Here is a 55,359-nt window from a genome sequence, read left to right as displayed (position 1 = left end):
CGGCAAATACTTCAACGTCGTGCCCAACGCCCACAACAGGAACAACACCAGTGGCGTATGCACCAGCAACTGTACGAACGAAAATCCGATCAAATCCCGCGCCTTCAACCCCAATACCCCCAGCAGCGGCAGCATGTAGAACGGGTTGATCAGGTTCGGCAACGCTTCAGCGGCGTTATAAATCTGCACCGCCCAGCCCAAGTGGTACTGCAGGTCATTGGCCACTTGCATCACATAGGGCGCTTCGATGATCCACTTGCCACCGCCTGACGGGATAAAGAAGCCCAGCACCGCCGAGTACACGCCCATCAGCAGCGCGTAGGTGTCATGGGAGGCGATGGAGGTGAAGAAGGTCGAGATATGGTGTGCCAGCGTCTGGCCGTCGCCGCCCTTGACCACGGTCATCAATGCCGCGATCGAGCCGTACAGCGGGAACTGGATGAGTACACCGGTGGTGGTCGGCACCGCACGGGCCACGGCATCGAGGAAGCTGCGCGGGCGCCAGTGCAACAGGGCGCCGACCATGATGAACAGGAAATTATAGGTGTTCAGCCCCGAGATGGCGCTGATCGCCGGCTTGGTCGAGAACTCATGGAACAGCCAACCGGCCGCCAGCAACGCCAGCAGGATAGTCAGCAATGGGCTGTGTTCCAGCCATTCGCCCGGTCGGGTCGGTGCTTGTAGCTTGGGCAGGTTGAACGCCGGGTCGACGCCGCAGGCCTTGGCATCGCGCGCGCTGTTCGGACCGGGCGCAGTGGCGTAGGCGATGATCAGCGACACCACGATCAGCGCCAGCAACAGCACGCCGGATTGCCACAGGAAGATGGTTTCCGTAAACGGGATCACCCCGGTAATCGACAGAATCGACGGCGGTAGGCTCGCCGGGTTGGCCTGCAACTGCGCGGCCGACGACGACAGCCCCAACGCCCACACGGCACCGAGCCCCAAGTAGGCCGCGGCACCGGCCGCGCGATAATCCATGCGCAAATCGGCACGACGCGCCAACGCCCGCACCAGCAACCCAGCAAACACCAGGGACAAGCCCCAGTTCAACAACGAGGCGACCATCGAGATCAACGCCACCCAGGCCACGGCCGAGCGACCGTTCTTGGGGATACGCGCCAGGCGGTCGATCAGCTTTACCGCAGGCGGCGAGCTGGCCACTACATAACCTCCGATCACTACAAAGGCCATCTGCATCGTAAAGGGGATGAGGCTCCAGAACCCGTCACCAAAGGCTTTGGCTGCGTCGGTCGGCGCGGCGCCCATGCCCAGGGTCGCTACGGCGACAATGATCACGGCGAGAGCGGCAAACACCCAGGAGTCTGGAAACCAGCGCTCGGCGAAGTTGGAACAGCGCAGGGCAAATCGGGCGTAGCGGCTTTCTTCGATAGCATCGGCCACGGGGCATTCCTCTTGTAGTTATTAGGTGGGAGGCAGTTTTCCGGCATGTTCCGCTACGGTCATTGATATGGGAATGCAGTTATCTTCATCGATCCATGAGGAAAACAAATATATCTGTCGTGATTGCCATCATTGGACTCAGCTCATAACCTGCACGCCATTTTGTTTGTCTGCCGAGCCTTCATATGACTGCTACCTTTTCTTCACAGGCGCAGCGTTTTTCCCGCTCCGACTACAAAACCCTGGGCCTGGCCGCCCTGGGCGGTGCCCTGGAAATCTACGACTTCATCATCTTCGTGTTTTTTGCGTTGACCTTGAGCCAACTGTTCTTCCCTCCGGAAATGCCCGAGTGGCTGCGCCTGCTGCAAAGCTTCGGCATCTTCGTCACGGGTTACCTTGCGCGACCGTTGGGCGGCATCCTGATGGCCCATTTCGCCGATCACCTGGGACGCAAGCGCGTGTTCAGCCTGAGCATCCTGATGATGGCCTTGCCTTGCCTGTTGATCGGGATCATGCCGACCTACGCGCAAATCGGCTATTTCGCACCTTTGATCCTGCTGGCGCTGCGCGTGCTGCAAGGCGCGGCGGTGGGCGGAGAAGTCCCTAGCGCCTGGACCTTCGTTGCCGAACACGCGCCGCCCCATCATCTTGGCTACGCCCTGGGTTTCCTGCAGGCCGGCCTGACCTTCGGCTACCTGCTTGGCGCACTCACTGCCACATTGCTGGCGCAAGTTTTCACCCCGGCTGAAATCCTCGATTACGCCTGGCGCTTCCCGTTCCTGCTCGGCGGGGTATTCGGTGTGATCGGCGTATGGCTGCGCCGCTGGCTCAGCGAAACCCCAGTGTTCCTCGAAATGCAGGCTCGCCGCCAGGCCGCCGCCGAGATGCCGCTGCGCACTGTATTGCGCGACCACCGCGCCGTGTTGCTGCCGGCGATGATCCTCACCTGCCTCCTGACCTCAGCCGTGGTCGTCCTCGTGGTTATCACCCCAACCATGATGCAAAAAACCTTCGGCATGAGCCCCAGCCACACCTTCGCCTTGAGTGCCTTGGGCATCGTTTTCTTGAACATCGGCTGCGTATTGGCTGGCTTGCTCGTAGACCGCATCGGCGCCTGGCGTGCTGTGCTGGTCTACAGCCTGTTGCTGCCAGTGGGGGTTGCGGTTCTGTACGCAAGCCTGATCAGCGGCGGCACCTGGCTGGGCGCGGCCTATGCCGTGGCGGGCCTGAGTTGTGGCGTGGTGGGCGCGGTGCCATCGGTGATGGTCGGGTTGTTCCCGGCGCCGGTGCGAGTGTCGGGGATTTCCTTTACCTACAACATTGCTTATGCGCTGTGGGCGAGTACCACGCCGTTATTGCTGATTGCGTTGATGCCGACCCGCCCGTGGATTTGCGTGGTTTACTGCGTGGTGATGGGCGCGGTGGGGGTGGTGAGTGTGGCGCTGTTTGGTAGGCGCCACACCTTGGCCGCCTAGATATCAGGTCAATAAGTGCCAGAACAGCAGCGTACCCGCCAGGCCGACGACAGACACAATCGCCAGCGCCACCAACGAGCTTTGCGTCGCCGCCAACCCCGCCCTTATCGGCACGCGGCATGCCAGCGGCCCTTCCCATGCAGATCACGGCGGCGATCAGCGGTTCACCGAGGCATTTCAGGGTCAGGCCGACGGTGCTTTCGGCCGGCAGGGCGACCTTGGTCAAGGTGCTGCCCAGCATCAGGATCACCGGCAATAGAATGATCAGATCGTGGAAATCCAGGATGGCGCGCAGGAAGTGGTCCGCGCAGTGGGGCAGTTCGCCAACCCACTGTCGAGTTGAGCGTAGGGCTTCAGGTATCGTAAGCGTTTTCTTGCATGAAGAGTCGACCCTCCATGAGCCCTACCCACCGTCGCCCCGTTCCGCTGTCCAAGGCCTACCGTTTGCTTAACCACGGCCCGACCGTGCTGGTGAGCGCCGCACACGACGGCCAGCGCAATATAATGGCCGCCGCTTGGGCGATGCCGCTGGATTTTGAACCGCCGAAAGTCGCCGTGGTGTTGGACAAGGCAACATGGACCCGCCAACTGCTGGAAGGCGCCGGCACCTTTGTGCTTCAGGTGCCTTGCGCGGCTCAGGCGGATCTCGTGCAGACGGTCGGCAACACCACCGGCTCCGAGACTGACAAGTTTGCAGCTTACGGTTTGCAAGCGTTCAAGGGTGAACACACCGAAGCGCCGCTGCTGGAAGGCTGCGTGGCGTGGCTGGAATGCCGCCTGCTGCCTGAGCCTCGCAACCAGCAGACTTACGATCTTTTCCTGGGTGAAGTCGTCGCGGCCTATGCTGACGACCGCGTGTTCAGCGGCGGCCGGTGGCACTTCGAAGGGCATGATGAACTGCGCACGTTGCACCATGTGGCGGGCGGGCATTTCCTCACTATCGGTCAGCCGATTGATGGGCGCCAGCTCTAAGCCTTGCCAGCGCGCGTTTGCCAGCGCTTCGGCAAACGCCATCAGCTCCCACATTGATCGCATTTCAGGTTGGGGGTTTCAGCGCCCGAGCATCTTCACCCAACGCGACGGTGGCATGCCGTAGGTGCTGCGAAATTGCCGGGTCATGTGGCTCTGGTCGGTGAACCCCGCGGTCAACGCCGCGTCCACCAGCGCCCGGCCCTGGGCCAACAGGCTGCGCACCAGGTCCAGCCGACGCATGGTCAGGTAGCGGTAGGGGCTGGTGCCGAACAGCAAGCGAAAATCCCGCGATAGCGCCCAGCGATCCCGGCCGGCGTGGTCGGCCATTTCATCCAGGGTGATGGTGCGGCCCAAAGCGCTGTGGATAAACTCCCGGGCGCGCTCGGCGGCGACGTAATCGAAGGTCTTGCGGCTGACGATACGGCCCGAGACGTTGCTCAACGCATGGGCCAAATCGAATAGGGCGTCCTGCTCCAGCAACGGGTCGAGGGGGTTGTCCAGGTTTTGCAGCAACACTTCGCTGGCGCGGAACAGCCTTGGGTCTGTGGATAAACCACTGGGGATAAACGGCAACGGCTTGCCGCCGAGGATCTGCTGGATCAGCGATGGCTCGACGTAAATCATCCGGTACTTGAAACCTTCGTCACTGCCGGCGTGACCGTCATGGGTCTCATCCGGGTGAAGCACCATGGTTGTGCCAGGCAGGCTGTGGATCATGGCACCGCGATAGTGAAAGCTTTGCACGCCAGTCAACGTGCGCCCGATCGCGTAGGTGTCGTGGCGATGCGGGTCAAAGGCAAAGCCGGCAAAGTACGCCTCGATACGGTCCAGGCCGTTGGCGTGCGGGGCGCGGTGCAGCCAATCGAGGGTGACGGAGGGTTTGCCCATGGTGAGTGGTCACAAAAAAGAGGTGGAAACACGTTAACCCAGTCTGCGGAAGGTTGTCTGCCGGGTCTTGAACGATTGTGCGAGTGTGTCGCCGTGGAAGCAGACGCCATCGGGATTACCGAACAAAACCTGTCGTTGCTTAAACAAGGCAAGGTCAAAGGCATCAGGTTGGGGACGCTGGATGCTATCTGCGCCTATCTGGATTGCCAGCCCGGTGATTTGCTTGTACATATGCCAGAGGCGGCTGCCGACCCGTAGGGTCTTATTCACACCGCGAAGAAGGATCATTCGATGCTGCTCACCCACCTGCCGTACGCTGCTCCGTTGTTGTCGCTGGCGTTGCTCTGGACTGTCGCGGTGGTGACGCCGGGGCCTAACTTTTTCAACACGGCGCAATTGGCCGCCAGTTGTTCGCGCCGCCATGGTGTGGTGGCGTCAGCCGGTGTGGCGACGGGCACCATCATGTGGGGGTTAGCGGGAGGCCTTGGCATCAAGTCGCTGTTTACCGCCGCGCCAATGCTGTACATGGCGTTCAAGATCATCGGCGGCTGCTACCTGATTTATCTTGGCTTGAAACTCTTCAAGCGCTCGGCACCGACCATGAGCCAGAACGTGCTGCCGGATGAGGCGCTTCGTTCTCTTTTCTGTGCCTGGCGCCTGGGGCTGCTGGGTAATCTGTCCAACCCGAAGGCAGCGCTGTTTGTGGCGACCATCTTCGCCTCCACCATGCCGCCTTCGCCATCACCGATGCTGTTGACACTGGCGGTGATCATCATGGCGACCTTGTCGTTCAGTTGGTATTCCTGCGTGGCCTTGGTGTTTTCCAGCGAGCGTATGGCTAACGTTTACAGCCGCTCGCGTAAGTGGCTCGACCGCTTTGCCGGGGGCTGCTACTTGTTGTTTGGCGCACATCTGGTAGCGAATCGCTGACCGCCCGTGGTAAGAAACCTTACTTTCAACAGTGAGGCAGGGTCATGAGCAAGGTGCGGGTAGGTATTATTTTTGGTGGCCGTTCGGCCGAGCACGAAGTCTCGTTGCAATCGGCGCGCAACATCGTCGATGCGCTGGATCGCTCACGTTTCGAGCCGGTGCTGATCGGCATCGACAAGGCCGGCCACTGGCACCTCAACGACACGTCGAACTTCTTGCTCAACCAGGAAGACCCGGCCCTGATCGCCCTGAACCGGTCCAACCGCGAACTGGCTGTAGTGCCCGGCAAGGCCAGCCAGCAACTGGTGGAAACCTCTGGCGCCGGCCTGCTGGAACATGTCGATGTGATCTTTCCTATCGTCCACGGCACCCTCGGCGAAGACGGTTGCCTGCAAGGCCTGCTGCGCATGGCTGACCTGCCTTTCGTCGGCTCGGACGTACTGGGTTCGGCGGTGTGCATGGACAAGGATATCAGCAAGCGTCTGCTGCGCGATGCCGGCATTGCCGTCACCCCGTTCATCACTCTCACACGGAGCAATGCGGCGCGTACGTCCTTTGAGGCGGCGGTGAGCAAGCTCGGCTTGCCGATGTTCGTCAAACCCGCCAATCAAGGCTCCTCGGTAGGCGTGAGCAAGGTCGGCGACCAGGCCGAATACCAGGCTGCCATCGAATTGGCCCTGGGCTTCGATGAAAAAGTGCTGGTTGAATCCGCCGTCCAAGGCCGTGAAATCGAATGCGCCGTGCTGGGCAACGAACACCCCATCGCCAGTGGTTGTGGCGAAATCGTGGTGAGCAACGGTTTCTATTCCTACGACAGCAAATACATCGACGACCAGGCTGCCCAAGTGGTGGTGCCGGCCGATATCAGCCACGAAGCCAGCGAGCGCATTCGCGGGCTGGCCATTGAGGCGTTTGAAGTGCTGGGCTGTTCCGGCCTGGCGCGGGTCGACGTGTTCCTCACCGATGCCGGCGAAGTGTTGATCAACGAAATCAACTCACTGCCCGGCTTCACCCGTATCAGCATGTACCCCAAGCTGTGGCAGGCGGCGGGGATGACCTACAACGAGCTGGTGAGCCGGTTGATTGAACTGGCGCTGGAGCGGCATGCGGGGCGTAAGGGGCTGAAGGTCAGTCGGTGAGGCTAGCGGCGTGTGGCGAGGGAGCAATCCACGAATAGATCAATGTCTTCGCTTCCTCCGGGTGATGCGTCCTGCGGCGATAGTTAGCAAACGTGGGTGAGGTGCAGTAAGTACATACCTTACTCACCTCGATCTGCTCTCGTCGAACGCCTGCTGCATGCAGATGAACACCTCTGCCTGCTGCACGGGCGCTTTCTCCGTTGATTGAAGTGTTCAGTCGCCGACCGCCTGGCCTTCACGCCGTGGGTCGGCGCCGCCGCTCAGTGACACCTTCCCCTGGGCATCCCGCGTGCGAACGATGGCCTGGATGCCGCTGGTCATATCTATCTCGCTCACTGCATGGCCCTTGTCCTTGAGCGCCTGCTTCAATGCGGGACTGAACATACCAGCTTCCAGCTCGGTCGCACCGTTGCGGCTGCCAAAGTTGGGCAGGCTGATGGCGGCTTGCGGGTCGAGTTTCCAGTCGAGCATCGCCACCAGGGACTTGCTCACGTATTCGATGATCTGCGATCCGCCGGGCGAGCCGACCGCGGCCAGTAACTCGCCGCTTTTGCGGTCGAACACCAGCGTCGGCGCCATGGTCGAGCGCGGGCGTTTGCCGGGCTCGACACGGTTCGCAACAGGCTGGCCATTCTCTTCGGGAATAAACGAAAAGTCGGTCATCTGGTTGTTAAGCAAGAAGCCCTGGACCATGACATGCGAGCCAAACGCCGCTTCCACCGTGGTGGTCATCGACACGGCGCCACCCTGGTCATCCACTGCCACCACTTGCGAGGTAGAGATGCGCAGCGGCGAGCGATCGGGTGCGTAAGCCACCTGGATACCTGCTGGCAAGCCTGGCTTGGCGATGCCCATGCTGCGCTCGCCGATCAAGGTGGCGCGCTTGGCCAGGTAGTCCGGTGCAACAAGGCCCGCCACTGGCACAGTGACGAAATCGGTGTCGGCGACATAGAGCGCGCGATCAGCAAAGGCCAGGCGACCGGCTTCGGCCAGCAGGTGCACCGCTTCGGGTGTCGGCTCAAAGCCTGGGTGCAATGGGCTTTTCACCGGTTGCATCGCTGCGATGGCCAGCCCAGGATCGCGGCCTTCCAGCGCCTGCAAGGTGCCGAGGATTTGCGCGATAGCGATCCCACCCGATGACGGCGGCGGCATGCCACACACCTTCCATTGTCTGTAGTCAGTACACAGTGGCGTGCGTTCCTTGGCGGCGTAGCCCTTCAGATCTGCCAGCGACAGGCTGCCCGCATTACGATTGCCCTGCACTTTGCGGGCGATCTCATCGGCAATCGGCCCGTGGTACAGCGCATCCGGCCCTTCCTTGGCGATGCGCTTGAACACGTCTGCCAGTGCCGGGTTTTTCAACACGCTGCCGATGGCTTTCGGTGTGCCATCGGCGTTCAGGAAGTACGCCGCCATGTCTGGCGATTGCGCGATGTAGCGATCGGCCGCGATCAAACTGTGCAGGCGCGGAGAAATCGCGAAGCCTTGTTCCGACAGCCGGATCGCCGGTTCGAACAGCTTTGCCCACGGCAGGTGGCCGGTCTTTTCGTGTGCCATTTCGAGCGCACGCAAGACACCTGGCGTACCGACCGAGCGCCCACCGATCTGCGCCTCGGGAAACGCCATTGGTTTGCCGTCGGCCTTCAGGAACAAGCGCTCGGTTGCCCCGGCTGGTGCGGTTTCACGGCCGTCATACGCCTGCACATTTTTGCCGTCCCACAGCATGATGAATGCACCCCCGCCGATGCCCGATGATTGCGGCTCCACCAGGGTCAATACCGCTTGCATCGCAATCGCCGCATCAATCGCCGAACCGCCCATGCGCAGCATTTCGCGTCCGGCCTCGGCCGCCAGAGGGTTGGCGGCGGCGGCCATATGACGCTCGGCGTGTTGGGTCGTGAGGTCGGTGCGATAGCCTGAGCCCAGCTCCGGTGCCGGTGGCTGTTCGTTGACAGGCGTATGGCAGGCAGCCAGGGCGAGGGCTGCGGCAACCACTGACAGTTGACGGCGGCAAATCGAAAACACGCGCTGAACTCCGTTCATTTTGAGAATGATCTGTTGTCCTTGGTTACTGCGTTTTTACAGATAAATCGTGCCTTGCAGGTAGAGCACCGCACGACCGGAAATGATCACGCGGTCACCCTTGAGTTCACAGCGCAATTGGCCACGGCGCTTGCCGCCTTGTTCTGCGGTCAGTTGCGACTTGCCCAAGCGTTCGGCCCAGAAAGGCGCCAATGAGGTGTGGGCCGATCCAGTAACCGGGTCTTCATTCACGCCCACATTCGGGCCGAACCAACGGGAGATAAAATCAAACGGCGTACTTTTGGCCGTTACCGCAACCCCTCGCTTGGGCAGGCCCTTGAGGCGTGCGAAATCCGGCATCAATGCGGCGATCTGGGCTTCGTCTTCCAGCAACACGATGTAGTCATCGGTGCAGAACACTTCGGCCTGTTCAATTCCCAGCGCGCTCAACATGCCCGCGGGCGGTTCGCAGCGCTGAGGTTGCTTGGCGGGGAAGTCCATCGCCAGTTCATCGCCCTGACGCGTGACCCGTAGCTCGCCGCTACGGGTAGCAAAGCGCAACACGTCTGGCGCATCCGCCATCTGGTGGGTCAGTACCCACGCCGCCGCGAGCGTGGCATGGCCACACAGGTCTACTTCGACTTGCGGGGTAAACCAACGCAACTCATAGAACCCCTCACGAGGGACGAAGTAGGCGGTTTCGGAGAGATTGTTTTGCGCTGCAATGTTCTGCAGTTGCTCATCGCTCAGCCACTCGGTCAGCGGGCAGACCGCCGCCGGGTTGCCGCCGAAGACGGTTTGGCTGAAAGCGTCGACTTGAAAGATATCCAGTTTCATCGAGAGCACTCCGTTGAGGGGGGAGCCGGACACTAACAGTGGGTCAAGCGAGCGTCAAAATACAGAGGGAAGGTTTTTTCGAGCGCATGGAGGTGCCGTGGTGATAAGGCATAGGTGGAACCAAAAATAGCGAGTGCCCACTAGACAGCTGTGACTCATTTTGTTTGGGAACATTACCATGCGCACAGGATTAGATCCGCTTCTCAAATTACAGCACGCCCTTGCCAGTTGCTCGACGAAATGGCATCAGGAAGTACCTCCGCGTAAAAGCCCGCCGCCAGTGTCGTTGCTCCACTATCAAACACTGCAACCCACCTCAATGCAATTCGATGCCCGACTCATCAACGGGAAGGTGCAGGCTGATACGACGCTTGCGGGGCGTGATATCGCCCAGCACCTCAACCAGCCGAATAAACACTATGTGGCCGATGGTTCTTCTGCAGCGGGTACCTATACGTTGCGGATGAAGGATGAACGCCAGTACCTGTTTCATATTCAGTCCACACCCGCTGTCGCAGCGGTGTTCAAAAGCAGCCTTCCCGATGCGGCCGACGGCGCCGGTAACGGCCCGGGTCGCGCGCATTTGGGGCGCGTCAGCGCCATTCAAACAACTGCGCAGAGCCAGCAGTTTCGCCTGGATGGCGCACGGCTGTTTCGATTCGAGCCGCTCACGCTTTCCTGGAAACCAGACGCAGATACCCGTGCATTCTCCCGTATTGGCCTGAGCAAAGAAGGACAGCTGCTGAAGACGCCCGAAGGGTTTGCAGACAGCAGCGCCCAAGGGGGCACCACGGTGCTGCTGAGTCAGGACCGGGATATTTCTGTTGTGCATCTTCAAGGGGCTGGCGCCCACACTGTGTGTCCGGTCGATGAGGTAGGTTTGCCGGTGCAGCTCATGCGTATCGGGGTGTCGGGAAACACCTTGTTTGGGGCGACCACGGACGGTGAGTTGGTCCGTGCCGACCTGCGCATGACACGAGATGACAAGCTGCCCATGGTCAGGCAAACGGTCGACGCGCTGGAGCGGGCGCTGAAGGGCGCCGTCAATGTGGAAGGCTTCTTTCATGATGACGCAGGGCAACTCAATGCTCAGGTGCGCGACGCACGCCTTCAAGTGCACAGCGTGCCCTTGAGTGACGCACACGCACTCCGCCCGCAATGGAACCTCAGCGATGTGCTGGTCAAACACATCGAGAAAGGTTTGCCCCTGCCCAGCCTGCAAGCGCTGTCGACGGCAGTGGACCTCGGGCAACGAGGCAAGATTGCACTCGATGCAAGCCACCTGTTGACCTGGGATGCGACGGCCCAACGTTGGGAGAACGCTGGGCAGCCTGGTATCGAACATCTGGCGTGTGGGTTGGATGGTCGCGCGTATGTGCTGCAAGAGGGACAATTGAAGGCGGTTGCCATCAGTAAAGTGTGCGACCCGTTGATTGAGGGCGCCAGTCACGACTTGGCCGCACTTCCCGCGCCGCGCCCACACGTATCCCTTGGCGAGGTGCTCGCCGGGGATAGTCAAAAGCCCGTGACCGGATTCGCTGTAGCGGACGGCCGAAATTTTGTGACGGTCAATCGGGAAAACCAGCTGCAGGTCCATCAGGACGGCGTCGCCAGGGCGTTGGAATTGACCCCCTTGATTGACATAAAGACACTCGCCCTGGATCACGCGGGAAATCTGTATGCACACAGCCAAGAAGGCGACTTGTTCAGGTTGGATCGCCAGGCCTGGCAGGGCAAAACCGAGCATGCGCAACGCTGGAGCAAGGTTGATCTACCGGATCGCCAGCCATTGGAGTCCTTGCGGATGGGCGCCGATAAGTACTTGGTTGGTGGGTGGGACAAGCAGTTCCACCGGCTGGAAAACGCCACCGCCAGCACGATGAAGTGGGGCCCGGTGCAATCAATGAACCAGGCACCGTCATTGGCCGATACATTCGCTGATACGTCGATGCGTGCACAGTTCAACGGGGGCGCGCTGACCGTCAGCAGCAATGTGATGGGGCAATTCCGTGAGGGGTTGCCGCTCAAGCGCAATTTTATCCAAGGGATCAAAGCGCACTTCCACCCACTGGAAGGCCTTAGCCAGGTGGGTAAGGATATTCAGCACCATTTCAAAGGCCGCAAGGGGCTGGAAGGGATCTACGCTGACGATAAACGCCTGCATGAACAGCTCAAGGTGCTGGCGCAGAGTAAGCCAGTTCCTGCTGACCTGGGTGTGCGGCTCGCAGCCCTGAGCAAGCCGGGGCCGCGTCAGGCGTTGGCCGAGCAGATCAGCCAAGCGCTGACCGACGTAGAACACAGTAGCCATTCAAGCGCACATCGCCTGGCAGACGTGCATGGCGTGGCGTTTGACGCTCGGCCCACGTTGAACCGGGCGGCGATTGATCCCCGTTCGACGCTGCATCAACTGTATGAAGTGTTTAAAAGAGTCTCCCCCTCGACGCAAAAATCGACCGCTGCGCTATTGGCCAACCTTGAGGGCCAAGGCTTGGCGCTTCCCGCCTGGACGCCCGAGCGCAAGCGCAACCTTGACCACCCCTCGGCACTCATCGAGGGCGACCTGATTCATCATGCAAGCGCGCTCAAGCAACTGGCGGATCTGGCACGGGCGCTCGACGATATGTCAGGCGTTAGCCCAAGCGGCCTGGAGCGCCTGGAAACCTCCCTGCGCGAGACGATGCAGGCGTTTAAAGACAGCCCTGTCCACACACTGGCCAGCCAAGGTATTGCCAGTTACGAGCAGGCTGAATCGTTGTATGGCAACTTCAAACTGTTGGCCAAGGACCTTGGAACACCTGGCTCTGCGCTTCATTGGCATCTTTCGGGCCTGCTGGGGTTGCCCACCGATGCTTCCATCAAGGCGGCAATGACGCAGCAGGTACAGCAACTGGGCAGTGGCCAGACCCTCGCGCCGAGCCGGGCCCAAGGTCAAAGCGTGGGGTTGATGGTGACGGGGGTAAAACCCATAGCCCCCGTGGAGTTTTTCTTGGGAGCCTCCAAGTCGCATACCCACGGTGTGAGTATCAGCCGTACCGATAAAGGCGCGCGGGTTGAGATCAGTACGGACGACATGCGGCGGCTGGCCGGTTCGGTGGCCTCGGGCCTGACGCTGGGGCGAGGCCCGGAGGCCGTGGGGCCGGCCTTGAGGGTGGCTGCGGAACTGACTGCAGCGGTGGCGAAAAACACCGGATCGAGCATCGCCTTTGATGTGAAAGAGGCAGACTTTGGCACGATGATGGCGATCCTTACCGGCGAGAACGGTACCGTCTACGACTTGCTCGCGTTGGGTGAGGAGCACGCGACAGGCAAGAGTTCCAAGGTCAGTGGTGACGTCAACCTGGACGTACTCGCCCAATTGCGCTTGATGTACACCCCGCAAGAAAACATCGCCGAGTTGGACTCAGTGATTCGCGCTGGCGTCGGCGTGGTGGGCAACCTCAATCTCGCGCATGCGGACAAGGGCCAGTCGACCACGCACACCGCAACAGGTACCCGCCAAGGTACGACAACCAGCGCTCAATTATTCAGGCAGGCTGGCGTGGGCGCCAACACCGCGCCGATCAATGCGTTGGGGTTAGGCCGGGCCGACAGTGACTGGCCCAGCGCGGCGGCGGCTTCGTTGCCGGAACTGTCGGTCATGGTGAAGTTTGATCGTGGGGAGTCGCAGGCTTTCAGTTTTTCATTCAAGCATCCGCAACCGGTTACTCAGCCGCAGATTGATCACCTCACACGCAATGTGTCGCTTTACTCGCCGAGTTTCAGGCGGGAGTTGGCTGCGATTGACCTGTCGGGGAACACCGTCGATCAACAGTTGGTCACTTTGCAGCGGTTTCTCACGACTCATCCGCCCATGGCAACGAAGCCGGACGCTTATCACGCCATCACCCAGTCACTGGATAAGTTGATCACCCAGCAGGACCTGGTGAAGAACGGGCTGCGCCAACTGAAGTCGGTCGAGTCTTCCGTCACGCGTGTGGGGTTACGGGACGACGGGCGCCATGCGTGGCTGGATGATGTGGCGCCGGCCAACAAGGCGGCCATTGAACAGTGGTTGAAGGATGACCCCCAGTTTGCCCAGGTGCTTGATCAGTGGCGCCAGGGTGAGGGCACTTCAGTGAAGCTCGGCATGGAGCTCAAGCCGCAGATAGTGCGCGCAATAGAGCGTAGCCATCTTGCCGGTGAAAGTACCGAGCCGCTGATCCGGCGTGCCCTGAGTGATCGCACCAACCTGCGTGTCAAAAACATGAGCTTGAGCTACACCACCACGCAATCCCACGGCATGTCGATACCCACTATGAATCTCGGCTTTTCCAGCAGCGCTGGGCTGAGTCTCACGCAGAAGCGCGTCAATGCTGACCTTGAATACGGAATGGACCCCGATAAACCTTTGCGCATGAACTTGAACGATACGCTGGGCAGTCTGCCCCGGCATGATCTGACTATTGACCTGGCAGATCAGCGGGTGAGGACGCAAACCCAGCCGATCATCTGAATCACTTCGGCGAGTGCGCTGGGCGTCGAGGTGCTGCGTCAGGCGGTCCCAGCACTTTCCGCGAGGCATAAAAAAACGGCCTACCTTTCGGTAAGCCGTTTTTAGTACTTGGTGGCTACACAGGGACTTGAACCCCGGACCCCAGCATTATGAATGCTATGCTCTAACCAACTGAGCTATGTAGCCAAGTGGCGCGCATTATTCGCGTAGAACGGAAATGCGTCAAGCATTTATTTTGAATTTTTATCTACGCTTTCAACTGTTTAAGCGAAATCACCGGATCTGGCGACGAGTGGTTCGTGATTCACCCTGTCGAGTACCAAAAAAGCCTGATCGCGTTGGACAGATATCCCTGCCGCCCAACGCGTGGTCTGGCTTTAGGGAAACTGCGAGTTGTGAGTGGCGCGTTTAAGCTGTTCGCGCGCCCTTGAAAGGCGCGAGCGAACAGTGCCGATAGGAATGTCCAGTGCGTCGGCTGTGTCCTGGTAGCTGCCGTCGGTTTCCAGTGAGGCGTATAGCGTCTTGCGCATTTCCAGCGGCAGGTGGTCGATGGCGCTCAGGGTTTTTTCCAGGCGACGGTTCACCTCAAACTCCCAATCCAGGTTGTGGTTGTCTTCCTGGCCATGCCACAGCGACTCATCAAATTCGCAATGCACAGGCTTGGCGTACAGGCGCCTGAAGTGATTGCGGATAAGGTTTTGCGCGATACCACACATCCAGGTGCTGAGTGTGGCATTGCCGCTGAAACGCTCTCGGTTGCGCCAGGCTTCCAGGTACGTCAATTGCAGAAGGTCGTCTGCATCTTCCGGGTTGAGGACGCGCTTGTGAATGAAGCGCCGGAGTTTTTTTTGTTGATCGTCTGTCAGGTGAAGCATGAATTGAGGCGAGCTGCCAACGAGGTGCGCTAAAGCTTCAATAGGGATATTCATGATTGTTTCCTTGGGGTAGACGCCGTCGAAAGTGTGTCGACGGGAACCCCTTTTGCACTGGCTGTGCCAAGAAAAAATCTTTTCTAACTCATTGATTAATATAGATAAATTTTTTGAAATGACGCGTTTTTGTGCAGCGCCTTGCGCAGAGCTCTGAAGATCTGTGCAAGTCTTTTCAAATGTGTCGCGGGATGCGGCTGGATGGAACCGTTTGAGCAGGCCTTGCCACACAGGGAAACACTCTTCCTGTTCAGGTCTGTCCATGAAAGTCGAATCCTCCCCCGATGTGCAAACGGTCCGTCCTCTGGATCAACCTGCTGTCATCCAGACCTCTACGCCTGCGCCCGTCAATGGCGTGGATGAGCTCGCCTACCTGTTCAACCTGGAAGTGGAAAACAATAGCCAGCCCTTGAGTCAGCGGAAGATGAGCGTGCGCGTGCCTCCGATCGAGCACATGGCGGAGCTTTATCGTCAGCTAGGTCATCCGGCCAAGAAGACCCTGGCAATGATTGCTTTGCTGGTCAGGGACGCGTTACGGCAGCGGGCTGATGTTGGAGAATTGCTGAGGCTTTCCGAGGGAGACCCCGCGCGCGCGTTTGTCGTGCTCAAATATGTGTCGGCCCAGGCAGACACTGAAGTGCGCCCGTCCGAGGCGGCATTGGCGCGTGATGCCATGGCCAAGCTGCAGGCCCGCTTCAAAGGGGAGATTCAGGCCGGCCTGAACATCGCCGTGGCACTGCAGGCGGCCAGTGTCGATCCGCAGGAGCGCCAGGCGCTGCGTACGCTCTACTACGCCAGTGTGGTCACGCGCCAATCGTTGTCGACGATGATGCAGGCGTTGCTCGGCGTGTACGGCGGCGAACGGTTTGCCGACGGGCTCATCGTGATGCGCAAAGCGCTGGCGGACGATATAGCGGCCAAGGTGTCGTCAATGCCGACACCGCTGTTGCGCACTTTGTTACTGGGCCTGCAGAGCTGTGGGCAATTGAGCGGGGTGCTGGCGGGTTGTCATGCGCTGCTCCAGCGCCTGGGCATCAATCACGACGCAGTGAGCTTGCTGCAGCGCATGCTGAGTTTCGCCGGTACTGGTATCACCTCTGCTGAGATTCTACGGATCGGCGATGAACTGGCGGGTGGTCCGAATGCCCAGCAATTGGTGGCGCTCAATGCTCTTTACCCCTTGGTCCAGCAATTGCCATTAGCGTTATGGCTCGACAGTCGAGTGCGTGAAGAAACCCTTCGTGGCTTCCTGGCGGTGATGGGGGAACTGGATCGGCTCGCGCGTGGCCCTGCACGTTTTCCAAGTGAACTGGGGGCCATGGCGTGACGGCACTTTCGGCCATCAACCGCTTTTTGCTCAAGGTTGCGCAGCGCGCCGAAGTGCTGGGCGCTGTGGTGGTGCTGGCCATCGTCTTCATTTTTATCGTGCCGTTGCCCACCTGGTTGGTGGACATTCTGATCGCGCTCAACATCTGCATCTCGTGCCTGCTGATCGTGTTGGCACTGTACCTGCCGGGTCCCCTGGCGTTCTCTTCGTTCCCCTCGATCCTGCTGTTGACCACCATGTTTCGCCTGGCGCTATCGATCGCGACCACGCGCCTGATCCTGCTGGAGCAAGACGCCGGTGACATCGTCGAAGCCTTCGGCAATTTTGTGGTCGGCGGCAACCTGGCCGTGGGGATGGTGATCTTCCTGATCCTGACACTGGTCAACTTCCTGGTGATCACCAAGGGCTCGGAGCGGGTGGCCGAAGTCGCGGCGCGGTTCAGCCTGGATGCGATGCCCGGCAAGCAGATGTCGATCGACAGCGACCTGCGTGCCGGCCTGATTGACGGCATGCAGGCTCGGGACAAACGCGAGCAGTTGTCGCGCGAGAGTCAATTGTTCGGGGCTATGGACGGGGCCATGAAGTTCGTCAAGGGTGATGCCATCGCGGGCTTGATTATCGTTGTGGTCAATCTGTTGGGTGGCTTCTCCACGGGCATGTTCCAACATGGTTTGAGTGCTGCGGATTCAATGGCACTGTATTCGGTGCTGACCATCGGCGACGGCCTGATTGCGCAGATTCCGGCGCTTCTGATTTCTCTCACCGCCGGCATGATCATTACCCGTGTGGCACCGGACGGACGCAAGGGTGCCAGCAACATGGGCGCCGAAATTGCCCGGCAAATGACCAGCGAACCCAAGAGTTGGATGATCGCCTCGGTGGGGATGCTTGCATTTGCCGCAGTACCCGGCATGCCTACCGGGGTGTTTATCCTCATCGCGACGATAACCGGTAGCTTGGGGTACTACCTGATGCGCCAGCGTCAACGGCAGGAGCAACCCGAAGCTGAAGCCGCAGAAGCGGTGCGTCCCGAAGAAAACGGTCGTGAGGACTTGCGTGGGTTTGATCCGTCAAGGCCGTACCTGTTGCAGTTCTCTCCGGTGCTGCGAGGGACGCCTGAGGTGACGGATCTTGTCCACTCGATTCGCCAGGCCCGGAACGCACTGGTCGCCAATATCGGCTTGACACTGCCACCGTTCGAGGTGGAGCTCGATGATTCGCTCGCCGATGATGAAATGCGCTTTTGTGTGCATGAGGTACCGATGGTCAAGGCCTCGGTGGTCAATCATGTGGCGGTTGAGCGTAAGGCGCTGACGGTCGAGCCTGCACACGCGATACCGGGTTTGGCCGATCGCGATGAACAGCATTGGGTTTGGCTGACGCCGAATGATCCGCTGCTCGATGATCCGCAGGTGGAACGCTTCACCGCGTCGAGCCTGATCGTTGAGCGGATGAAGCAGGCAATGATGCTCAGCGGGCCTCAGTTCCTGGGGATTCAGGAGAGCAAGTCGATCCTTAGTTGGCTGGAGCACAACCAGCCGGAATTGGTTCAGGAGCTGCAGCGGATCATGCCGCTGTCGCGTTTTTCAGCGGTGTTGCAACGCTTGGCCAGCGAAGGTGTGCCGTTGCGGGCTGTACGACTGATTGTCGAGTCACTGATCGAGTACGGCCAGCATGAACGTGAGCCGGACGCGCTGGCCGACTACGCGCGCATTGCGCTCAAGGCACAGATCTACCATCAGTACAGCGAAGCCGACGGTCTGCATGCCTGGTTGCTGTCGCCGCAGACCGAAAACATCCTGCGTGAAGCGCTACGCCAGACACAGACCGGGGTGTTCTTCGCACTTGACGACGAACATAGCGCGGCGTTGGTCGGGCTGCTCAACCAAGCCTTCTCGGTGCGTCCAAAACTCAAGAGCGTGATGTTGGTGGCGCAGGATTTGCGCAGCCCGCTGCGTACCTTGTTGCTGGAAGAATTCAACCACGTGCCGGTGCTGTCCTTTGCCGAGCTGAGCAGCACGTCCAAGGTCAAAGTACTGGGGCGCTTCGACCTGGGCCAGGATGAATTAATGCGCGATGCGGTGGCATGAGGGTTGGTCTGGGTTCAGCACGGAGGGCTCGATGATGTTCGAGCTGCGAGTGCTTGATGGGCTGCATCAAGGCGCTGCGTTGCCATTGTTTGGGGAGCAGTGGAGCATCGGTGCACACGTCGATGCTGACTTGGTACTGAACGACCCGGGCATCGCCGAGCAGCATGCGCGGCTACGACTCATCGACTCGAACTGGTCGGTGCAGGCTGAAGCGGGGCTTTTGCAGGATGCCGATGGTCAGGTGTTGGCACAGATCGCACGCCTGGCGCTCAACGTCACGTTTTTGGTCGGCAGTGTGCGGCTGTGTGTGACGTTGGCCGATGAACCCTGGCCCCAGGCGCCCGCCCCCGTAGCGACAGCGTCGCCACGGGTCAATGAGCCGGCACGGGCGCTTAAGTTATCGGCCATCTCGCATTCGCAGCAGAAGCGTCTGATTACACTGGTGCTGGTGGTGACGGTCATCTTTGTTCTGGTGGGCATGGCGTCCACCGGGAAGCCCGAGGCCCTGGCTTCCTTGATGCCACCTGTGGTGCAGAAACAGGAACTGGCCTCACCGTTTGAGGTACGCCAGCAGTTGTTGAAGATGCTCCGCGAACGTGAATTGAGCCAGCGAGTCGGTTTGCAAGTGATCAATGGGCAGGTCGCGCTCAGTGGGGACGTCTCACAGGATGAAGTGGACCTGGTCGCGCGCATGCTCAGCCGCTTTGGCGAGCAGTTCGACAGCGTGGTGCCGGTGATCAGCCGTGTACGCGTACGCGATGGGACGTTGCCGTTCAAGATCGTGCAGATCGTAGGTGGGCCCAATGGTCATGTGGTCCTGGAGGAGGGCAGTCGACTTTTTGTCGGGGATGAGGTGGACGGCCTGCGCCTAGTGTTGATCGACAACAGCAAGGTGGTCTTCGATGGCGTGCAGCGTTATGAGGTGCGCTGGTGAGCGCGGAACTGCAAGCACGCCTCGACGCCTGGCAGCAGCGCCAAGCCCAGTCGTTGGCCACTTTTGCGCCTGTGACGATGCGAGGTCGCATCCAGCGAGTCAATGGCATGTTGCTGCAGTGCCGGCTGCCTCAGGCGCGTATCGGTGATTTGTGTCGGGTGGAGAAAAAACCTGGCGACTACATGTTGGCCGAGATCATTGGTTTTGATCAGCAGGATGCCGTGCTCAGTGCCTTGGGCAACCTGGAAGGGGTGCGGGTGGGCGCTGGCGTGGAGCGTCTTGGTGTAGCGCATCGGGTCCAGGTCAGCGACGCATTGTTGGGCCAGGTGCTGGATGGCTTCGGGCGGCCGATCACGGGAGAAGGCCCCAGTGCGTTTGTCGAGGCCGACTTGCCGGACACGAGTGCGGTGTTGTGTGAGGCGCCGTTGCCCACCGAGCGCCCGCGGATCAACCGCGCGCTGGCCACCGGGGTGCGCTCTATCGATGGCCTGTTGACGCTGGGCGAGGGTCAGCGCGTGGGTCTGTTCGCGGGGGCGGGCTGCGGCAAGACCACCCTGTTGGCCGAGATCGCCCGTAACGTTGAGTGCGATGTCATCGTGTTCGGCCTGATCGGCGAGCGGGGTCGGGAGCTGCGTGAGTTCCTCGATCATGAGCTTGATGAGCAACTGCGTTCCAAAGCGGTACTGGTGTGTGCCACGTCCGATCGCTCCAGCATGGAGCGCGCCCGTGCGGCCTTCACGGCGACGGCATTGGCTGAAGGGTATCGGCGCAAGGGGCTTCGCGTGTTGCTGCTGATCGACTCCCTGACCCGGTTCGCCAGGGCCCAGCGCGAAATCGGCCTGGCCGCCGGCGAACCCCTCGGTCGTGGCGGCCTGCCGCCTTCGGTGTACAGCCTGTTGCCGCGGCTGGTGGAGCGCGCCGGGTTGACGCGTGAGGGGGTGATCACGGCGATCTATACCGTGTTGATCGAGCAAGACTCCATGAACGACCCCGTGGCTGATGAGGTTCGCTCGCTGCTCGACGGTCATATCGTGCTGTCCCGCAAGTTGGCCGAGCGCGGGCACTACCCCGCAGTGGATGTGCTGGCGAGCCTGTCGCGGATCTTGAGTAACGTCGCCGAGCCTGCGGATATCCAGGCGGGTACGGCGTTGCGGCGTTTGTTGTCGGCCTATCAGCAAATCGAGCTGATGCTCAAGCTAGGTGAATACCAACCTGGCAGCGATGCCTTGACTGACCTGGCGGTGGACAGTCGCCAGGCGGTCGACAATTTCTTGCGCCAGGACTTGCGTGAGCCTGCACCGATGGTGGCGACGCTGGCGCAACTCAAGGAGCTGACCGCCTATGTCCCTTTCTGATGTGTTGCTCGGTGAAGTCGAGACGTTGCGGCGCCTGCGTCGGCACCGGGCAGACCGGGCCGAACGTGCCTTGCGTGAGGCGAAGCGAGCCCAGCAGGCACTGTTCGCGCATATCCAGCAGGCCCAGGATGCGCTTGAGCAAACCCGGCAGGAGGAGGCCCTGCAAAGTGCTCAGTTACTCAGCCAGCACCAGGGGCAGGTACTGACCCTGCAGGCCCTGAAATCCTGGGGAACCCAGGAGCGTTCCTTGTCGGCCAGCACCCGACGAGACATGGGGCAGTTGGAAGCCTTGCGGAGCCAGCGGGAAGAAAAGCAGACCCGCGTTGGCAGTGCCCAGAAACAGGTCACGGAATGCCTGCGGCAGGTGGAAAAACTTCAGGAGTTATCCCTTTTACTGGCGCAGGAGCCGATATGACCCAGGTTTCAGATAAACCCGCAGAACGCCCGCGCCTGCGCGAAACACACGAGGAGCGAGAGTCGGGAATTGCAGGCGTAGTGCCCGCGGAGTTGACGCGGTTATTCGCCCAGTTTTGGGCCGATGACGGTGACGGCTCGGGTGCGGGAACTTCTCTGTCGGGAACGAAGGGCGTGGAGGGTGCAGCCATGATCGAGGCGCTTGCCGAACAACTGGCACCTCGTCTGCAGGCCGCTTCGCAGTGGCCGCTTCAGGCAGTGTTGTACCTGCCTCGCCTGGGGCGGATCAACGCCAGTGTGCGCCGCGAGCAGGGTGCCTGGAGTATCGACCTGGAAGCGGAGGAAGAGGCTACTGCGCGCTGGCTCAGCAGCGTGCGGCAACAGGTTGAGGGCCGGTTTACGCAAACGCTGGGGCGGCCAGCCAGCGTGTTAATGGCCAATGTCGGCTTCGCATGATAGTGCCGTTGCTGACACTCCCTTTGGTCAACGGCGATACGGTTGCCGCCCGGCGTCGACTGGGACGTGGGCTGTTCCTGGCGTTTGAGGTGGCGGGGCAGGGCGGCCAGTTGCGGCTTGAGCCTGGACGTGCGCCCGCGGGTGGCGAGGCTGTGTGCTTTGAAACCGTGTGTGGTGTGCTGGCGCTCGCCGAGGCAGGACCGTTGCTTAGCCTGCTGGGTGAATGCCCGGTGACGCTGGCCCCGTCCGGTAATGATCCGGATTCGTGGTTCTGGGCGGTGTTCCAGCATCACCTGAGTCCTCAGGTGAGAGCGCTGTTCGGCTTTGTGCGATTGCTGGAGATCGATCGACCCACAGCGTTTGGCTGCCGACTCAGTGTGACCCTGGGGAAGACTCGGGTCGAGGGGTATGTGTGGCTGAGCGCCTTGAGCTTCCTGGCGTTGTGCGATGCCGGGCCATGGCGTGCTACGGCGGTGCCGATGCCCGCCTCGTTTCGATTGGCCATTGCGGTGACCGTTGGACGTCTGCAGTTACCGATCGCGCAGGCACGCAGCCTGAGGCCCGGTGATGTGCTGGTGCTTGAACAGATCTTTTTTCTAGCCCAGGGCAGTGGCTATTTACAGGTTGGTACCCAGCGACTGCGCGGTTGTATCGACGATGACAGTGGACCGTTGCGCTTGACCCTAACTTCAATTGAGGACACGTCTGTGGACGAGGATTTCATAGCCCCCCACTACTCAGGGGAAGAGGAGGATGCACCCGTGATGGATGTATTCGGCCATGAACCGTTCGATGAGCTGAGCATGGCGCTGAACGTACGCTGCGGCACGCTGAACCTTACCCTGGGTGAGTTACGCAACCTCTCGCCCGGCGCGGTTTTGGGTATTGCCGGTTACGCGCCGGGCATGGCTGGCCTCTATTACGGGGACCGGCCTATAGGTCAGGGGCAGTTGGTGGAAATTGACGGCCGCCTGGGCTTGCAGTTGTCCCGCGTGATGTTCGGTCGATGACATTTCAGGGGGTAGACCCCCTCATCCTGGCGATATTCGTTGCTGCGTTGTCGTTGATGCCGATGCTGTTGATCATCTGCACATCGTTCTTGAAGATTGTCATTGTGTTGATGATCACCCGCAATGCCATCGGTGTGCAGCAAGTGCCGCCGAGCATGGCCATCAATGGCATAGCGTTGGCGGCCACCCTGTTCATCATGGCGCCAGTGGGCTACGCGATCGCCGAGCGCCTCAAGGTTTCCCCCCTGGACACGTCCAACGTGCAATTGTTTCTGCAGACAGGGCGTGAGGCCATCCAACCGTTGAGTGCCTTCATGCTGCGCAACGTGGACCCGGATGTGCTGACTCATCTGCTGGAAAATACCGCACGCCTTTGGCCGGCGAAAATGGCCCAAGAGGTACAACGCGAGGACCTGATCCTGTTGATCCCGGCGTTTGTCCTGTCGCAACTGCAGGCGGGGTTCGAGATCGGTTTTTTGATCTACATCCCCTTTATCGTCATCGATCTTATTGTCTCCAACCTGCTGCTGGCGCTGGGTATGCAAATGGTTTCGCCGATGACTATTTCCCTGCCGCTCAAACTGCTGTTGTTCGTGATGGTGTCCGGTTGGTCGCGTCTGCTCGACAGTCTGTTCCTTTCCTATCTCTGAGGGGCTTATGGAACCGATTGTGTTGTTCAAGCAGGGCATGCTGCTGGTGGTAGTACTGACGGCACCGCCGTTGATTGTGGCGGTGGTGGTGGGTGTGTTGACATCGCTGGTGCAGGCCCTGATGCAGATACAGGACCAGACGCTGCCCTTCGGTATCAAATTAGTGGCGGTGGGTATCACCTTGATCATGACCGGGCGCTGGATCGGCGTGGAGTTGATCCAACTGATCAATCTGACCTTCGACATGATCGGCCGCTCGGCCCTGAACTGAGGTAGCGCCTGTGCTGCTGTACCTGGAGTATCTGCCCAGCTTGCTCATCGGCATGGCGCGTATTTATCCCTGCGCCATTCTGGTGGCAGCGTTCTGTTTTCAGCATATTCGCGGCAGGCTCCGCGGCACTATTGTAATGGTCCTGGCGCTCCTGCCTGCGCCGGGTATTCACGCGGCGCTGGAGGGGCACGACTACTCGGCGCTCATACTCGCTGGGCTGGTGCTCAAGGAGATTGCCCTGGGATTGTTGCTGGGGGTACTGCTGTCGATGCCGTTCTGGATGTTCGAGGCAGTGGGAGCGTTGCTGGATAACCAGCGCGGTGCCTTGGCCGGTGGCCAGCTCAACCCTTCGTTGGGGCCGGATGCCACCCCGATGGGGCATTTGTTCAAGCAATTGGCCATTTTTCTGCTGATGACCACCCTGGGGTTGGGCGCGTTGACCCAGGTGATCTGGGACAGCTACCTGATCTGGCCTCCCACGGTGTGGTTCCCGCTGCCGGCGGCGAATGGAATGAGCCTGTTTGTCGATCTGCTGGGCGATACCTTTACACACATGATGCTCTACGCGGCGCCTTTTATTGCGGTACTGCTGTTGCTGGAGTTTGGTATCGCGCTGCTGGGGGTCTACAGCCAACAGTTACAAGTGAGCACGCTTGCGCCACCGGTCAAATGCCTGGCGGGTATCGGTATTTTGTTGCTGTACTTTGCACTGCTGCAGGACCTGATCGTCGGGCGCATGAGCCTGCTGGGCGACTTGAAACACTCACTCGGTCTCTTGATAAAGGTCGCCACCCCATGAGTGATTCAGGCGAAAAAAAACACCCGGCCTCAGCCAAAAAGCTGCGTGACCAACGCAAGAAAGGCCAGGTCGCCCAAAGCCAGGATGTCGCAAAGTTACTGGTGCTGACCGCCATCAGCGAGATTGCGTTGTTCACCGCCGAGACCAGCCTGCAACGCTTCCAGCAATTGATGCTCTTGCCGATGTCACGCCTGACGCAGCCCTTTGCGCGAGCACTGGAAGAAGTGCTGTCCGAGGGTTTGGTGGTGTTTTTCTCATTCGCCCTGTTGATGGTCGGGGTTGCGATTGCCGCCAAGCTGATCAGCAGTTGGATGCAGTTCGGGTTGCTGTTTGCTCCGCAGACCCTGAAGCTGGATTTCAACCGCCTCAACCCGATCAGCCAAATCAAGCAAATGTTCTCTGCCCAGCAATTGATGAACCTATTGATGAGCGTTGCGAAAGCATTCCTTATCGCTTTGATTGTGTATGGGGTGATCTGGCCCTCATTGGGCACGCTGATCAACCTGGCCACCAGCGATCTGCAAAGTTACATCCTGGCGTTGATTGCGCTGTTTCGTCATCTGCTGCATGCCTGCCTCGGTATGCTGCTGGTGCTGGCGCTTATCGACCTGGTGATGGTCAAGCACTTCTTTGCCAAACGCATGCGCATGACCCAAGTGGAGGTCGTCAAAGAGTACAAGGACATGGAAGGTGACCCTCACGTAAAGGGGCAGCGACGTGCACTGGCGCATCAGATGGCCCAGGAAGAACCCAAGGTCAAGCTGCCCAAGCTGGAAGAGGCCGATATGCTGGTGGTCAACCCGACTCACTTTGCCGTGGCCCTTTACTACCGGCCCGGTAAAACGGCGCTGCCCCTGCTGGTCAGCAAGGGCACAGATGACGAAGCGCGCAAATTGATCCGGCGCGCCAAGGCGGCCGATGTGCCGGTGATCCAGTGCGTATGGCTGGCACGCACGCTTTACACGAAAAAACTGGGAGCCAGCATACCCCGCGAAACCTTGCAGGCTGTGGCGCTGATTTACCGCACCTTGCGCGAGCTCGATGATGAAGCCAAGCGCGAAACCCTGGAACTGCCGGAACTCGAGCAGCGTTAATCATCTGTCCAAGGCTTGCAGATTGGCCAGCGACAGCATCCGGCTGAGGACCCTGTCGAGGGTGCTGTTCGTTGCCGGCAATGCATGCCAGATCACCAAATGGCCTTTGGCGTCGAGGTAGATAAAACAGCCATCGAACGCCACCGCCTGTTCAAAACGTCGCTCCAACGCTCGCTGCAATTGCCCGGCCTGCAACGTTTCGCGAGCGACTTGCAGGGCCAGCCCTGGGCGATTTCCGGCGGGCAGTGCGCACACCTTGATACCGGGCGCGAGGGACAAGTGAGCAGCAGCGCCGCTCACTAGGTTGTCCAGAAATACCTGGCGTTTATCGTCGGGCATTTCCTGGGTCCTCATCGTTCCAGCGACACAGTCTGGTAATCCGCCCGCTCACCGGCGGGGCCAGGTTCGACGCGCATCTGCGGCGGCCACCAGATCACCATCTTGCCCTTGGTCGATTGCGGGCGTGAGCACGAATCACCTTTGCAGGTGGGCGTACAGCCGGTGATGAGCACCGCTGCGCCGATCAGGGTCATGCACAAAAGTCTGAGTTTCATGGCGTAGCCTTTTTATCGGAAGTGATCAAGGACGGACGGGGCACACTGATATGTTCATCCTTCAACACGGGGCGCATGGCGATAAATACCTCGGCTTCTTCACCTGGCTTGAGCCAGGCGCGTGGCCACACGGTGACCGCGAGGGTCTGCGAGTTGCTGCATTCCTTTTCATCGATACGCACATTGCGCTTGAACTGGTTGCGCAACACCACGACCGCCACGTTGTATTCCGGTCCGGCGTACCACTGGCTACGTTCGGTATTCAATGCCAACAAGTCTCGTGTGCTGCACAAGGTGTTCAGCCCCAGAGGCATCGGTGCCGGGTTGAACGCCTGGGGCACTTCCCCGCTGACGAGGCGTGCCAGGGTGCTGATGATGTCACTGCGCTTGATCACCGGCTCATGGGGGGAATAGCGCCTGGCCAGTGGTGTGAGAGCGGCTTGTAACTCGGCCTGATCGGCTTGCGGCAAGTAGCGTGACGGGTCGTCCTGGTCGCCGATGACGCGTGGTGTGAGGATAAATAAGCGCTCACGCCGATTATTCTGGCGTTCAGTCGATGAAAACAGCGCCTTGCCCAACAGTGGGATATCCCCCAGCAAGGGTATCTTTTTTTGCCTGTCAGAACTCTCAGTGACGTGGAAACCGCCGACCACCAGCGAGCGTTTTTCTTCCATCACAGCTTGTGTGCTGACCTTGCCCCGGCGCACATCCAAGTGATTGGGGTCGGGGTTGGTCTCGTCGAAATTGCCATCCTCAATATCCACTGCCAAATGGATCTGGTGAACGCCGCGGCTGGTGGTGACCCTGGGCACGACCTGAAAGCTGGTGCCCACGGTGACCGGTAAGATAGTTGCGTATTCGCTGCCGGGGGTCAGGTATTGGGTGCGGTTGAAGTCAATCACCGCGGGTTGGTTTTCCAGGGTGAGCACCGAGGGGTTTGAGACCATGGTTGCTAGCCCTTTGGCTTCCAGCGCGCGGATATCTGCGTAGAAACGATCACGGTTCTCGATCGATAACTGCGACGAGGTGCCGGGTGCCATGTTCGCGCCACCCCGGAAACGACTGTTCTGGAAACCCCAGTTCACCCCGAATTCGCGCAATTGCGTGCGCTCGATATCCAGAATGATCGCATCGATTTCGATCAGCTTGCGCGCGACGTCAAGTTGCGTGATCAACTCACGGTACATGGCCTGGCGTTCCGGCAAGTCGTAGATCAGCACCGCGTTGTTGCGCAGATCGGCTTCGACGCGTATCCGGCTGTTTGAGACCGGAGCGCGCGGGGTCAATGCGGGGGCTGCGTCGAACTGCCCGCTATTGCCATTTGCACCGAGCATTTGGCCTAGCAGTGGGTTGCCCAGCCGAGGAACGTTGGGGGTGAGCGGGGCAGGCTGGGACGTCGGGCGCTGGCTCAGTCCAGTGAGCGCAGAGGCAGAACGTGGTTCCAGCAGCCCCCGCAGAATAGTGGCGACGCCAGGTACGGTGAGCTTTTCTCCGCGATAATCCACATGACGGTCCGCCGCACTGGCAAACTTCAGCGGGTAACTCAGCACGCTCTGCTTCTCATCCGGCGAGCGGCGCTGACTGCTGAACTGCTTGATCTGATCGATATAGCGCTTGGGGCCGGAGACAAGTACCACGCCGTCTTCCGGCAACTCGCCCCACCCGAAACGGCTGTCGAGCAATCCGATATCGGTCAGCGCCTGCTTAAGGTCAGCAATCGTTTCCGAGGAGACTTCCAGGCGCGCGGACTCCTGCTGGTCCAGCGTACTGATGAAGAGGGTGTTGTTGTAGAGATACCACTGAAAACGGTGCTCGACGCCCAGCCTGTCCAGCATCGATTGCGGGGTGTTCGCGCGGATCTTGCCGTTGACGTCGCCTTCCAGCAGGCCCTCGATTTGCAGTTGCGTGCCGAAGGTCTGGGCGAAGTCTTCGAGCACTTCCCGTAAGGGTTTGTGTTCAGCTTCATAGGCGTAGGCGGTGTTTTTCCATTCGGCGGGGATGGCGGCAAGGCTGTTGTGCACCGGGGCCAGCAAGCAGGCAAATGCGACCAGGCATCGCCAGTCAGGCCGTTTGCAAGGAATTTCAGGCGGGTTGAGGCGCAAGCTGCTGCGCTTAAGGATCTTGTTATACATAAAAGCTTCCCTATCTAGTGCTGTAACGAGCGTAGCGACGTAGGTTTGAACGGATGGACCGGCTTGTTCAGGCGCGCGACAGTGGCGCGCCAGGTATCGCGTTGGTTGAGCAGGGACTCGATACAGCGCTGCAGATGCTGTGCGTCGTGTCTGTCGTGCACGCAATGAATCAGCCAGAGGTCACCACTCTCTGGAGACTGAGCGAGAGCACCCTGAAAATGTGCCAGGCTGATCGCTCCGAGTCGCATCCAGGTCATCAGCGTTGATTTATTTGGGGGGGATTGGGTCAATTGGACACTGAGCAACAGAGTGGTCGAACAGAGACGCAGGACAACTTCGTCATCATTCTCGAATAATCTGAATTCCCCAGTGCCACGACTCAAATACTCGGCAAGTAACGCTTCCAATTTACTGCGCGCTGTCCAGGCCGGATTTGAGTAGCATGAACTGCACGCGGGTCTGCTCATTCAGTACATATTCAGATTTGCGGTGTTGAGTGATGAGGTCGAAAAAAAATTCCATGTCTTCCGCAGAACCGGAGTTGTTTTCTAGTGCGTAAGTGAGGTCTCGTTTAACGTGGCGTGCATCACTTAAGAGTCTGCTTTTAAAACCGTCGAAATAATTCATGGGATTTCCTCTAGGCGTACATCCCTTTTTGGTAAATATTTCAAATTGGTTCCATGGGGCTCCGGTTTTATTTCATGAAATGTATTCATTCGCCTTATTTCAAAGGGCTGTCATCATTTTTCATGAGGGTGTTGACCATGGAGATCCAGTCAATGCGGAAGTCGCCCTCTTCGGTATTCAATAGGAGCACTTGCGGTTCGATCGAATTTTCTGCGCGCAGCGTCCAGTGATTATTACCGCCGCTGTCCAGGCATCGCCTTACAGTCTCAAGTTCATGTGGGTTGCACACCAGTGTTGCTTTGATTGCGGGAACGTGGCATGCCACCAGTTGCTTGATAAGGGCGGCAATGCGGTGTGGGGCGGGCGTTTCTTCAAGGAGCAAATAGATAGTCTGGTTGGCAATCGACGTAGCGTGTCGTTCGAGGCTGTCACATAACGCCTGACGCTCGACTTCCCAACGTTGAAGTTGGGTATTCACACGCTGCCATATTTCCAGGCCGGCTTTTTCGAGCAAGTCTTCACGTTGTTCGTGTGCCTCTCGAAGTAATTGCCTAGCCGCTGCCTTTGCCTGTTCCACCACGTCACAGGCCAGGGTGTAACGTGCGAGTGCTTCGCACGAGACCAGGCTTCCCGGGACGGGAGGTGTTGCGCCAAGCGAGTCGATTTTGCGTCGGCATAACATCATTAATCTCCCTGTTCCCATGAATCAAAAGCGCCACTGTTGCCGTTCGCGCCCATCCGCCATATCACCGCATGCCAGAGGGTATCGAGACGGCTATGAGAGCCGTTGAGCGTCAGTGTTTTTTCTTCCAGGTCAAGGACGCGTCGGCGAGGAAAGCGCAGCCTGATTCGTTGCCAGGTAGCAGGGCTGATCCAGACGCGTAGTAATTGCAACGGATCGTTATCGGGTTGCAGGATATCAACGGGCAACGCTTTGGACAGACTGTTACACCACTGGTGATGGTGCTCATCCAGTGCCGTTGCGTAGGTAGGACGGCAGATGCCGTCGATCAGGGCGAGGCCCAGGTCCAGTTGTTTCATTGAAGCAACTGCCAATTGAAGTACTGTGGGGTCAGGTACTGGCGGTAGGCAGGGGGCAACGCCGTAATGTGTACCCGTGACTACCTGCCCACTGCGATGAAGCTCCACAAGCGCGGCGTATTTTTTTACCGTTTTCCAGTCTTCATGCGCATGTAACCAGGGGGCTGCCCACCATTGGGCCCATAAAAGATTACTCATTGTTTGAATGAGCCGGCAGGTCATGGGATGGCCCATGTGTTTGAGCCGGTAATACAGAGTCGTCCAGGACTTGTTGCGTTCGCTTATGCCAGAACACGCCTGCCGATATCAAAAGCACTAAGGTAAGCAGCGTGACCGTCACTAGGGTTTGCCAAAAAAAGATGTCATCTCCAGGAACCAGAAACGGCCCAAAGTAGGCCAGCCGTTGTTGGTCCAGATAAGCTGTCGCGGGCACGAAGACGACTGTCAGTTTTTGCGGGTTGTCGACGGCTGCGGCCATCCCCGGAATGCTACTTGCAACCATCCTGCGAACACGCGCCCTGATTTTGTCCGGGTCAAGCCGCGGATCATGTTTAATGAACACGGACGCGGAGGCGGGTTGTACTGGCTCCCCCGGAGCAATGCGCTCCGGCAATACCACATGTACGCGGGCCACGACAACGCCGTCAATGTTCGATAAAGTTGTTTCCAGCTCTTGGGATAACGCGTAGATGTAGCGGGCTCTTTCTTCCAGCGGCGTTGAAATCACGCCTTCTTTACGAAAGGTGTCGCCCAGCGTAGCGCGTGCTGCTCGAGGGAGCCCGACGGCCTCCAGTGTTCGTACGGCACGCGCCATGTCGGATGCATTGACAACCACGATGACGCCATCTTTTGCGGGGACTTTCGTGGCGCGGATATGTTTGTCTGCCAGTTCTGCTACGACTTCATTGGCCTCCTGTTCAGTGAGTTGGCGATGAAGCTCGACACGTTCACTGCAGGCATTCAATAGGAACGAGAAAAACAGGATGAATGCGATAAATAGCGGGCGGTTCATTTTAACCTACTGGAGGTTGCTGATTTTATCGATGCATTGGGCCGTCTTGCCGACGCTCTTCGTCAACATGTGCGTCAGTAGCAAGGCGTCGGAAAGCTGACTTGGATATTTTCTAGCCTCGTCGAATTTGTTTGTGCCGCTGAGTGCGCGCAGACTCTTGGTCATGCGATCAGTGACATAAGTTAGCTTGCCGGCGGCGTCGGCAAACGGGGTTTGTGGATTGAAATGACTAACCGCCATGTTCGGGAATGAAGAGGGAGTCAAGGCCGAGTTGAAAAAGTTTACATCTGTACTTGAGGCGCGCACGTCGTCTGTTCTGGAGACACCAGACAGTCTGATTTCAGCAGGATTTATAACGTTTATCATCATGGAGCCCCGCCGCTGAGTGGTATGGATTTGCAGTGTTTAGTGGGAATAACAATGTTCACTTAGATGGCCTCTCCGCAGGGGATGTCGGAAAGGCCAAGACGCTGTCGTGTAATTACAAACGCAGGGCGTCAACGGCTGATTTGATACCGCTGGTATTAGCGTTTTCTGCCGCTTTGAATGCGTTTTTTACGCCATCCGCCCGTTTTTTTGCTTCTGTGGCTTCAAGGCCTGCGTCGGCATCTTGAGCAGACATGCTGCTGTTATTGCCGAAACCGCCCGAATAAGGTGAAAAGGATGAGCTGCTAGGAATAGCCATGTTGTTTCTCCTTGTATAACGTTAGGTTTACTGGATTCAGCGATACTTTAAGACGGGGTTATCACCGCAATGCTGTTCCACTATTTATGTGGTTCAAGAGATGTATGCGTTCCCAGCAGCACTGGAAGGTATGTTTCAAAAGATGTGCTACCTTTTTGCTCGGCGCACGTTCAGGGCATTCTCAGTTCAGTGATACGCCTAGATGCTTCATTCGGTGGTAGAGCGTTCTTTTGGCAACACCCAGCTCATTCGCCACACTGTCGACACAGTGGCTGTTTTGACGAAGCGACTCCTCAATCAGCGACTTCTCCATCTGATGCAAGCGTGTCTTCAGGCTCATGTCTAGTTCCTGGCGGATCATCACTGTTGTAGAGAGCGGTGGCAGGCCGAGTACGAAGCGCTTCGCCGTGGAGCGTAGCTCGCGGACATTGCCTCTCCAGGAGTGGCACAGCAACTGCTGTAACAGCTGGTTACTGGGAGAGGGAGGGGGCTGGCATTTGAAGTGATCAGCCTCTTGCTCAATCATCTCAAGGAACATAGGTATGATCCGCCCTGGCTGATCCCGCAACGTTGGGAGGTGGATACCTACGACATTCAAGCGAAAGTATAGGTCGCGACGGAAGGTACCTTGCTCGACCATGTCGTGCAGGGCGTGCTGGGCAGATGCAATCACGCGCATGTCTACTGGGATGAATCGGGTAGAGCCTAAACGTTCCACCCCACGGGATTCCAATACGCGTAAAAGCTTTGCTTGCAGCGTCAACGGCATGCTGTCGATTTCATCTAGGTATAAGGTGCCCAGATGGGCCGCTTCAATGAAGCCAGCCCGAGATTGCATGGCGCCCGTGTAGGCGCCACTGTTTACGCCGAATAGCTGGCTTTCGGCAAGGCTTTCCGGAATGGCAGCACAGTTGACCGCGACGAAGTTTCCTTTGCGGCGGGAGAGGTGGTGTATATGGTGCGCCAAGGTATCTTTACCAGTACCTGTTTCTCCCAGTAGCAGAATATCTACATCGAGAGCCGCTGTGCTATTTACCGTGGTTTCGATACTCGGGCAATCAGAAAAAGATATATTTGTTATAAGTCTATTCTGACTGAGCGTCGACATGGCGCTTTGCTCCAATGTAGTGGCTGAGTTATGTGGGGCCTATCTCCGTATGCACTCAGTTAAACAGGAATTTTTTCTGATGTCACGATTCCGTCAATGCATAAAGTCATGCTTAAGGCTTAAGCAGTAGGTGTTAAAACTTATCAAGGTTTTATTGGCTTGTTTATACAAGAGGGGTGTAAGAGAAGTCTTAAAATAATAAGGAATAGCTTTGGTGGGCGCGGGTTTTTTCGGTAAAAGGTAAGGAGTATGCCAAACTTTTTTATTTAAACTTTTCAGGCAGTGTCCTGTTCATAGGTGCGTCCGTGAACAGAAAAGATTTTAAATTTGACGAGAGAGCGCCCACAAAAAAACCGATGCAACTGCATCGGTTTTTTTTTTGTGTGCGGTGTAAATCGCGGGTGGTACTTAGACGTTAAAGCGGAAGTGCATCACATCGCCATCTTTAACGATGTATTCCTTACCTTCCAAGCGCCACTTACCGGCTTCCTTGGTACCGGCTTCGCCCTTGTACTGGATGAAGTCGTTGTAGGCGATCACTTCGGCGCGGATGAAGCCCTTCTCGAAGTCGGTGTGGATCACGCCGGCAGCCTGTGGCGCGGTGGCGCCGACTTTGACGGTCCAGGCGCGGACTTCTTCGACACCGGCGGTGAAGTAAGTCTGTAGGTGCAGCATTTCGTAGCCAGCGCGGATCACTCGGTTCAGGCCAGGCTCTTCCAGGCCCAGGGCCTCGAGGAACATGTCTTTCTCTTCGCCGTCATCCAGCTCGGCGATTTCCGCTTCGATCTTGTTGCACACCGGAACCACGATCGCGCCTTCTTCGTCGGCGATAGCCTTGACCACGTCGAGCAGCGGGTTGTTCTCGAAGCCGTCTTCAGCAACGTTGGCGATGTACATCACAGGCTTGGTCGTCAGCAGATGGAAGCCCTTGATCACCGCTTTTTCGTCGGAGCTCATGTTCTTCATCAGGCTGCGCGCAGGCTTGCCTTCGGTAAAATGGGCAATCAGCTGCTCCAGCAGGCCTTTCTGGACCACTGCATCCTTGTCACCGCCCTTGGCGTTACGCGCAACCTTCTGCAGTTGCTTTTCGCAGCTGTCGAGGTCGGCGAAGATCAGTTCCAGGTCGATGATCTCGATGTCACGCTTCGGGTCAACGCTGTTGGAGACGTGAATCACGTTCTCGTCTTCAAAGCAGCGGACCACGTGGGCGATGGCATCGGTCTCGCGGATGTTGGCCAGGAACTTGTTACCCAGGCCTTCACCTTTCGACGCACCGGCTACCAGGCCGGCGATGTCGACGAATTCCATGGTGGTCGGCAGGATGCGCTTGGGATTGACGATGGCCGCCAATGCCGCAAGGCGCGGGTCCGGCATAGCCACGATACCGCTGTTGGGTTCGATGGTGCAGAAGGGGAAGTTCTCCGCTGCAATACCGGACTTGGTCAAGGCGTTGAACAGGGTGGATTTGCCGACGTTGGGCAGGCCGACGATGCCGCAATTGAATCCCATGGTGTTTCCCCTCGGTAAGAGTCAGGCCTTCTGGCTGTGCAGGTTTTTCATCGCGCGGTTCCATTCACCGGCGAAGATATCCGGCAGCACGCCGAGGGCAAAATCGATGCTGGCATCGAGTTTTTCCTGTTCGGCGCGTGGCGCACGACCCAGGACGAAATTTGAAACCATACTGGCAACGCCTGGGTGGCCAATGCCGAGCCGCAGACGGTAAAAATTATTCTGATTACCCAGCTGCGCAATGATGTCGCGCAGGCCATTGTGCCCGCCATGCCCGCCGCCGAGCTTGAGCTTGGCAACGCCGGGTGGCAGGTCCAGTTCGTCATGGGCCACCAGGATTTCCTCGGGTTTGATCCGGAAGAAGCCCGCAAGCGCCGCGACAGATTGGCCGCTGCGGTTCATGTAGGTGGTGGGAATCAGCAGACGAACATCCTGACCCTGATGCGAGAAGCGCCCGGTCAGGCCAAAATATTTGCGATCGGCCGCAAGGTTTACACCTTGTGCGTGGGCGATGCGCTCAACAAAAAGGGCCCCCGCGTTATGCCGGGTCTGTTCGTATTCGGCGCCTGGATTTCCCAGGCCAACGATCAGTTTAATGGCAGTCACGACAGGAGCCCTTCCTTTGGAGTTGTGAATAACATCGCCGCAACCTGGTTGCGGCGAAAGTGGACGACAGAAGCTAACTTATCCAGAGATAAACTTCGCGTTATCGCCCGCTTTCTCGCTACGTTTCGGTCCGCGATGTTTCCTCAAGCTCCGACGTTACAGAGAGAAATTACTCTGCAGCGGGTTCTTCAGCTTCGTCAGCTTCTACGACAACACGTGGAGCGTGGACGTTGGCAACAGCCTTGTCGTCATCGTGAGCCAGAGCGACGAATTCAACGCCTTTAGGGGCTTTGAGGTCGGACAAGTGAATGATGGTGCCGATTTCAGCAGCCGACAGGTCGACTTCGATGAACTCAGGCAGATCTTTCGGCAGGCAGCTTACTTCCAGCTCAGTGGCAGTGTGGGAAACAACGCCACCTTTCTTGATCGGTGCTTCTTCACCGACGAAGTGCACAGGTACGATAGCGTTCAGCTTTTGACCGGCTACAACGCGGATGAAGTCAGCGTGCAGCACGTGGCCTTTGGCTGGGTGGCGTTGCAGAGCCTTGATGATGACGTTCTGCTTTTTGCCACCGACGTTCAGCTCGATGATGTGGCTGTAGGCCGCATCGTTTTCGAGCAGTTTGGCAATTTCTTTAGCCAGCATGCTGATGGATTCAGGGGCTTTTTCGCCACCGTAAACTACAGCTGGAACCAGGCTTGCGAGACGACGCAGGCGGCGGCTCGCACCTTTCCCCAGGTCGGAACGCACTTCAGCATTCAGAGTAAAATCGTTCATGTTGTATCTCCAAAATAACCACATTCGCCCCAGCGTTTGCGACCAGCGCTAAAGGCGATATGGGCAAAAAAGCCCCGCCCCAACAAAATGCTGGGGCGGGGCGCTTTTCGTCAGTGAGGTGTACCGAAGGTTTGACCCTTAACGGAACATCGCGCTGATCGATTCTTCGTTGCTGATACGGCGAACCGCTTCGGCAACTACCGGTGCGATATCCAGTTGACGGATACGCGAACAGGCTTGAGCAGCAGCGGACAACGGGATGGTGTTAGTCACCACCAGTTCGTCCAGCATGGAATTCTCGATGTTCTCGATCGCTCGACCCGACAGCACAGGGTGTGTGCAGTAGGCGAAGACTTTAGCTGCACCGTGCTCTTTCAAGGCTTTGGCCGCGTGGCACAGGGTGCCGGCGGTGTCGACCATGTCATCAACCAGAATACAGGTACGCCCTTCGACATCACCGATGATATGCATCACTTCAGAGTGATTGGCTTTCTCACGGCGTTTGTCGATGATCCCGAGATCAACGCCCAGGGATTTGGCAACGGCCCGTGCACGCACGACGCCACCAATGTCCGGGGACACGATCATCAGGTTTTCAAAGCGCTGGTCTTCAATGTCATCCACCAAGACTGGGGAGCCGTAGATGTTATCTACCGGAATATCGAAGAACCCCTGGATTTGGTCAGCGTGCAGGTCAACCGTGAGAACACGGTCGATACCTACCACGGTCAGCATGTCAGCAACGACTTTCGCGCTGATAGCCACACGTGCGGAACGCGGACGGCGATCCTGACGGGCATAACCAAAGTAAGGGATTACAGCTGTGATTCGAGTCGCTGAGGAGCGGCGGAAGGCATCAGCCATCACGACGAGTTCCATCAGGTTATCGTTGGTCGGAGCGCAGGTCGGCTGAATAATGAAGACGTCTTTACCGCGGACATTTTCATTGATCTCGGCTGTAATTTCGCCGTCGGAGAATTTACCGACAGAGATGTCACCGAGAGGGATATGCAGCTGACGTACGACACGTCGAGCCAGATCGGGGTTGGCGTTCCCCGTAAAGACCATCATCTTGGACACGCGCAGTACCTAGAGGCTGAGGGTAACCTGGATGAGTATAGGAAAATGGCAGGGGCGGCTGGATTCGAACCAACGCATGGCAGGATCAAAACCTGCTGCCTTACCGCTTGGCGACGCCCCTGTATCTGTTGCAACGAGTGCCTAACACTCGATTCCTTTTAGAGCAGACTTTGCAGCTTACGATGCAACATCGAAACGTTGCTTCCTTTTGCTACAAACCCTGTAAGGGTCTCTGTAAGAAGGGCCGAGACTTTATCAGCTTCAGCTTTGCTTGGGAAGCCCCCAAACACACAACTTCCAGTTCCGGTTAATTTTGCTTCGGTAAATTTACCTAACAAATTCAAAGCGTTACGTACCTCTGGATAACGCCTTGCTACAACCGGTAAGCAGTCATTTCGACTGTTTCCCTTGGGAACGGGGCGCACTTTAATGGGAGGAGAGTTACGTGTCAACAGTGGATCTGAAAAAATTTCTGCTGTACTTACAGATACTTGCGGAACAAGCACAACGTACCACGGTTCTTCGGGGTATTCCGGGCTGAGTTTCTCCCCCACACCCTCGGCGAAAGCCGCGTGCCCACGCACGAAAACCGGGACGTCAGCGCCCAGCGCCAAACCCAGCGCAGCCAGGCGATCGTGGTCCCAACCCAGTTGCCACAAATGATTCAGTCCCAGCAGTGTGGTCGCGGCATTCGAGCTGCCGCCACCGATACCACCGCCCATGGGCAGGATTTTATCGATCCAGATATCGATGCCGAGCGGGCAGCCGGATTGTTCCTTAATTTTTTTGGCGGCCTTCACAATCAGGTTGCTGTCGTGAGGAACGCCTTCGAACTCGGTGTGCAACTGAATCACGCCGTCGTCGCGGACGGCGAAAGTCAGTTCATCGCCGTAGTCGAGAAATTGAAACAGCGTCTGCAACTCGTGATAACCGTCTTCGCGGCGACCCAGAATATGCAGCATCAAATTGAGTTTGGCCGGGGAGGGCAGGGTCAGCGTTTGTACTGTCACGTTATTGCCCCAGCTTGCGCGGTTGCCAGTCCTTGATCACCAGCGTGACGTCAAGGTCGGTACCGTGCAGTTTGATGCGCTCGGGCAACCAGTAACCGCTTTGTTCTACGTAGCTTAGGTATTCGACTTGCCAGCCATCCTGTTCCAGGGTAGCCAGGCGGCTGTCGCCATTCAGGCTCAGACGGCTTTTGCTGTCAGGCGCTGGCAGGCCGCGTACCCACCAGACCAGATGGGACACTGGCAGCTTCCAGCCAATCTGTTCTTCAAGCAGTACTTCCGGCGAGGTCGCCTCATAGCGCCCCTGGTTGGCCACTTCGAGGCTGACTTGCCCCGGACGGCCGGTCAGGCGTGCGGCACCCCGGCCCAGCGGGCCGGAAAGACGAATGTCATAGTAATCCTGGCGTTGCAGCCAGAACAGCGTGCCGCTGCCGGAATCTTTGGGGGCGCGAACCCCTACTTTGCCTTCGATCTGCCAGCCATCGATGCTGCTGAGCTGGTCTTTGTGCTGTTTCCATTGCGCCGGGTTGCCCTGGCCCTCAACGGATTCACGGGCGCCGAAACCCGCGCAACCGGCGAGCAGGGCGATAAAACTGAACACTACGATGTGGCGCAAGAACATAAGCTTAAAGGGTCTCGGAACCGGTCAGGCGCTTGATGGTGCTGCGCAGGATGGTGCTTTCGGGTTGTTCCTTGAGGAATTTTTCCCAGATTTGTCGTGCTTCGCGCTGTTTGCCATTGGCCCACAACACTTCGCCCAGGTGAGCGGCGACTTCCTGGTCGGGGAAGCGTTCCAGCGCCAGGCGCAGCAAGCGTTCGGCTTCGTCCAGGTTGCCCAGGCGGTAATTCACCCAGCCCAGGCTGTCGAGTACGGCCGGGTCTTCAGGGTTGAGCTTGTGGGCTTGTTCGATCAGTGCCTTGGCTTCGTCGTAACGGGTAGTACGGTCGGACAAGGTGTAACCCAAGGCATTGAGGGCCATCGCATTGTCCGGGTCGCGCTTGATGATCAGGCGCAGGTCTTTTTCCATCTGCCCCAAGTCATTGCGTTTTTCCGCCTGCATGGCGCGGGTGTACAACAGGTTCAAATCGTCAGGGAATTGCAACAAGGCTTGTTGCAGCAATTTCCAGGCGCGCTCACCCTGATTGTTGGCCGACAAAGTCTCGGCCTGGATCAGGTAAAGCTGGATGGCGTAGTCCGGCTCGGCATCGCGCGCGGCGGTCAGGCGTTTTTCCGCCTCATCGGTGCGACCGTTGCTCATCAGGATATCGGCCTGGCGCAATTGGGCTGGCAGGTAGTCATTGCCGGGGCCGACCTGGGCATATTCGAGCAGGGCGGCCTGCGGATCATTGCGTTCTTCGGCGATGCGGCCGAGGTTCAGGCGCGCCGAGTCCACATGGCTTTCGCGCTGGATCAGCTCTTCCAGGTAACCCTTGGCCTCGTCCCACGCCTTGGCTTCCAGGCATACCAGCGCCAGGGAATAACGCAATTCGTCGTCGTCCGGGTATTGCTGGACCAGATTGGCGAACTGCACTTTGGCGTCCTCCATGCGGTCCTGCTCTACCAGCATGCGTGCGTAAGTCAGGCGCAGACGCTTGTCGTCCGGGTACTTCTTGATACTTTTTTCCAGCAGCGGAATCGCTTCCTTGCCGCGATTGAGGTTCTGCAACAGACGTGCGCGTAACAGGATCGGTGCAACCTCGCCTTCTTCCGGCGGATTCTGTTCCAGCAGTTTGAGCGCTGCGTCGGCTTCGTCACCCTGCTGCAGCAGCAAGGCCTTGCCGAAAATCAGCTGGCTGTTTTTCGGATGTTTTTGCAGCAGGCGGTCGAAACTCTTCATCAGGCCATTGCGCGTGTCCTGGTCGGTGTCGGCAGCTGACAGCGCGAGGAAGTCGAAATGGGTGTCGCCTTTGCCCTGCAGGACTTTCTCCATGTAGACCATGGAGTCGTCATAGCGCTCGGCGCGCGCCAGTTGGATCGCCGCCGCGCGCTGTGCTTCCAGGTCGTCCGGTGCGTTTTTCGCCCAGATCAGCGACGTGTCCAGCGCAGCCTGGTCGGCGCCCAGGTACTCGGCGATGCGAAACGCCCGCTCGGAAATCCCCGGATCCTGTGTGTTGATGGCCTGGGTCACGTAGTTGTCCAGCGCAATATCGAAGCGATTGCGCTGGCCGGCCAGCTCCGCGCTCAGCAGGCTGAACACCGTTTCTTCACTGAACGATGAATAAACCTTGGGCTTTTCAGGGGCGGGGGTGCTGTCTTCTACGGGCGGTGTACCGTCCGGCGACACGGGTGCCATGGCCTGGCAGCCGCTGAGGAAGACAAAAGCAAGGAGCAACGCGGAAGATGTATTCATATAGGAAGAGGACGACTAACCTGCGGTCGGATCATCATGACACAAGCCTTCGGCCAAACATAACCGAGACTCAGTGGACGCCTTTCATAGGCACAACATATAGGGACAATAGACGACGGTGGTTGTTCTGAATCTTTCGAAGTAGGACAATTGTCGGCTTCCCGACATCATCAGCGATATTGAATGGCCTTCCTCGCACTCGGTATTAACCACAAGACTGCCTCCGTAGACGTGCGCGAGCGCGTTGCGTTTACGCCAGAGCAGTTGGTTGAGGCCTTGCAGCAGCTCTGCCGGCTCACCGACAGTCGCGAAGCTGCGATCCTTTCAACCTGCAATCGCAGCGAGCTTTATATAGAGCAGGAACATCTTTCAGCGGATGTGGTGCTGCGCTGGCTGGCCGATTATCACCATTTGAGTCTCGATGACCTGCGTGCCTGCGCTTATGTGCATGAAGAGGATGCGGCAGTTCGTCACATGATGCGTGTGGCGTCCGGCCTCGATTCGCTGGTGTTGGGTGAGCCGCAGATCCTCGGCCAGATGAAGTCCGCCTACGCCGTAGCGCGCGAAGCCGGAACCGTCGGCCCGCTGCTGGGGCGCTTGTTCCAGGCCACGTTCAACTCCGCCAAGCAGGTGCGCACCGACACTGCCATCGGAGAAAACCCGGTGTCCGTGGCGTTTGCTGCGGTGAGCCTGGCCAAGCAGATTTTCAGTGACTTGCAACGCAGCCAGGCCTTGTTGATTGGCGCGGGGGAGACCATCACCCTGGTCGCCCGTCACCTGCATGACCTGGGGGTCAAGCGGATCGTGGTCGCCAACCGCACGCTTGAGCGCGCCAGCATCCTTGCCGAACAGTTCGGCGCGCATGCCGTGTTGTTGTCTGACATCCCGGCCGAACTGGTGCGCAGCGATATCGTCATCAGTTCCACTGCCAGCCAGTTGCCGATCCTTGGCAAAGGCGCGGTCGAAAGCGCGCTGAAGCTGCGCAAGCACAAACCGATCTTTATGGTGGACATCGCCGTTCCCCGCGATATCGAGCCCGAAGTCGGCGACTTGGACGACGTTTACCTCTATAGCGTTGACGATCTGCACGAAGTGGTCGCCGAAAATCTCAAGAGCCGCCAGGGTGCAGCCCAGGCTGCTGAGGAAATGGTGAGCACCGGCGCCGAAGATTTCATGGTGCGCTTGCGTGAATTGGCGGCGGTGGATGTGCTCAAGGCGTATCGTCAGCAAGGCGAACGCCTGCGCGACGAGGAGCTGATCAAAGCCCAGCGCCTGCTGGCCAATGGCAGCAGCGCTGAAGAGGTGCTGATGCAACTGGCCCGTGGCCTCACCAACAAGTTACTCCACGCCCCCAGCGTACAATTAAAAAAGCTAACTGCCGAAGGCCGCCTCGATGCGCTGGCCATGGCCCAGGAACTCTTTGCCCTCGGTGAGGGCGCGTCAGAAAGCTCTTCGGATAAAAAACCGCAATGAAAGCGTCACTGCTCAATAAACTGGACGTGCTCCAGGACCGTTTCGAAGAACTGACCGCCTTGCTCGGCGATGGCGAGGTCATTTCCGATCAGACCAAGTTCCGCGCCTATTCCAAGGAATACGCCGAAGTTGAGCCGGTTGTGGCCACCTACAAAAACTTGCTGAAAGTGCAGGCCGATCTTGAAGGCGCCCAGGCGCTGCTCAAGGACAGCGACCCGGACATGCGTGAAATGGCCGTGGAAGAAGTCCGCGAGGCCAAGGAAAAGCTGGCCGAGCTGGAAGGCGACCTGCAACGCATGTTGCTGCCCAAGGATCCGAACGACGGGCGCAACGTGTTCCTAGAAATCCGTGCCGGCACTGGCGGCGATGAGGCGGCGATCTTCTCCGGCGACCTGTTCCGCATGTATTCGCGTTATGCCGAGCGTCGCGGCTGGCGGGTCGAAATCCTGTCCGAGAACGAAGGCGAACACGGCGGCTATAAAGAAGTCATCGCGCGGGTTGAAGGCGATAACGTCTACGGCAAGCTCAAGTTTGAGTCCGGTGCACATCGCGTGCAGCGCGTTCCGGCGACTGAATCCCAAGGCCGCATCCACACCTCGGCGTGCACCGTCGCGGTGTTGCCTGAGCCGGACGAGCAGGAAGCCATCGAGATCAACCCGGCTGACTTGCGTGTCGATACCTACCGCTCGTCGGGCGCCGGTGGCCAGCACGTCAACAAGACTGATTCGGCGATCCGTATCACCCACTTGCCGTCGGGTATCGTGGTGGAGTGCCAGGAGGAGCGTTCCCAGCACAAAAACCGTGCGCGGGCGATGTCGTGGTTGTCGGCCAAGCTCAATGACCAGCAGACCAGCGCCGCCGCGAACGCAATTGCCAGCGAGCGCAAGTTGCTGGTGGGTTCTGGCGACCGTTCCGAGCGTATCCGCACCTACAACTTTGCCCAGGGCCGGGTCACCGACCACCGGGTTAACCTCACCCTTTATTCCCTTGACGAAATTCTCGCGGGTGGCGTCGACGCGGTGATCGAGCCGTTACTCGCCGAGTATCAGGCCGATCAATTAGCGGCGATAGGTGAGTAAATGACCATCATTGCCAGCCTGCTGCGCGCCGCTGATCTGCCCGATTCGCCCACCGCGCGCCTGGATGCTGAATTGTTGCTGGCGGCTGCGCTGGGCAAGTCCCGCAGCTACCTGCACACCTGGCCGGAAAAAATTGTCAGCAGTGAAGACGCGTTGACCTTTGCCGGCTACCTGCAACGCCGTCGCGGCGGTGAGCCGGTGGCGTATATCCTCGGCCAGCAAGGCTTCTGGAAGCTGGACCTGGAGGTCGCGCCGCACACGCTGATCCCGCGTCCGGACACCGAACTGCTGGTGGAAACCGCCCTGGAACTGTTGCCAGCCACGCCCGCCACGGTCCTCGACCTGGGCACCGGCAGCGGGGCCATCGCGTTGGCCCTGGCCAGCGAGCGCCCAGCCTGGCAGATCACCGCTGTCGACCGAGTATTGGAAGCTGTGGCCCTGGCCGAGCGCAATCGCCAGCGCCTGCACCTCAATAACGCAGCGGTGCTGAACAGCCACTGGTTCAGCGCGCTGCAGGGTCATACCTATGACCTGATCATTAGCAACCCGCCGTATATTGCCGACAATGATCCACACCTGGTGGCCGGTGACGTGCGCTTCGAGCCGGCCAGCGCATTGGTGGCCGGTCATGACGGCTTGGATGACCTGCGCCTGATCATCAAAGAAGCCCCCGCTCACCTGAATGCTGGCGGCCGGCTGTTGCTGGAGCACGGTTACGACCAGGCCCCGGCTGTGCGCGATCTGCTGTTGAGTGAAGGCTTTGAAGAGGTACACAGCCGTATCGATCTCGGCGGACACGAGCGCATCACGCTGGGACGCCGGCCGTGCTGAGCGATCAGGAGCTGTTGCGCTATAGCCGACAGATTCTGTTGCAGCATGTCGACATCGACGGCCAGTTGCGCCTGAAAAACGGCCGTGCATTGATCGTTGGTCTTGGTGGGCTGGGCGCACCCGTTGCGCTGTACCTGGCGGCCGCGGGTGTGGGTGAGTTGCATCTGGCGGACTTCGACACGGTCGACCTGACCAACCTGCAACGCCAGATCATCCATGACACCGACAGCGTTGGGCAGACCAAGGTCGACTCGGCCCTGCGCCGCCTGAGCGCCATCAACCCCGAAATCAAGCTGACTGCCCACCGCGCTGCGCTTGATGCCGATTCCTTGGCCGTCGCGGTAGGTGCGGTCGATGTTGTGCTCGATTGCAGCGACAACTTCTCCACGCGCGAGGCGGTCAACGTTGCTTGCGTTGCCGCCGGCAAGCCATTGATCAGCGGCGCGGCGATTCGCCTTGAAGGCCAATTGTCAGTGTTCGACCCGCGTCGCGCCGAAAGCCCGTGTTACCACTGTTTATATGGGCACGGCAGCGACACCGAACTCACCTGCAGCGAAGCCGGCGTAGTTGGTCCGCTGGTGGGCGTGGTGGGCAGCCTGCAGGCGCTGGAAGCCTTGAAACTGCTGGCCGGTTTCGGCGAACCCTTGGTGGGCCGCCTGTTGCTCATCGATGCCTTGACCACGCGTTTTCGCGAGCTGCGCGTGAAGCGTGACCCCGGCTGCAGCGTGTGCGGGACCCAACATGGTTAAGGGCGCGCCCATCGGTGTGTTCGATTCCGGTGTTGGCGGCTTGTCGGTACTGGCCGAAATTCAGCAATTGCTGCCCCATGAGTCGTTGCTGTACGTGGCCGACTGCGGGCATATCCCCTATGGCGAGAAAACCCCGTCGTTTATTCGTGAGCGTTCGCGGCAGGTTGCGGCGTTTCTCTGCGACAAGGGCGCCAAGGCATTTGTGATTGCCTGCAACACCGCGACCGTCGCGGCCGTCGCCGACTTGCGCCAAGACTATCCCGACTGGCCATTGGTGGGCATGGAGCCCGCCGTCAAACCTGCTGCCGCCGCCACCCGCAGCGGCGTGGTCGGTGTGCTTGCCACTACCGGCACCCTGCAAAGCGCCAAGTTCGCTGCGCTGCTGGACCGCTTCGCCACTGATGTTCGGGTCATCACCCAACCCTGCCCGGGCCTGGTGGAGCTGATTGAAACCGGCGACCTGAACAGCCCCGCCCTGCGCCAGTTATTGCAGGGTTACATCGAACCGCTGCTCAGCGCCGGTTGCGACACCATCATCCTCGGCTGCACCCACTATCCCTTCCTCAAGCCGCTCCTGGCGCAGATGCTGCCCCCCAGCATCATCCTTATCGACACCGGTGCCGCCGTGGCCCGCCAGCTCAAGCGTTTACTGAGTGAGCGCGATCTTCTGGCCGTCGGCGATCCTGAACCTGCACAGTTCTGGACCAGTGGCGATCTGCAACATTTCAGAAACATCCTACCTACATTATGGAAAACTTCCGGAAATGTGAGTGATTTCAGCTTGTGAAAAATTCGTGAAAAAATCACGGTTTTCGACTGAACTTCTGCATTAACGGCGACTTCTATAGCACGTTAGCCTGTACATAAATCTTACAACGTCGTTTGAAGGGATGTTTCATATGAAGCGTTTTCTCTGTTTGGCTGCGCTTGCGGCCACGGTAATGGGGCACTCTTTTTCGGCGCAAGCCGCCGGGTTGGAGTTTGGTCTGGGGGCAACCAGTGATTCAACGCTGACCTATCGGTTGGGGTTGACGTCGGATTGGGACAAGAGCTGGATGCAGAGCGATATGGGTCGCCTGACGGGCTATTGGAGCGGTGCTTACACTTACTGGGAGGGTGACGATCGCGCCGGTGCCAGCAGCCTGTCGTTCTCGCCCGTGTTTGTGTATGAGTTTGCCGGGCAGTCGGTCAAACCCTACATCGAAGCCGGGATCGGCGTAGCGGTGTTCTCCCGTACCCAGCTGGAAGACAACAACATTGGCCAGGCCTTTCAGTTCGAAGACCGCCTGGGTTTTGGTCTGCGGTTTACCGGTGGGCATGAAGTGGGCATTCGTGCCACGCACTATTCCAACGCCGGGATCAGCAGCAATAACGACGGGGTAGAGAGCTACTCGCTGCATTACACCATGGCGCTGTAATCTTCAGGCCACTGAAGATCCCCCTGTGGGAGCGGGCTTGCTCGCTTCCACATTTGGATTTCTACTTGTTTCAAGGTCAGCGATACGCCGTCGCAATCCCTTCGCGTTCGGTCAAACACTCCGGCGCACCCATCTCGAACTCTCGGCAAATCAACGGCCGTCGCTCATAGATCGTGCACATCATCGTGTCCCGATCCAGCGCTGCGCACCAGCCGTCTTCCAGGCGCAGCATCACTTCGCCGCCCCAATCGTCGGTATCGATATAGCGCTCCGGCACGCCGGTGTCGGTAATCAGCATCACTTCCAACTGGCAGCAGCAGGCCGCGCACGTCGAGCAGGTGACGGCGGGTTCAGCGATTTGGGTGTGGGGGATGTTGGGCATGGCGGCAGCTTCAAGCTTTGAGCGGCAAGCTGCAAGTAAAAGCCGACCGGGTTCAGGTTTTTTTTGCAGCGGTTGCGAGCAGCGTAAAGAGCAAAGCCCACAGCAGGGCCAGCCCGACCAGGCTTGGCCACAGGGCGTAACCGAAGCTTACCCCGGCCAGCTGACTGCCTGCGAAATAAGACATCGGACCGCCGACGGCCCCCAGTAACGCTGCGAGCCACCGAGGTTGGGTGCTCCAAGCCAGGCAATGACGCAGCGTGGTTGCCAACAGCGCCCATAGCATCACTAACCACAGCGGAATCAACGGACCAGGCTCACTGAACTGAAAAAAGCCGACGGTGCGTAACGACGTATCGACCAACGTGCCCAGCAAGGTCACGCCCAGGATCAACCTGCCGTCTTGCGCCCATGAACTTATCCACAGCAGATGAATGCCCAGTGCAGCCAGCCCTACCAGTAACCATAAGCTGTCACCGCCGAGCACACAGGCGAACCAGCCGCACTGAAACAGCACGGCATTGGCCAATGTCTTAAGCACTGAAGCGCCCAAGCAACGGCGGGTTGATCGCCGACGGTTTGGCCAGCAGCAATTGCGCGGTGCCAATGGTGCGCTCCATAAAGCCGCCTTCGCAGTAACACAGGTAAAACTCCCACAGCCGAAGGAAGTATTCGTCGTAGCCCAATTCGGCGAGGCGGCCATGGGCGCGGCGAAAATTCTCATGCCACAGGCGCAAGGTTCGCGCGTAATGCAGGCCGAAATCCTCCATGTGCAGCAGGTTCATATCGGTGTCGCGGCTGACGATGTGCAGCATGTTCTGCACACAGGGCAAAGCGCCGCCTGGGAAGATATAGCGCTGGATGAAATCCACACTGCGCTTGGCCTGTTCAAAGCGTTGCTCACGAATGGTGATGGCTTGCAGCAACATCAGGCCGTCACTTTTGAGCAGGTGCGCGCACTGTTTGAAGTAGGTCGGCAGAAAGCGATGGCCCACTGCTTCGATCATCTCGATGGACACCAGCTTGTCGTACTGGCCGGTCAGGTCGCGGTAATCCTTTAGCAACAAGGTGACCTGGCTTTGCAGCCCCAGGGCCTCGATGCGTTTTTCAGTGTAGGCAAACTGTTCCTTGGACAAGGTCGTGGTGGTGACCTTACAGCCGTAATGCTGCGCCGCATACAGCGCCATGCTGCCCCAGCCGGTGCCGATTTCCAGCAGGTGGTCGCTGGGCTTGAGCGCCAGCTTCTGGCAGATGCGCTCAAGCTTGTTCAGTTGCGCCTGCTCCAGGGTGTCGTCGGGGGTCAAGAATTGCGCCGCCGAGTACATCATGGTTGGGTCGAGGAATTCTTCGAACAGGTCGTTGCCGAGGTCGTAGTGGGCGGCGATGTTTTTTTGCGAACCCTTGTGTGTGTTGCGATTGAGCCAGTGCAGGCCCTGGGTGAACGGCCGGGCCAGGCGTGCGAGGCCGCCTTCCATCGCATCCAGCACATCCAGGTTGCTGACCATCACGCGCACCACGGCGGTCAGGTCCGGGCTGCTCCAGTAACCGTGAATAAACGCCTCGCCAGCGCCAATAGAACCGTTGGCCGCCACCAGGCCCCACACGGCGGGGTCGAGGATCTGGATCTCCCCCAGCAAGTGCGCTTCGCGCGCGCCGAATACTTGCTGCTCGCCATCCTCGATCACCACCAACTGGCCATGGCGCAATTGGCTGAGTTGGCGCAGTACGCCTTTGCGCAACAGCGCGGTGGTCATGCCGTTGACGTTCAGGCGGTTGGCCTTGACCGATACGTTAGGGGATTTCATGGCGGCGATCCTTGGAATAACCGACTGCGGTGCGGGAGGCGCCATCGGCGGCCCGGTGAGGAAAAATCGGTGTGCGTTTAAGCAACAGGCGCATGGCTTGCCAGTAGATCGCCAGGCAGGTCTTGGCGGTCATCCAGGGGAAGCGCCTTAGGTAACGATGCAAACTGGTGCGGTTCAGCGCTTCCTTGTGCAGGCTCAAGGTGGCGTCGAACACTTTCAGCTCGCCCTGCCAGTCGGCCATGTGCACGCCGAGTTTGGCGGCGGGTGCGCTGAAGCTCATGCGGTATTCCAGATCGCGCGGCAAAAACGGCGACACATGGAAGGCCTTGGCCACGGCGAAGTGCTGGTGTTCATCTGCGCCGAGGGTCTGGGCGGGCAGCACGTAGTGATAGCGCTCGCGCCATGGGGTGTTGGTCACTTCACACAGGATCGCGGCCAGACGTCCGTCGGCCTCGAAGCAGTAGAAGAAACTCACAGGGTTAAAAGCCAGGCCCCAACTGCGAGCCTGGGTCAGTAGGCAGATAACGCCCTGAGGTGTACGCCCCAGTGCCTTGCCGACTTCCTGGCGCACGGCATCGCTCAAGCTCATGCCGGTGCGCGTCAATTCACGCAGGTAATCCTGTTGGCGAAAACCAAAGGGCGCCAGCCAACTGCGCCCGGCCAGGGGCGAGAGCCCAAGCACTTCGTGTTCTTCGCTCAAGTCCAGGTACAGCAGGCCGATGCGGTAGCGAAAGGCGTGGGCCTTGGGCGTAAATCGGCGATGGGCAATCCAGCCGCTGTACAGGGCGCTGTTCACAGGGTTTCCCCAAACGCCTGGGCGACGCGCAAAGCGCTGACCACGCCGTCTTCGTGGAAACCGTTGGCCCAGTAGGCACCGCAATAGAAGGTGTTACGCACGCCAGACACTTCCTCCCAACGGCCTTGGGCCGCCACCGCTGCCAGGCTGTATTGCGGATGGGCGTAGGTGTAGCGCGCCAGGACCTTCAGCGGGTTGATCATCGACGTCTGGTTCAGGCTCACGCAAAAGGTCGTGGCGCTGTCGATGCCTTGCAGGATGTTCATGTCATAGGTCACCGCCGCCGGCGCCTGCCCATTGCCGGTCAGCCGGTAATTCCAGCTGGCCCAGGCCAGTTTGCGGTCGGGCAGCAGGCGGGTATCGGAGTGCAGCACCACTTCGTTATCGGCATAGGGCAGGGCGCCAAGGACCGCTTGTTCGGCTGGGCTTGGATCGGCCAGCAGCGCCAGGGTCTGGTCGCTGTGGCAGGCGAAGACCACTCGATCGAATGCCTCGCTGCCGGCCGGGCTGTGGATAACCACGCCTTCGTCGGTACGCTCAACGTTATGCACAGGGCAATTGAGGCGGATCTGTTCGCGGAAGCTGCGGGTCAGCGGTTCGATGTAACGGCTGGAGCCACCCTCGATCACGCACCATTGCGGGCGGTTACTCACCGAGAGCAAGCCGTGATTCTTAAAGAAGCGCACAAAGAACTGCAAGGGGAAGGCAAGCATGTCAGCCAGGGACATCGACCAGATCGCCGCGCCCATCGGCACGATGTAGTGCCGGATAAACCGCTCGCCGTAGTGACCGGCGTTGAGGTAGTCACCCAGGGTCATTTCGGCGCTGATGCGTTGGTCTTGCAGGTCCAGCGGTGCCTGGCGATTGAAGCGCAAGATGTCGCGCAACATGCCCCAGAAGCCCGGCGAAAGGATATTGCGACGCTGGGCAAACAGGCTGTTGAGGTTGTTGCCGTTGTACTCGAACCCCGTCTGCTCATCGCACACCGAAAAGCTCATCTCGGTAGGTTTGAACGTTACCCCTATCTGCTCCAGCAGGCGGATGAAGTTGGGGTAGGTCCAGTCGTTAAACACGATGAAGCCGGTGTCTACCGCGTAGCTTTTGCCCTCGACGGTCACGTTGACCGTGTGGGTATGCCCGCCAATACGATCACCCGCTTCGAACAGCGTAATCTCATGCTGGCGGCTGAGCAGGTAAGCACTGGTCAGCCCCGCGATGCCGCTGCCGATGATGGCGATCTTCACAGGTCGTCCTTTTTCGGCGGCGGGCTGCGCAACATGCGTTTACCGATGATCAACTGCGCGCGATTCGGCAATTTCGACAGCGGCCAGAGGGTGGCGATAAAGAGTGCAGGAAAGGCGATTTCCAGCGGGCGTTTTTCCAGCTTGGCGAAGATGTGCCGCGCGGCTTTGTCCGCCGACCAACTGAGGGGCATGGGGAAGTCGTTGCGTTCGGTCAGCGGCGTGTCGACAAAGCCTGGGCTGATCACGGTAACGTCGATGTTTTCCGGCGAAAGGCTGATGCGCAGTGCCTCGAACAGGTAGCGCAAGCCGGCCTTGGACGCGCCATAGGCTTCAGCGCGAGGCATCGGCAGGTAAGTCACGGCGCTGGCGACACCCACCAGATGGGGGCTGCGCCCTGCCCGCAAAAGCGGCAGGGCTGCTTCGATGCAATAGCTGCTTGCCAGTAGATTGGTGCGCACCACGTGCTCGATGATTGATGAATCAAACTGCTTGGCGTCCACATATTCACAGGTGCCGGCATTGAGGATCACCGTGTCCAGGGAACCCCAGGCCACGCCGATATGTTCGCCGATCTCGCGCACGGTCTGGCTGTTGGTCAGGTCGCCGGCCACCACCAGCACTTGGCCCGGGTAACGTTGGGCGAGCGCTTCCAAAGGCTCTTTGGTGCGGGAGCTGAGTGCGACGTGTGCGCCGCTGTTGAGCAGCTCCACGGCCAGCGCTGCACCGATACCACTGCTGGCGCCGGTCAGCCAATAACGACGGGGCGGTACTGCGTTCATCCCACTCTCCTTTTCAGCCAGCTGACGAGTCTGCCCAGTACCGGCAAATGTTCGTACAGCATGGCGCCGGCATCGAAGTAGTCACGGTGGCGGTACACCTTGTCACGCCACATCAAGTGCGAGCAGCCTTCCACCCGAATCACCTTGCCCTTGGCCAGGCGCGGGTGGCAGAAACTCATTTTCCAGCGCAGGTAACCTTCGCCCTCGGCCACTTGGTCGAAACCGTGGAAGTCGAAGCGTAGCTGGCTGACGTTGCCATACAACTCGCTGAAGTAATGGTGCAAGTCGGGCAGCCCATGGACTTCGTGGAGCGGGTCGGTAAAGGCGATGTCCTTGCTGTACAAGCTGTCGAGCAGGTGCAGGTTGTGCTTGTCCAGCGTGGCAAAGGCCTGGGCGAAGCGGCGCAGGAAATCACTCATATTCGCCCCCTGCGGCTTGTCGCGAGGGCAGGTTACGGAAGGCGGCCAGGGCGCGTTCGCGGGATTTTTTCAGGTCGACAATCGATCGTGGGTAGTCGGCCACGCCGAACAAACCACCGGCGGCATCCGGGTTGTGCACGTCCTTTTTATTCAGTGCGGCAAGTTCCGGCAGCCAGTGCTTGATGAAGACGCCTTCGCTGTCGAATTTTTCCGACTGGCTCAAAGGGCTGAAAATCCGGAAGTACGGCGCCGAGTCGGTGCCGGTGGATGAACTCCACTGCCAGCCGCCGTTATTAGCGGCCAGGTCACCATCAATCAGATGGCGCATAAAGAAGCGCTCGCCTTCGCGCCAATCGATCAGCAGATTTTTAGTCAGGAACATCGCCACGACCATGCGCAGGCGGTTGTGCATCCAGCCAGTTTCAAGCAGTTGACGCATGGCCGCGTCGATGATCGGCAGGCCGGTGCGCGCTGCCTGCCACGCGGCGAGATCTTTGGGTGCATTGCGCCAGGCCACGGCTTCGGTTTCGGGGCGGAACGCACGGTGGCGCGACACCCGTGGGTAACCCACCAGGATGTGCTTGTAGAACTCGCGCCACAGCAATTCGTTGATCCAGGTGATGGCGCCCATGTCGCCACTCTCGAACTCGCCACCGTTGGTTTGTAACGCGGCGTGCAGGCATTGGCGCGGCGAAATCACCCCCGCCGCGAGGTAGGCAGAGAGCTGGCTGGTGCCGGGCTTGGCCGGGAAGTCACGCTCGTCCTTGTAGTAGCTGATCTGCTGGTCGGCGAAGGCGTCGAGGCGCCGCTGGGCCTCGTCTTCACCGGCGGGCCAGAGCGCACGCAGCGTGTCGCTGGGCGGCTCGAAACCTTCGACCGTGTTCGGGATGGGGTCGCTTTTCAGCTTGAGCGCAGCCTGGGCCTTTGGCGCAGCGACCCTCTGGGGTAACGCGCTGTGCAGGCGGGTGTAGCAGACCTTGCGGAACTGGCTGTACACCTGAAAGTAAGTGCCGGTCTTGGTCAGCACACTGCCAGGCTGGAAGAACAATTGATCCAAGTAGCTGTGGAAAGTGACGCCTGCCTCTTCCAACGCCTTGGACACTGCCGCATCGCGACGGCTTTCATGAATGCCGTATTCCTCGTTGACGTGCACCGACTCCACCGAGAGTTCGCGGCACAGCGTGCTCAGCACGCTGGGCGCCTGGTCCCAGGTGGCGGCGGTGCGAATTAGCAGGGGAATGTTCAGCTCGCCCAGCGTTTTACTCAGCGCCTGCAGGTTGCGCAGCCAGAAATCCACTTTGCACGGCGCATCGTCGTGGGCCAGCCATTGCTCGGGTGTGATCAGGTAGACGGCCGCCATCGGACCCCGCTGGCTCGCGGCGGTCAGGGCGGTGTTGTCGTGTTGGCGCAAGTCTGTGCGCAGCCAGATCAGATGCATTTAAAGAAGTCCACGCTGGATCAGTAGCTGATGAGCCGACAACGGCTCTTCGGCGACGAGCAACTCAGGGATGTCATGGGTTAATACCGCCAACTCCGCCTGATGGATGCACACCGTTGGTCCGACGATCAACTTAGGGCAACTGATGCCGCCCAGAAGTTTCGCGAACGTCGACAACTGCAGCGCCTTGCTCGAATACAGCAACACCGCGCGCGGCCGCAGGTGTTCCACCGCCAGGGCCAGCTCGCCGACGGGCAGCGGCCAGTCGAACACTTCCACCGGGCAGTCGGCACTGCTGGCCAGCCAGGCGCTGAGCCACAAATGCGGTTCCAGCGGCAGGTCGGACTGGTTGACCAGCAGCAATGGCGCACCCTGCAGCTGGCGATTGTTGTGGTAGATGCGCGCACCAAACTTGCTGCGCAGCCAGGACAAGAAAAATACCCGTTCCATCTGCGCGCGGAATTGACCTTGCCAACGCTGCTCCAGCTCCTGCAACAGCGGTAACAGCAGTTGCTCGCACAAGGTGCGTGGCGGGTACAGTGCCATGGCCTGGTTGAAGGCGTCGTCGACCCGGCGCTCAGTCAATTCACTGATGGCGTGCACCAGGTTCTGGCGCAGGGTGTGCCATTCATTTTCTACGGCATTGGGAGTGGCCTGGGCGGAGTCGATCAGGCCTTTGACTTGGCTGACCGGCACGCCACGATTGAGCCAGGTGAGAATGGTGTGGATGCGTTGCACATGCTCGGCGCTGAACAGCCGGTGGCCCTTGGGCGTGCGCTGGGGCACGATCAGGCCGTAACGGCGCTCCCAGGCGCGCAGGGTCACGGCATTAACGCCGGTCTGGCGCGCCACTTCGCGGATTGGCAGCCAGCCTTCCTGGAGGGCTTGGGCGATGTCTTCGCCGGGTTCGTCTAGCAGGGCGGCTCTCATGGTCTAGATCGCATTTCGCAGGCTGAGGTTTTCCGGGTGCGGTTGCAGGTAGGCCTGCTGCGCGATGTAGCGGTCCGGGTGTTGGCGGAAGTGGTGCTTTAGCAGGGTCAACGGCACCACCAGCGGTACGATACCGTGGCGGTATTGGCCGATGACGGTTTGCATTTCCTGCTTATCGTCGGCGCTGATGGCCTGCTTGAGGTAGCCGCTGATGTGTTGCAATACATTTGTGTGGGTGCCACGGGTCGCGCATTTGCTCAGGCCGGTCATCAGGTCGCTGAAATAACAGCTGGCCAATTCGTCGAGGTTGGCGCCCTTGGTCATGCTGCCCAGCAGGTGGCCAAGGCTTTTGTAATGCGCCGGGCTGTGGGCCATCAACAAGTATTTGTAGCGCGAATGAAAGGCCAGCAAACGGTGGCGGGTCAGTCCTACGGCCAGCAGTTGTTGCCAACTGGCGTAGACGAATACACGGGCCAGGAAGTTTTCCCGCAGCACGGGGTCATTCAGCCGACCGTCTTCTTCCACCGGCAGGTTAGGGTGGCGTGCACAAAATGCCTGGGCGTAGATGCCACGCCCGCCTCCGTCCACCGGGGTGCCGTTGTCGCGGTACACCTTGACCCGCTCCAGGCCACAGGACGGCGATTTTTGCATAAAGATGTAGCCACACAGGTCGGTGTGTTCCGCGGCCATTTGCTGGCCGTAGTCGTCCAGCGGTTGGGTCACGTTCAGTGCGCGATTAACGGTGCCGACGGCTTGCGGATTGGCCGCGTCGCCCACCAGGCGGATCGGTTCGCGGGGGATACCCAGGCCGATCGCCACTTCAGGGCACAACGGCACAAAGTCGAAATAGTCAGCGAGGGTCTGACTGCACAGCAGTGATTGTTTATGGCCGCCGTTGAAGCGCACGTTTTCGCCCAGCAGGCAGGCGCTGATGGCGATCTTCGGTTTGGTAGTGCTGGACATAAACCAACCCTCTGCAAGGTTCCTGTACAAGATAAAAATGTTGTACAACTAAACCTCATCATAGGTTCGGTGCTGTACAAGTCAAATTATTTGTACAAGTTTTGCGTGCGGTCTATTTCCAGCCGATTTTCCAGGCGTCGATATCTTGCAGGGTTTGCCAGGGCAGGCGTTCGCTGCGCCGGGTCATGACGGCTTGCAGTTCGATTTCCAGTACGGTGCCTTCATCGTCGCGAAACAATTCGGTGACCAGAAAGTGTTTTTCCTTGTTTCGGGGGCGTGCTGCTGTCCACTTCGACAGCAGCAATTTGGCGGGATTGATACGGTTCATTGCAGGTGCTCGATCAGGCGTCGCGCGGCTTCCTGGCCGCTGAGCCATGCGCCCTCGACGCGGCCCGACAGGCACCAGTCGCCACACACATACAGGCCGAGGTCGGCATCAGCCAGCACGCCGAATTGGTGGCTGCTGGATGGTCGTGCGTAGAGCCAGCGGTGCGCCAGGCTGAACGACGGCGCGGGCATGGCGCTGTGCAGCAGTTCGGCAAAAGCACCGTGCAGGTGCTCGATCACGGCCTCTCTGGACAGGTCCAGGTGGGCCTTGCTCCAGGCACTGGTGGCGTGCAATACCCAGGTGTCGAGTGTGGCGTCGCGCCCTGGTTTGCTGCGGTTGCGCGCCAGCCAATCGAGGGGGCTATCTTGTACAAAGCAGCCTTGCATGGGCGTATCCAGTGGGGTGTCGAACGCCAGGGCGATGGCCCAGGTCGGGTCCATTTTCACCCCGGCGGCGGCGCTCGCCAGCTTGGGAGCGGCGGCCAGCAGCGCGGTGGCTTGCGGAGCCGGGGTGGCGATGATCACGTGGCTGAACGGGCCGTGGTTCTCGCCGTCGGCGTCCAACAGGTTCCAGTGTTGTTTGCCCTGGAACACTTCGGTGATGCGGCAACCAAACGCCACCGGCAGGTCGTCGAGCAGGGCGCGGGTGATCGCGCTCATGCGGGGAGTGCCGACCCAGCGGATCTGTTCATCGGGGGAGGGTGTGAGTTGGCCGGACTTGAAGTTGTACAGCTGAGGCTTCCATTGCTCG

General features: G+C 59.1%; 56 protein-coding genes, 2 tRNA genes and 3 pseudogenes (2 of these 61 only partly in view). 23 read left to right on the top strand and 38 right to left on the bottom strand.

What is annotated here, in order from left to right:
- Positions 1-1,404: the 5' portion of a short-chain fatty acid transporter gene (locus AACY30_RS06855; RefSeq protein WP_339540045.1), read on the bottom strand. 15 nt of this gene lie to the left of the window's left edge; only the first 1,404 of its 1,419 coding nucleotides appear in the window; it begins with the start codon at positions 1,402-1,404; its stop codon lies off the left edge, out of view.
- Between the two features lie 185 nt (positions 1,405-1,589).
- On the opposite strand from AACY30_RS06855, the gene AACY30_RS06850 reads away from it, so the two are divergent.
- On the top strand, positions 1,590-2,879 hold the full coding sequence (locus AACY30_RS06850; RefSeq protein ID WP_339540044.1) for an MFS transporter: 1,290 nt from the start codon (positions 1,590-1,592) through the stop codon (positions 2,877-2,879).
- Positions 2,880-2,976: 97 nt separating this feature from the next.
- Here AACY30_RS06850 and AACY30_RS06845 read toward each other — a convergent pair.
- Positions 2,977-3,147, bottom strand: a pseudogene (locus AACY30_RS06845) (gluconate transporter); the annotation flags it as partial.
- Between the two features lie 128 nt (positions 3,148-3,275).
- On the opposite strand from AACY30_RS06845, the gene AACY30_RS06840 reads away from it, so the two are divergent.
- Positions 3,276-3,851, top strand: a complete 576-nt coding sequence (locus AACY30_RS06840; protein WP_339472190.1) for a flavin reductase family protein — start codon at positions 3,276-3,278, stop codon at positions 3,849-3,851.
- A gap of 78 nt (positions 3,852-3,929) precedes the next feature.
- Here AACY30_RS06840 and AACY30_RS06835 read toward each other — a convergent pair whose 3' ends face one another.
- Positions 3,930-4,739: an AraC family transcriptional regulator gene (locus AACY30_RS06835; protein WP_339472191.1), complete on the bottom strand. Its 810-nt coding sequence runs from the start codon at positions 4,737-4,739 to the stop codon at positions 3,930-3,932.
- A gap of 99 nt (positions 4,740-4,838) precedes the next feature.
- Here AACY30_RS06835 and AACY30_RS06830 point away from each other — a divergent pair.
- From AACY30_RS06830 to ddlA, 3 genes and pseudogenes are all read left to right on the top strand, one after another.
- A pseudogene (locus AACY30_RS06830) lies at positions 4,839-4,997 on the top strand (helix-turn-helix domain-containing protein); the annotation flags it as partial.
- Between the two features lie 33 nt (positions 4,998-5,030).
- Entirely contained in the window at positions 5,031-5,669 is a 639-nt protein-coding gene (locus tag AACY30_RS06825; protein ID WP_339540043.1) for a LysE family transporter, read from the top strand.
- Positions 5,670-5,713: 44 nt separating this feature from the next.
- Positions 5,714-6,808 carry a D-alanine--D-alanine ligase gene (gene ddlA / locus AACY30_RS06820; RefSeq protein WP_339439064.1) on the top strand — a complete coding sequence of 365 codons (1,095 nt, stop codon included), beginning with the start codon at positions 5,714-5,716 and terminating at the stop codon, positions 6,806-6,808.
- On the opposite strand, the pseudogene AACY30_RS06815 reads toward ddlA, so the two are convergent.
- The 3 genes and pseudogenes from AACY30_RS06815 to AACY30_RS06805 form a co-directional block, all read right to left on the bottom strand.
- Positions 6,798-6,971, bottom strand: a pseudogene (locus AACY30_RS06815) (laccase domain-containing protein); the annotation flags it as partial. The gene ddlA and the pseudogene AACY30_RS06815 overlap by 11 nt on opposite strands.
- 50 nt (positions 6,972-7,021) lie before the next feature.
- Positions 7,022-8,851 (bottom strand): gamma-glutamyltransferase, encoded by a 1,830-nt coding sequence (gene ggt, locus AACY30_RS06810; RefSeq protein WP_339540042.1) that lies wholly within the window; start codon positions 8,849-8,851, stop codon positions 7,022-7,024.
- A 36-nt stretch (positions 8,852-8,887) separates the two neighbouring features.
- Positions 8,888-9,667, bottom strand: a complete 780-nt coding sequence (locus AACY30_RS06805; RefSeq protein WP_339472193.1) for a PhzF family phenazine biosynthesis protein — start codon at positions 9,665-9,667, stop codon at positions 8,888-8,890.
- Positions 9,668-9,986: 319 nt separating this feature from the next.
- On the opposite strand from AACY30_RS06805, the gene AACY30_RS06800 reads away from it, so the two are divergent.
- Positions 9,987-14,159, top strand: coding sequence for an AvrE-family type 3 secretion system effector (locus tag AACY30_RS06800; RefSeq protein WP_339540041.1), 4,173 nt, complete (start codon positions 9,987-9,989; stop codon positions 14,157-14,159).
- A gap of 109 nt (positions 14,160-14,268) precedes the next feature.
- Here the strand turns inward: AACY30_RS06800 and AACY30_RS06795 are convergent.
- Positions 14,269-14,345, bottom strand: a tRNA-Met gene (locus AACY30_RS06795).
- A gap of 191 nt (positions 14,346-14,536) precedes the next feature.
- Positions 14,537-15,088 (bottom strand): RNA polymerase sigma factor, encoded by a 552-nt coding sequence (locus AACY30_RS06790; protein WP_339468667.1) that lies wholly within the window; start codon positions 15,086-15,088, stop codon positions 14,537-14,539.
- A 262-nt stretch (positions 15,089-15,350) separates the two neighbouring features.
- Between AACY30_RS06790 and sctW the strand changes: the two genes are divergently transcribed.
- From sctW to sctU, 11 genes are read left to right on the top strand one after another with little or no spacing between them, the layout of a single operon-like run.
- The gene (sctW, locus tag AACY30_RS06785) at positions 15,351-16,415 is read left to right on the top strand and encodes a type III secretion system gatekeeper subunit SctW (RefSeq protein WP_339468319.1); all 1,065 of its coding nucleotides are present in this window, start codon (positions 15,351-15,353) and stop codon (positions 16,413-16,415) included.
- On the top strand, positions 16,412-18,505 hold the full coding sequence (sctV, locus tag AACY30_RS06780) for a type III secretion system export apparatus subunit SctV (protein ID WP_339468320.1): 2,094 nt from the start codon (positions 16,412-16,414) through the stop codon (positions 18,503-18,505). Before sctW ends, sctV begins: the two co-directional genes overlap by 4 nt.
- Before the next feature lie 34 nt (positions 18,506-18,539).
- A complete protein-coding gene (locus AACY30_RS06775; RefSeq protein ID WP_339540053.1) occupies positions 18,540-19,439 on the top strand; it encodes an FHA domain-containing protein in 900 nt (299 codons plus the stop codon).
- Positions 19,436-20,794, top strand: coding sequence for a FliI/YscN family ATPase (locus AACY30_RS06770; protein WP_339468322.1), 1,359 nt, complete (start codon positions 19,436-19,438; stop codon positions 20,792-20,794). Before AACY30_RS06775 ends, AACY30_RS06770 begins: the two co-directional genes overlap by 4 nt.
- The gene (gene sctO, locus AACY30_RS06765; protein ID WP_339468323.1) at positions 20,781-21,209 is read left to right on the top strand and encodes a type III secretion system stalk subunit SctO; all 429 of its coding nucleotides are present in this window, start codon (positions 20,781-20,783) and stop codon (positions 21,207-21,209) included. Before AACY30_RS06770 ends, sctO begins: the two co-directional genes overlap by 14 nt.
- A complete protein-coding gene (locus AACY30_RS06760; RefSeq protein WP_339540040.1) occupies positions 21,206-21,664 on the top strand; it encodes a type III secretion system HrpP C-terminal domain-containing protein in 459 nt (152 codons plus the stop codon). Before sctO ends, AACY30_RS06760 begins: the two co-directional genes overlap by 4 nt.
- On the top strand, positions 21,661-22,674 hold the full coding sequence (locus AACY30_RS06755; RefSeq protein WP_339468327.1) for a FliM/FliN family flagellar motor switch protein: 1,014 nt from the start codon (positions 21,661-21,663) through the stop codon (positions 22,672-22,674). Before AACY30_RS06760 ends, AACY30_RS06755 begins: the two co-directional genes overlap by 4 nt.
- Positions 22,671-23,324 (top strand): type III secretion system export apparatus subunit SctR, encoded by a 654-nt coding sequence (gene sctR, locus AACY30_RS06750; protein WP_339419623.1) that lies wholly within the window; start codon positions 22,671-22,673, stop codon positions 23,322-23,324. The genes AACY30_RS06755 and sctR overlap by 4 nt, the downstream gene beginning before the upstream one ends.
- A 7-nt stretch (positions 23,325-23,331) precedes the next feature.
- The gene (gene sctS, locus AACY30_RS06745; protein WP_314560937.1) at positions 23,332-23,595 is read left to right on the top strand and encodes a type III secretion system export apparatus subunit SctS; all 264 of its coding nucleotides are present in this window, start codon (positions 23,332-23,334) and stop codon (positions 23,593-23,595) included.
- A gap of 10 nt (positions 23,596-23,605) precedes the next feature.
- Entirely contained in the window at positions 23,606-24,394 is a 789-nt protein-coding gene (gene sctT, locus AACY30_RS06740) for a type III secretion system export apparatus subunit SctT (RefSeq protein WP_314560936.1), read from the top strand.
- Positions 24,391-25,488 carry a type III secretion system export apparatus subunit SctU gene (gene sctU, locus AACY30_RS06735; RefSeq protein WP_339468331.1) on the top strand — a complete coding sequence of 366 codons (1,098 nt, stop codon included), beginning with the start codon at positions 24,391-24,393 and terminating at the stop codon, positions 25,486-25,488. Before sctT ends, sctU begins: the two co-directional genes overlap by 4 nt.
- Here sctU and AACY30_RS06730 read toward each other — a convergent pair whose 3' ends face one another.
- The 18 genes from AACY30_RS06730 to AACY30_RS06645 all read right to left on the bottom strand — a co-directional run bounded on the left by AACY30_RS06730 (position 25,489) and on the right by AACY30_RS06645 (position 39,978).
- Complete coding sequence (locus AACY30_RS06730; RefSeq protein WP_339468333.1) at positions 25,489-25,827, bottom strand: transcriptional regulator; 339 nt, start codon at positions 25,825-25,827, stop codon at positions 25,489-25,491. It lies immediately after the preceding gene.
- Positions 25,828-25,838: 11 nt separating this feature from the next.
- Positions 25,839-26,042 (bottom strand): HrpT family type III secretion system protein, encoded by a 204-nt coding sequence (gene hrpT / locus AACY30_RS06725; protein WP_339468335.1) that lies wholly within the window; start codon positions 26,040-26,042, stop codon positions 25,839-25,841.
- Positions 26,039-28,174, bottom strand: a complete 2,136-nt coding sequence (sctC, locus tag AACY30_RS06720; protein WP_339540039.1) for a type III secretion system outer membrane ring subunit SctC — start codon at positions 28,172-28,174, stop codon at positions 26,039-26,041. The genes hrpT and sctC overlap by 4 nt, the downstream gene beginning before the upstream one ends.
- A 408-nt stretch (positions 28,175-28,582) precedes the next feature.
- Positions 28,583-28,801 (bottom strand): hypothetical protein, encoded by a 219-nt coding sequence (locus tag AACY30_RS06715; RefSeq protein ID WP_339468338.1) that lies wholly within the window; start codon positions 28,799-28,801, stop codon positions 28,583-28,585.
- Between the two features lie 94 nt (positions 28,802-28,895).
- Entirely contained in the window at positions 28,896-29,483 is a 588-nt protein-coding gene (gene sctL / locus AACY30_RS06710) for a type III secretion system stator protein SctL (protein ID WP_339540038.1), read from the bottom strand.
- Between the two features lie 2 nt (positions 29,484-29,485).
- The gene (locus tag AACY30_RS06705) at positions 29,486-29,842 is read right to left on the bottom strand and encodes a type III secretion protein (RefSeq protein WP_339540037.1); all 357 of its coding nucleotides are present in this window, start codon (positions 29,840-29,842) and stop codon (positions 29,486-29,488) included.
- A 190-nt stretch (positions 29,843-30,032) separates the two neighbouring features.
- Entirely contained in the window at positions 30,033-30,854 is an 822-nt protein-coding gene (sctJ, locus tag AACY30_RS06700; RefSeq protein ID WP_339540036.1) for a type III secretion system inner membrane ring lipoprotein SctJ, read from the bottom strand.
- Between the two features lie 6 nt (positions 30,855-30,860).
- Positions 30,861-31,223, bottom strand: coding sequence for a hypothetical protein (locus tag AACY30_RS06695; RefSeq protein ID WP_339540035.1), 363 nt, complete (start codon positions 31,221-31,223; stop codon positions 30,861-30,863).
- Between the two features lie 112 nt (positions 31,224-31,335).
- Positions 31,336-31,539 (bottom strand): hypothetical protein, encoded by a 204-nt coding sequence (locus AACY30_RS06690; protein ID WP_339468344.1) that lies wholly within the window; start codon positions 31,537-31,539, stop codon positions 31,336-31,338.
- A gap of 181 nt (positions 31,540-31,720) precedes the next feature.
- Positions 31,721-32,647 (bottom strand): sigma 54-interacting transcriptional regulator, encoded by a 927-nt coding sequence (locus tag AACY30_RS06685; protein ID WP_339468345.1) that lies wholly within the window; start codon positions 32,645-32,647, stop codon positions 31,721-31,723.
- Positions 32,648-33,055: 408 nt separating this feature from the next.
- Positions 33,056-34,156, bottom strand: coding sequence for a redox-regulated ATPase YchF (ychF, locus tag AACY30_RS06680; protein ID WP_339468346.1), 1,101 nt, complete (start codon positions 34,154-34,156; stop codon positions 33,056-33,058).
- Positions 34,157-34,177: 21 nt separating this feature from the next.
- Positions 34,178-34,762 (bottom strand): aminoacyl-tRNA hydrolase, encoded by a 585-nt coding sequence (pth, locus tag AACY30_RS06675; RefSeq protein ID WP_017529915.1) that lies wholly within the window; start codon positions 34,760-34,762, stop codon positions 34,178-34,180.
- 169 nt (positions 34,763-34,931) lie between these two features.
- Positions 34,932-35,540, bottom strand: coding sequence for a 50S ribosomal protein L25/general stress protein Ctc (locus tag AACY30_RS06670; RefSeq protein ID WP_339468347.1), 609 nt, complete (start codon positions 35,538-35,540; stop codon positions 34,932-34,934).
- A 138-nt stretch (positions 35,541-35,678) separates the two neighbouring features.
- A complete protein-coding gene (locus AACY30_RS06665) occupies positions 35,679-36,620 on the bottom strand; it encodes a ribose-phosphate pyrophosphokinase (protein WP_003208392.1) in 942 nt (313 codons plus the stop codon).
- A gap of 46 nt (positions 36,621-36,666) precedes the next feature.
- A tRNA-Gln gene (locus AACY30_RS06660) sits at positions 36,667-36,741 on the bottom strand.
- A gap of 37 nt (positions 36,742-36,778) precedes the next feature.
- Positions 36,779-37,582, bottom strand: a complete 804-nt coding sequence (gene ispE, locus AACY30_RS06655) for a 4-(cytidine 5'-diphospho)-2-C-methyl-D-erythritol kinase (protein ID WP_370467897.1) — start codon at positions 37,580-37,582, stop codon at positions 36,779-36,781.
- Positions 37,583-37,631: 49 nt separating this feature from the next.
- Entirely contained in the window at positions 37,632-38,249 is a 618-nt protein-coding gene (gene lolB / locus AACY30_RS06650; protein ID WP_049710107.1) for a lipoprotein insertase outer membrane protein LolB, read from the bottom strand.
- 4 nt (positions 38,250-38,253) lie between these two features.
- Complete coding sequence (locus AACY30_RS06645; RefSeq protein WP_339468351.1) at positions 38,254-39,978, bottom strand: tetratricopeptide repeat protein; 1,725 nt, start codon at positions 39,976-39,978, stop codon at positions 38,254-38,256.
- A gap of 183 nt (positions 39,979-40,161) precedes the next feature.
- On the opposite strand from AACY30_RS06645, the gene hemA reads away from it, so the two are divergent.
- The 6 genes from hemA (at position 40,162) to AACY30_RS06615 (ending at position 45,528) form a co-directional block, all read left to right on the top strand.
- Positions 40,162-41,451 carry a glutamyl-tRNA reductase gene (hemA, locus tag AACY30_RS06640; RefSeq protein ID WP_339468353.1) on the top strand — a complete coding sequence of 430 codons (1,290 nt, stop codon included), beginning with the start codon at positions 40,162-40,164 and terminating at the stop codon, positions 41,449-41,451.
- Positions 41,448-42,530, top strand: a complete 1,083-nt coding sequence (prfA, locus tag AACY30_RS06635) for a peptide chain release factor 1 (RefSeq protein WP_010565625.1) — start codon at positions 41,448-41,450, stop codon at positions 42,528-42,530. The genes hemA and prfA overlap by 4 nt, the downstream gene beginning before the upstream one ends.
- Entirely contained in the window at positions 42,531-43,361 is an 831-nt protein-coding gene (gene prmC / locus AACY30_RS06630; protein WP_339468354.1) for a peptide chain release factor N(5)-glutamine methyltransferase, read from the top strand.
- Positions 43,355-44,110 (top strand): molybdopterin-synthase adenylyltransferase MoeB, encoded by a 756-nt coding sequence (locus AACY30_RS06625; protein WP_339540034.1) that lies wholly within the window; start codon positions 43,355-43,357, stop codon positions 44,108-44,110. Before prmC ends, AACY30_RS06625 begins: the two co-directional genes overlap by 7 nt.
- A complete protein-coding gene (gene murI / locus AACY30_RS06620; RefSeq protein WP_339540033.1) occupies positions 44,103-44,897 on the top strand; it encodes a glutamate racemase in 795 nt (264 codons plus the stop codon). The genes AACY30_RS06625 and murI overlap by 8 nt, the downstream gene beginning before the upstream one ends.
- 112 nt (positions 44,898-45,009) lie before the next feature.
- Positions 45,010-45,528 (top strand): acyloxyacyl hydrolase, encoded by a 519-nt coding sequence (locus AACY30_RS06615; RefSeq protein WP_339468356.1) that lies wholly within the window; start codon positions 45,010-45,012, stop codon positions 45,526-45,528.
- Between the two features lie 76 nt (positions 45,529-45,604).
- Here the strand turns inward: AACY30_RS06615 and AACY30_RS06610 are convergent, their stop codons facing one another.
- The 12 genes from AACY30_RS06610 to AACY30_RS06555 form a co-directional block, all read right to left on the bottom strand.
- Positions 45,605-45,910 carry a YkgJ family cysteine cluster protein gene (locus AACY30_RS06610; protein WP_339456660.1) on the bottom strand — a complete coding sequence of 102 codons (306 nt, stop codon included), beginning with the start codon at positions 45,908-45,910 and terminating at the stop codon, positions 45,605-45,607.
- A 52-nt stretch (positions 45,911-45,962) separates the two neighbouring features.
- Entirely contained in the window at positions 45,963-46,448 is a 486-nt protein-coding gene (locus tag AACY30_RS06605; protein WP_339540032.1) for a DUF2878 domain-containing protein, read from the bottom strand.
- Positions 46,441-47,712 carry a cyclopropane-fatty-acyl-phospholipid synthase family protein gene (locus AACY30_RS06600; RefSeq protein ID WP_339468357.1) on the bottom strand — a complete coding sequence of 424 codons (1,272 nt, stop codon included), beginning with the start codon at positions 47,710-47,712 and terminating at the stop codon, positions 46,441-46,443. Before AACY30_RS06600 ends, AACY30_RS06605 begins: the two co-directional genes overlap by 8 nt.
- Positions 47,699-48,508, bottom strand: coding sequence for a DUF1365 domain-containing protein (locus tag AACY30_RS06595; RefSeq protein ID WP_339436858.1), 810 nt, complete (start codon positions 48,506-48,508; stop codon positions 47,699-47,701). Before AACY30_RS06595 ends, AACY30_RS06600 begins: the two co-directional genes overlap by 14 nt.
- Positions 48,505-49,752, bottom strand: coding sequence for an NAD(P)/FAD-dependent oxidoreductase (locus AACY30_RS06590; protein ID WP_339540031.1), 1,248 nt, complete (start codon positions 49,750-49,752; stop codon positions 48,505-48,507). Before AACY30_RS06590 ends, AACY30_RS06595 begins: the two co-directional genes overlap by 4 nt.
- The gene (locus AACY30_RS06585; protein WP_339419575.1) at positions 49,749-50,531 is read right to left on the bottom strand and encodes an SDR family NAD(P)-dependent oxidoreductase; all 783 of its coding nucleotides are present in this window, start codon (positions 50,529-50,531) and stop codon (positions 49,749-49,751) included. The genes AACY30_RS06590 and AACY30_RS06585 overlap by 4 nt, the downstream gene beginning before the upstream one ends.
- Positions 50,528-50,950 (bottom strand): nuclear transport factor 2 family protein, encoded by a 423-nt coding sequence (locus AACY30_RS06580; protein ID WP_339540030.1) that lies wholly within the window; start codon positions 50,948-50,950, stop codon positions 50,528-50,530. The genes AACY30_RS06585 and AACY30_RS06580 overlap by 4 nt, the downstream gene beginning before the upstream one ends.
- Positions 50,943-52,388 carry a deoxyribodipyrimidine photo-lyase gene (gene phrB / locus AACY30_RS06575; protein ID WP_339540029.1) on the bottom strand — a complete coding sequence of 482 codons (1,446 nt, stop codon included), beginning with the start codon at positions 52,386-52,388 and terminating at the stop codon, positions 50,943-50,945. Before phrB ends, AACY30_RS06580 begins: the two co-directional genes overlap by 8 nt.
- A complete protein-coding gene (locus AACY30_RS06570) occupies positions 52,389-53,318 on the bottom strand; it encodes a MerR family transcriptional regulator (protein ID WP_339468361.1) in 930 nt (309 codons plus the stop codon).
- 3 nt (positions 53,319-53,321) lie between these two features.
- Positions 53,322-54,281 (bottom strand): YbgA family protein, encoded by a 960-nt coding sequence (locus AACY30_RS06565; protein ID WP_339468362.1) that lies wholly within the window; start codon positions 54,279-54,281, stop codon positions 53,322-53,324.
- Positions 54,282-54,393: 112 nt separating this feature from the next.
- A complete protein-coding gene (locus AACY30_RS06560) occupies positions 54,394-54,609 on the bottom strand; it encodes a TIGR02450 family Trp-rich protein (RefSeq protein ID WP_049710090.1) in 216 nt (71 codons plus the stop codon).
- Positions 54,606-55,359, bottom strand: the 3' portion of a protein-coding gene (locus AACY30_RS06555) for an NAD(P)/FAD-dependent oxidoreductase (protein WP_339540028.1). 233 nt of this gene lie beyond the right edge of the window; only the last 754 of its 987 coding nucleotides appear in the window; its start codon lies beyond the right edge, outside the window; its stop codon occupies positions 54,606-54,608. The genes AACY30_RS06560 and AACY30_RS06555 overlap by 4 nt, the downstream gene beginning before the upstream one ends.

Source organism: Pseudomonas sp. RA_5y_Pfl1_P24, from assembly GCF_963970945.1.
Lineage (GTDB): Bacteria > Pseudomonadota > Gammaproteobacteria > Pseudomonadales > Pseudomonadaceae > Aquipseudomonas > Aquipseudomonas tritici.
Note: the sequence above shows the minus strand (reverse complement) of the source record. Positions and strands in the feature narration are given on the sequence as shown.

Coding starts and splice junctions, on each gene's coding strand:
- AACY30_RS06850 (WP_339540044.1), top strand. CDS start 1,590: ATGACTGCTACCTTTTCTTCACAGGCGCAGCGTTTTTCCCGCTCCGAC.
- AACY30_RS06840 (WP_339472190.1), top strand. CDS start 3,276: ATGAGCCCTACCCACCGTCGCCCCGTTCCGCTGTCCAAGGCCTACCGT.
- AACY30_RS06835 (WP_339472191.1), bottom strand. CDS start 4,739: ATGGGCAAACCCTCCGTCACCCTCGATTGGCTGCACCGCGCCCCGCAC.
- AACY30_RS06825 (WP_339540043.1), top strand. CDS start 5,031: ATGCTGCTCACCCACCTGCCGTACGCTGCTCCGTTGTTGTCGCTGGCG.
- ddlA (WP_339439064.1), top strand. CDS start 5,714: ATGAGCAAGGTGCGGGTAGGTATTATTTTTGGTGGCCGTTCGGCCGAG.
- ggt (WP_339540042.1), bottom strand. CDS start 8,851: ATGAACGGAGTTCAGCGCGTGTTTTCGATTTGCCGCCGTCAACTGTCA.
- AACY30_RS06805 (WP_339472193.1), bottom strand. CDS start 9,667: ATGAAACTGGATATCTTTCAAGTCGACGCTTTCAGCCAAACCGTCTTC.
- AACY30_RS06800 (WP_339540041.1), top strand. CDS start 9,987: ATGCAATTCGATGCCCGACTCATCAACGGGAAGGTGCAGGCTGATACG.
- AACY30_RS06790 (WP_339468667.1), bottom strand. CDS start 15,088: ATGAATATCCCTATTGAAGCTTTAGCGCACCTCGTTGGCAGCTCGCCT.
- sctW (WP_339468319.1), top strand. CDS start 15,351: ATGAAAGTCGAATCCTCCCCCGATGTGCAAACGGTCCGTCCTCTGGAT.
- AACY30_RS06775 (WP_339540053.1), top strand. CDS start 18,540: ATGTTCGAGCTGCGAGTGCTTGATGGGCTGCATCAAGGCGCTGCGTTG.
- sctO (WP_339468323.1), top strand. CDS start 20,781: ATGTCCCTTTCTGATGTGTTGCTCGGTGAAGTCGAGACGTTGCGGCGC.
- AACY30_RS06760 (WP_339540040.1), top strand. CDS start 21,206: ATGACCCAGGTTTCAGATAAACCCGCAGAACGCCCGCGCCTGCGCGAA.
- AACY30_RS06755 (WP_339468327.1), top strand. CDS start 21,661: ATGATAGTGCCGTTGCTGACACTCCCTTTGGTCAACGGCGATACGGTT.
- sctR (WP_339419623.1), top strand. CDS start 22,671: ATGACATTTCAGGGGGTAGACCCCCTCATCCTGGCGATATTCGTTGCT.
- sctS (WP_314560937.1), top strand. CDS start 23,332: ATGGAACCGATTGTGTTGTTCAAGCAGGGCATGCTGCTGGTGGTAGTA.
- sctU (WP_339468331.1), top strand. CDS start 24,391: ATGAGTGATTCAGGCGAAAAAAAACACCCGGCCTCAGCCAAAAAGCTG.
- AACY30_RS06730 (WP_339468333.1), bottom strand. CDS start 25,827: ATGCCCGACGATAAACGCCAGGTATTTCTGGACAACCTAGTGAGCGGC.
- hrpT (WP_339468335.1), bottom strand. CDS start 26,042: ATGAAACTCAGACTTTTGTGCATGACCCTGATCGGCGCAGCGGTGCTC.
- sctC (WP_339540039.1), bottom strand. CDS start 28,174: ATGTATAACAAGATCCTTAAGCGCAGCAGCTTGCGCCTCAACCCGCCT.
- AACY30_RS06715 (WP_339468338.1), bottom strand. CDS start 28,801: ATGAATTATTTCGACGGTTTTAAAAGCAGACTCTTAAGTGATGCACGC.
- sctL (WP_339540038.1), bottom strand. CDS start 29,483: ATGTTATGCCGACGCAAAATCGACTCGCTTGGCGCAACACCTCCCGTC.
- AACY30_RS06705 (WP_339540037.1), bottom strand. CDS start 29,842: ATGAAACAACTGGACCTGGGCCTCGCCCTGATCGACGGCATCTGCCGT.
- sctJ (WP_339540036.1), bottom strand. CDS start 30,854: ATGAACCGCCCGCTATTTATCGCATTCATCCTGTTTTTCTCGTTCCTA.
- AACY30_RS06695 (WP_339540035.1), bottom strand. CDS start 31,223: ATGATGATAAACGTTATAAATCCTGCTGAAATCAGACTGTCTGGTGTC.
- AACY30_RS06690 (WP_339468344.1), bottom strand. CDS start 31,539: ATGGCTATTCCTAGCAGCTCATCCTTTTCACCTTATTCGGGCGGTTTC.
- AACY30_RS06685 (WP_339468345.1), bottom strand. CDS start 32,647: ATGTCGACGCTCAGTCAGAATAGACTTATAACAAATATATCTTTTTCT.
- ychF (WP_339468346.1), bottom strand. CDS start 34,156: ATGGGATTCAATTGCGGCATCGTCGGCCTGCCCAACGTCGGCAAATCC.
- AACY30_RS06670 (WP_339468347.1), bottom strand. CDS start 35,540: ATGAACGATTTTACTCTGAATGCTGAAGTGCGTTCCGACCTGGGGAAA.
- ispE (WP_370467897.1), bottom strand. CDS start 37,582: ATGCTGCATATTCTGGGTCGCCGCGAAGACGGTTATCACGAGTTGCAG.
- lolB (WP_049710107.1), bottom strand. CDS start 38,249: ATGTTCTTGCGCCACATCGTAGTGTTCAGTTTTATCGCCCTGCTCGCC.
- AACY30_RS06645 (WP_339468351.1), bottom strand. CDS start 39,978: ATGAATACATCTTCCGCGTTGCTCCTTGCTTTTGTCTTCCTCAGCGGC.
- hemA (WP_339468353.1), top strand. CDS start 40,162: ATGGCCTTCCTCGCACTCGGTATTAACCACAAGACTGCCTCCGTAGAC.
- prfA (WP_010565625.1), top strand. CDS start 41,448: ATGAAAGCGTCACTGCTCAATAAACTGGACGTGCTCCAGGACCGTTTC.
- prmC (WP_339468354.1), top strand. CDS start 42,531: ATGACCATCATTGCCAGCCTGCTGCGCGCCGCTGATCTGCCCGATTCG.
- murI (WP_339540033.1), top strand. CDS start 44,103: ATGGTTAAGGGCGCGCCCATCGGTGTGTTCGATTCCGGTGTTGGCGGC.
- AACY30_RS06615 (WP_339468356.1), top strand. CDS start 45,010: ATGAAGCGTTTTCTCTGTTTGGCTGCGCTTGCGGCCACGGTAATGGGG.
- AACY30_RS06610 (WP_339456660.1), bottom strand. CDS start 45,910: ATGCCCAACATCCCCCACACCCAAATCGCTGAACCCGCCGTCACCTGC.
- AACY30_RS06600 (WP_339468357.1), bottom strand. CDS start 47,712: ATGAAATCCCCTAACGTATCGGTCAAGGCCAACCGCCTGAACGTCAAC.
- AACY30_RS06585 (WP_339419575.1), bottom strand. CDS start 50,531: ATGAACGCAGTACCGCCCCGTCGTTATTGGCTGACCGGCGCCAGCAGT.
- AACY30_RS06580 (WP_339540030.1), bottom strand. CDS start 50,950: ATGAGTGATTTCCTGCGCCGCTTCGCCCAGGCCTTTGCCACGCTGGAC.
- phrB (WP_339540029.1), bottom strand. CDS start 52,388: ATGCATCTGATCTGGCTGCGCACAGACTTGCGCCAACACGACAACACC.
- AACY30_RS06570 (WP_339468361.1), bottom strand. CDS start 53,318: ATGAGAGCCGCCCTGCTAGACGAACCCGGCGAAGACATCGCCCAAGCC.
- AACY30_RS06565 (WP_339468362.1), bottom strand. CDS start 54,281: ATGTCCAGCACTACCAAACCGAAGATCGCCATCAGCGCCTGCCTGCTG.
- AACY30_RS06560 (WP_049710090.1), bottom strand. CDS start 54,609: ATGAACCGTATCAATCCCGCCAAATTGCTGCTGTCGAAGTGGACAGCA.